Annotated in this window: 53 protein-coding genes (2 of these 53 only partly in view); 22 read left to right on the top strand and 31 right to left on the bottom strand. The window is 73.4% G+C overall.

What is annotated here, in order from left to right; genetic code table 11:
- The 6 genes from E8D37_RS14005 to E8D37_RS13980 all read left to right on the top strand — a co-directional run.
- Positions 1-1,103, top strand: partial view of a CpaF family protein gene (locus tag E8D37_RS14005; protein ID WP_240770432.1) — the 3' portion only. The gene continues 469 nt to the left of window position 1, outside the view; only the last 1,103 of its 1,572 coding nucleotides appear in the window; the start codon falls outside the window, past its left edge; the stop codon is at positions 1,101-1,103.
- 8 nt (positions 1,104-1,111) lie between these two features.
- Positions 1,112-2,092, top strand: a complete 981-nt coding sequence (locus tag E8D37_RS14000; protein ID WP_136570374.1) for a type II secretion system F family protein — start codon at positions 1,112-1,114, stop codon at positions 2,090-2,092.
- Between the two features lies 1 nt (position 2,093).
- Complete coding sequence (locus tag E8D37_RS13995; RefSeq protein WP_136570373.1) at positions 2,094-3,011, top strand: type II secretion system F family protein; 918 nt, start codon at positions 2,094-2,096, stop codon at positions 3,009-3,011.
- Positions 3,012-3,200: 189 nt separating this feature from the next.
- A complete protein-coding gene (locus E8D37_RS13990; protein WP_136570372.1) occupies positions 3,201-4,820 on the top strand; it encodes an ATP-binding protein in 1,620 nt (539 codons plus the stop codon).
- On the top strand, positions 4,817-5,494 hold the full coding sequence (locus E8D37_RS13985; protein ID WP_240770431.1) for a response regulator transcription factor: 678 nt from the start codon (positions 4,817-4,819) through the stop codon (positions 5,492-5,494). Before E8D37_RS13990 ends, E8D37_RS13985 begins: the two co-directional genes overlap by 4 nt.
- A gap of 203 nt (positions 5,495-5,697) precedes the next feature.
- On the top strand, positions 5,698-5,910 hold the full coding sequence (locus E8D37_RS13980; RefSeq protein ID WP_136570371.1) for a Flp family type IVb pilin: 213 nt from the start codon (positions 5,698-5,700) through the stop codon (positions 5,908-5,910).
- A 221-nt stretch (positions 5,911-6,131) separates the two neighbouring features.
- On the opposite strand, the gene E8D37_RS13975 is transcribed toward E8D37_RS13980, so the two are convergent.
- The 4 genes from E8D37_RS13975 to E8D37_RS20600 all read right to left on the bottom strand — a co-directional run bounded on the left by E8D37_RS13975 (position 6,132) and on the right by E8D37_RS20600 (position 10,741).
- The gene (locus tag E8D37_RS13975; protein ID WP_136570370.1) at positions 6,132-7,424 is read right to left on the bottom strand and encodes a hypothetical protein; all 1,293 of its coding nucleotides are present in this window, start codon (positions 7,422-7,424) and stop codon (positions 6,132-6,134) included.
- 91 nt (positions 7,425-7,515) lie between these two features.
- The gene (locus tag E8D37_RS13970; protein WP_240770430.1) at positions 7,516-8,538 is read right to left on the bottom strand and encodes an NlpC/P60 family protein; all 1,023 of its coding nucleotides are present in this window, start codon (positions 8,536-8,538) and stop codon (positions 7,516-7,518) included.
- Positions 8,539-8,867: 329 nt separating this feature from the next.
- A complete protein-coding gene (locus E8D37_RS13965) occupies positions 8,868-9,107 on the bottom strand; it encodes a hypothetical protein (protein ID WP_136570369.1) in 240 nt (79 codons plus the stop codon).
- A 107-nt stretch (positions 9,108-9,214) separates the two neighbouring features.
- Positions 9,215-10,741: an NYN domain-containing protein gene (locus E8D37_RS20600; RefSeq protein ID WP_276606496.1), complete on the bottom strand. Its 1,527-nt coding sequence runs from the start codon at positions 10,739-10,741 to the stop codon at positions 9,215-9,217.
- Positions 10,742-10,880: 139 nt separating this feature from the next.
- Here E8D37_RS20600 and E8D37_RS13950 point away from each other — a divergent pair, with 139 nt between their 5' ends.
- Positions 10,881-12,638, top strand: a complete 1,758-nt coding sequence (locus E8D37_RS13950) for a DEDD exonuclease domain-containing protein (RefSeq protein WP_136570367.1) — start codon at positions 10,881-10,883, stop codon at positions 12,636-12,638.
- Complete coding sequence (locus E8D37_RS13945; RefSeq protein ID WP_136570366.1) at positions 12,635-12,913, top strand: Lrp/AsnC ligand binding domain-containing protein; 279 nt, start codon at positions 12,635-12,637, stop codon at positions 12,911-12,913. Before E8D37_RS13950 ends, E8D37_RS13945 begins: the two co-directional genes overlap by 4 nt.
- 23 nt (positions 12,914-12,936) lie before the next feature.
- Here the strand turns inward: E8D37_RS13945 and trpD are convergent, their stop codons facing one another.
- Both trpD and E8D37_RS13935 read right to left on the bottom strand, forming a co-directional pair.
- On the bottom strand, positions 12,937-13,971 hold the full coding sequence (gene trpD / locus E8D37_RS13940; protein ID WP_136570365.1) for an anthranilate phosphoribosyltransferase: 1,035 nt from the start codon (positions 13,969-13,971) through the stop codon (positions 12,937-12,939).
- Between the two features lie 4 nt (positions 13,972-13,975).
- Positions 13,976-14,398: a response regulator transcription factor gene (locus tag E8D37_RS13935; protein ID WP_136570364.1), complete on the bottom strand. Its 423-nt coding sequence runs from the start codon at positions 14,396-14,398 to the stop codon at positions 13,976-13,978.
- A gap of 297 nt (positions 14,399-14,695) precedes the next feature.
- Between E8D37_RS13935 and E8D37_RS13930 the strand changes: the two genes are divergently transcribed.
- From E8D37_RS13930 to E8D37_RS13915, 4 genes are all read left to right on the top strand, one after another.
- Entirely contained in the window at positions 14,696-15,334 is a 639-nt protein-coding gene (locus E8D37_RS13930; protein ID WP_136570363.1) for a heme-copper oxidase subunit III, read from the top strand.
- A gap of 68 nt (positions 15,335-15,402) precedes the next feature.
- Complete coding sequence (locus tag E8D37_RS13925; protein WP_240770465.1) at positions 15,403-16,278, top strand: c-type cytochrome; 876 nt, start codon at positions 15,403-15,405, stop codon at positions 16,276-16,278.
- Positions 16,275-17,399 (top strand): Rieske 2Fe-2S domain-containing protein, encoded by a 1,125-nt coding sequence (locus tag E8D37_RS13920; RefSeq protein ID WP_240770428.1) that lies wholly within the window; start codon positions 16,275-16,277, stop codon positions 17,397-17,399. The genes E8D37_RS13925 and E8D37_RS13920 overlap by 4 nt, the downstream gene beginning before the upstream one ends.
- Positions 17,396-19,093 carry a ubiquinol-cytochrome c reductase cytochrome b subunit gene (locus tag E8D37_RS13915; protein ID WP_136570361.1) on the top strand — a complete coding sequence of 566 codons (1,698 nt, stop codon included), beginning with the start codon at positions 17,396-17,398 and terminating at the stop codon, positions 19,091-19,093. Before E8D37_RS13920 ends, E8D37_RS13915 begins: the two co-directional genes overlap by 4 nt.
- A 225-nt stretch (positions 19,094-19,318) precedes the next feature.
- On the opposite strand, the gene E8D37_RS13910 is transcribed toward E8D37_RS13915, so the two are convergent.
- The 4 genes from E8D37_RS13910 to coxB form a co-directional block, all read right to left on the bottom strand.
- Positions 19,319-20,572, bottom strand: coding sequence for an Ig-like domain-containing protein (locus tag E8D37_RS13910; protein WP_240770427.1), 1,254 nt, complete (start codon positions 20,570-20,572; stop codon positions 19,319-19,321).
- Between the two features lie 177 nt (positions 20,573-20,749).
- Positions 20,750-21,166: a cytochrome c oxidase subunit 4 gene (locus E8D37_RS13905; protein WP_136570360.1), complete on the bottom strand. Its 417-nt coding sequence runs from the start codon at positions 21,164-21,166 to the stop codon at positions 20,750-20,752.
- Positions 21,163-22,899, bottom strand: coding sequence for a cytochrome c oxidase subunit I (gene ctaD, locus E8D37_RS13900; RefSeq protein WP_136570359.1), 1,737 nt, complete (start codon positions 22,897-22,899; stop codon positions 21,163-21,165). Before ctaD ends, E8D37_RS13905 begins: the two co-directional genes overlap by 4 nt.
- Positions 22,896-23,681 (bottom strand): cytochrome c oxidase subunit II, encoded by a 786-nt coding sequence (gene coxB / locus E8D37_RS13895; protein ID WP_240770426.1) that lies wholly within the window; start codon positions 23,679-23,681, stop codon positions 22,896-22,898. Before coxB ends, ctaD begins: the two co-directional genes overlap by 4 nt.
- Positions 23,682-24,142: 461 nt before the next feature.
- Here coxB and E8D37_RS20595 point away from each other — a divergent pair, with 461 nt between their 5' ends.
- Together E8D37_RS20595 and E8D37_RS13885 are read left to right on the top strand one after the other, a co-directional pair.
- Positions 24,143-25,306 carry an aminotransferase class V-fold PLP-dependent enzyme gene (locus tag E8D37_RS20595; RefSeq protein ID WP_136570357.1) on the top strand — a complete coding sequence of 388 codons (1,164 nt, stop codon included), beginning with the start codon at positions 24,143-24,145 and terminating at the stop codon, positions 25,304-25,306.
- Complete coding sequence (locus tag E8D37_RS13885; RefSeq protein ID WP_136570356.1) at positions 25,303-25,551, top strand: sulfurtransferase TusA family protein; 249 nt, start codon at positions 25,303-25,305, stop codon at positions 25,549-25,551. Before E8D37_RS20595 ends, E8D37_RS13885 begins: the two co-directional genes overlap by 4 nt.
- Positions 25,552-25,585: 34 nt before the next feature.
- Here the strand turns inward: E8D37_RS13885 and E8D37_RS13880 are convergent, their stop codons facing one another.
- Positions 25,586-26,518, bottom strand: coding sequence for a carbohydrate kinase family protein (locus E8D37_RS13880; RefSeq protein WP_136570549.1), 933 nt, complete (start codon positions 26,516-26,518; stop codon positions 25,586-25,588).
- Positions 26,519-26,695: 177 nt separating this feature from the next.
- On the opposite strand from E8D37_RS13880, the gene E8D37_RS13875 reads away from it, so the two are divergent.
- On the top strand, positions 26,696-26,947 hold the full coding sequence (locus tag E8D37_RS13875; protein ID WP_240770424.1) for a hypothetical protein: 252 nt from the start codon (positions 26,696-26,698) through the stop codon (positions 26,945-26,947).
- A gap of 188 nt (positions 26,948-27,135) precedes the next feature.
- Here E8D37_RS13875 and erpA read toward each other — a convergent pair whose 3' ends face one another.
- Both erpA and E8D37_RS13865 read right to left on the bottom strand, forming a co-directional pair.
- Entirely contained in the window at positions 27,136-27,498 is a 363-nt protein-coding gene (gene erpA / locus E8D37_RS13870; protein WP_136570355.1) for an iron-sulfur cluster insertion protein ErpA, read from the bottom strand.
- Positions 27,499-27,670: 172 nt separating this feature from the next.
- Positions 27,671-28,753, bottom strand: coding sequence for a glycerate kinase (locus E8D37_RS13865; protein WP_136570354.1), 1,083 nt, complete (start codon positions 28,751-28,753; stop codon positions 27,671-27,673).
- A gap of 23 nt (positions 28,754-28,776) precedes the next feature.
- Between E8D37_RS13865 and E8D37_RS13860 the strand changes: the two genes are divergently transcribed.
- Positions 28,777-29,658, top strand: a complete 882-nt coding sequence (locus E8D37_RS13860; protein ID WP_240770423.1) for a GNAT family N-acetyltransferase — start codon at positions 28,777-28,779, stop codon at positions 29,656-29,658.
- A gap of 79 nt (positions 29,659-29,737) precedes the next feature.
- Positions 29,738-30,913: a quinolinate synthase NadA gene (nadA, locus tag E8D37_RS13855; RefSeq protein WP_136570353.1), complete on the top strand. Its 1,176-nt coding sequence runs from the start codon at positions 29,738-29,740 to the stop codon at positions 30,911-30,913.
- Between the two features lie 53 nt (positions 30,914-30,966).
- Here nadA and E8D37_RS13850 read toward each other — a convergent pair whose 3' ends face one another.
- The 10 genes from E8D37_RS13850 to E8D37_RS13810 all read right to left on the bottom strand — a co-directional run bounded on the left by E8D37_RS13850 (position 30,967) and on the right by E8D37_RS13810 (position 41,318).
- Complete coding sequence (locus tag E8D37_RS13850; RefSeq protein WP_136570352.1) at positions 30,967-32,211, bottom strand: GAF domain-containing sensor histidine kinase; 1,245 nt, start codon at positions 32,209-32,211, stop codon at positions 30,967-30,969.
- A gap of 263 nt (positions 32,212-32,474) precedes the next feature.
- Positions 32,475-34,412 (bottom strand): HlyD family efflux transporter periplasmic adaptor subunit, encoded by a 1,938-nt coding sequence (locus E8D37_RS13845; protein WP_168929757.1) that lies wholly within the window; start codon positions 34,410-34,412, stop codon positions 32,475-32,477.
- A complete protein-coding gene (locus E8D37_RS20590; protein ID WP_168929756.1) occupies positions 34,409-35,284 on the bottom strand; it encodes a DUF5666 domain-containing protein in 876 nt (291 codons plus the stop codon). The genes E8D37_RS13845 and E8D37_RS20590 overlap by 4 nt, the downstream gene beginning before the upstream one ends.
- 95 nt (positions 35,285-35,379) lie before the next feature.
- Positions 35,380-36,609: an ABC transporter permease gene (locus E8D37_RS13840; RefSeq protein ID WP_136570350.1), complete on the bottom strand. Its 1,230-nt coding sequence runs from the start codon at positions 36,607-36,609 to the stop codon at positions 35,380-35,382.
- Positions 36,606-37,325 (bottom strand): ABC transporter ATP-binding protein, encoded by a 720-nt coding sequence (locus E8D37_RS13835; protein WP_136570349.1) that lies wholly within the window; start codon positions 37,323-37,325, stop codon positions 36,606-36,608. The genes E8D37_RS13840 and E8D37_RS13835 overlap by 4 nt, the downstream gene beginning before the upstream one ends.
- Positions 37,322-38,437 (bottom strand): biotin/lipoyl-binding protein, encoded by a 1,116-nt coding sequence (locus tag E8D37_RS13830; RefSeq protein WP_136570348.1) that lies wholly within the window; start codon positions 38,435-38,437, stop codon positions 37,322-37,324. The genes E8D37_RS13835 and E8D37_RS13830 overlap by 4 nt, the downstream gene beginning before the upstream one ends.
- 269 nt (positions 38,438-38,706) lie before the next feature.
- Positions 38,707-39,285: a hypothetical protein gene (locus E8D37_RS13825; protein WP_136570347.1), complete on the bottom strand. Its 579-nt coding sequence runs from the start codon at positions 39,283-39,285 to the stop codon at positions 38,707-38,709.
- Between the two features lie 10 nt (positions 39,286-39,295).
- A complete protein-coding gene (htpX, locus tag E8D37_RS13820; protein WP_136570346.1) occupies positions 39,296-40,222 on the bottom strand; it encodes a zinc metalloprotease HtpX in 927 nt (308 codons plus the stop codon).
- 50 nt (positions 40,223-40,272) lie between these two features.
- Positions 40,273-40,551, bottom strand: a complete 279-nt coding sequence (locus E8D37_RS13815) for a hypothetical protein (protein ID WP_136570345.1) — start codon at positions 40,549-40,551, stop codon at positions 40,273-40,275.
- A complete protein-coding gene (locus E8D37_RS13810) occupies positions 40,548-41,318 on the bottom strand; it encodes a PspA/IM30 family protein (RefSeq protein WP_136570344.1) in 771 nt (256 codons plus the stop codon). The genes E8D37_RS13815 and E8D37_RS13810 overlap by 4 nt, the downstream gene beginning before the upstream one ends.
- A gap of 361 nt (positions 41,319-41,679) precedes the next feature.
- Between E8D37_RS13810 and E8D37_RS13805 the strand changes: the two genes are divergently transcribed.
- Positions 41,680-42,267 (top strand): DUF3043 domain-containing protein, encoded by a 588-nt coding sequence (locus tag E8D37_RS13805; protein WP_136570343.1) that lies wholly within the window; start codon positions 41,680-41,682, stop codon positions 42,265-42,267.
- Between the two features lie 72 nt (positions 42,268-42,339).
- Here E8D37_RS13805 and E8D37_RS13800 read toward each other — a convergent pair whose 3' ends face one another.
- Positions 42,340-43,350, bottom strand: a complete 1,011-nt coding sequence (locus E8D37_RS13800) for an aldo/keto reductase family protein (protein WP_136570342.1) — start codon at positions 43,348-43,350, stop codon at positions 42,340-42,342.
- Positions 43,351-43,420: 70 nt separating this feature from the next.
- On the opposite strand from E8D37_RS13800, the gene E8D37_RS13795 reads away from it, so the two are divergent.
- From E8D37_RS13795 to E8D37_RS20130, 3 genes are read left to right on the top strand one after another with little or no spacing between them, the layout of a single operon-like run.
- The gene (locus tag E8D37_RS13795; protein WP_136570341.1) at positions 43,421-43,987 is read left to right on the top strand and encodes a GNAT family N-acetyltransferase; all 567 of its coding nucleotides are present in this window, start codon (positions 43,421-43,423) and stop codon (positions 43,985-43,987) included.
- Positions 43,980-44,729, top strand: coding sequence for an AzlC family ABC transporter permease (locus E8D37_RS20135; protein WP_136570340.1), 750 nt, complete (start codon positions 43,980-43,982; stop codon positions 44,727-44,729). The genes E8D37_RS13795 and E8D37_RS20135 overlap by 8 nt, the downstream gene beginning before the upstream one ends.
- Positions 44,726-45,031 (top strand): AzlD domain-containing protein, encoded by a 306-nt coding sequence (locus E8D37_RS20130; protein WP_206055750.1) that lies wholly within the window; start codon positions 44,726-44,728, stop codon positions 45,029-45,031. Before E8D37_RS20135 ends, E8D37_RS20130 begins: the two co-directional genes overlap by 4 nt.
- Positions 45,032-45,343: 312 nt before the next feature.
- Here the strand turns inward: E8D37_RS20130 and dapB are convergent, their stop codons facing one another.
- On the bottom strand, positions 45,344-46,081 hold the full coding sequence (gene dapB / locus E8D37_RS13780) for a 4-hydroxy-tetrahydrodipicolinate reductase (RefSeq protein ID WP_240770463.1): 738 nt from the start codon (positions 46,079-46,081) through the stop codon (positions 45,344-45,346).
- A gap of 173 nt (positions 46,082-46,254) precedes the next feature.
- On the opposite strand from dapB, the gene E8D37_RS13775 reads away from it, so the two are divergent.
- The gene (locus E8D37_RS13775) at positions 46,255-46,770 is read left to right on the top strand and encodes a class I SAM-dependent methyltransferase (protein ID WP_136570337.1); all 516 of its coding nucleotides are present in this window, start codon (positions 46,255-46,257) and stop codon (positions 46,768-46,770) included.
- A gap of 82 nt (positions 46,771-46,852) precedes the next feature.
- On the opposite strand, the gene E8D37_RS20585 is transcribed toward E8D37_RS13775, so the two are convergent.
- The 6 genes from E8D37_RS20585 to ptsP form a co-directional block, all read right to left on the bottom strand.
- Entirely contained in the window at positions 46,853-50,821 is a 3,969-nt protein-coding gene (locus tag E8D37_RS20585) for a DUF11 domain-containing protein (RefSeq protein WP_136570336.1), read from the bottom strand.
- Between the two features lie 200 nt (positions 50,822-51,021).
- Positions 51,022-52,329, bottom strand: coding sequence for a pitrilysin family protein (locus E8D37_RS13765; RefSeq protein ID WP_240770422.1), 1,308 nt, complete (start codon positions 52,327-52,329; stop codon positions 51,022-51,024).
- A gap of 157 nt (positions 52,330-52,486) precedes the next feature.
- Positions 52,487-54,718: a polyribonucleotide nucleotidyltransferase gene (locus E8D37_RS13760; protein WP_206055749.1), complete on the bottom strand. Its 2,232-nt coding sequence runs from the start codon at positions 54,716-54,718 to the stop codon at positions 52,487-52,489.
- Positions 54,719-55,002: 284 nt separating this feature from the next.
- The gene (gene rpsO / locus E8D37_RS13755) at positions 55,003-55,278 is read right to left on the bottom strand and encodes a 30S ribosomal protein S15 (protein ID WP_136570335.1); all 276 of its coding nucleotides are present in this window, start codon (positions 55,276-55,278) and stop codon (positions 55,003-55,005) included.
- Positions 55,279-55,545: 267 nt separating this feature from the next.
- The gene (locus E8D37_RS13750) at positions 55,546-55,791 is read right to left on the bottom strand and encodes a DUF6458 family protein (RefSeq protein WP_136570334.1); all 246 of its coding nucleotides are present in this window, start codon (positions 55,789-55,791) and stop codon (positions 55,546-55,548) included.
- Between the two features lie 162 nt (positions 55,792-55,953).
- On the bottom strand, positions 55,954-57,086 hold the 3' portion of the coding sequence (ptsP, locus tag E8D37_RS13745; RefSeq protein ID WP_136570333.1) for a phosphoenolpyruvate--protein phosphotransferase. Its footprint extends 535 nt past the window's final position; 1,133 of the gene's 1,668 nt are visible here — the last part of the coding sequence; its start codon lies beyond the right edge, outside the window — the gene reads right to left on this strand; its stop codon occupies positions 55,954-55,956.

The following is a 57,086-nucleotide window of genomic DNA, read 5'->3' as shown; positions in this document are numbered from 1 at the left end:
GCCGCGTCACCCAGGAGATCACCGACGACATCCTCGGCCTGGGCCCCATCGAGCCGTTCCTGCGCGACCCCTCGGTCGCCGAGGTGATGGTCAACGGTGCCAGCGACATCTGGGTCGAGCGATCCGGCCGGCTGGAGCCGGTGCCGGCGCGGTTCGTCGACGAGGCCCACCTGCGTCGGGTCATCGACAAGATCGTCTCCCGTATCGGCCGCCGCGTGGACGAGGCCTCCCCCATGGTCGACGCGCGACTGCCCGACGGGAGCCGGGTCAACGCCGTCGTCCCGCCGCTCGCCGTGGACGGGTCGGCGCTCACGATCCGCAAGTTCTCCACCGACGCCCTGGAGGTGGCCGACCTGGTGGCCTCGGGCACGCTCTCGGCCGGTGCCGCGGACTTCCTGCGGGCCTGCGTGCGCGGCCGGCTCAACGTCATCGTCTCCGGCTCCACCGGCGCCGGGAAGACGACGACCCTCAACGTCCTCTCCTCCTTCATCCCCGACGACGAGCGGATCGTGACCATCGAGGACGCCGCCGAGCTCCAGCTCAAGCAGGCGCACGTCGTCCGGCTGGAGTCGCGGCCGGCCAACATCGAGGGCCGTGGCGAGGTGACCATCCGGGACCTGGTGCGCAACAGCCTGCGCATGCGCCCGGACCGGATCATCGTCGGCGAGGTCCGCGACGCCTCCGCCCTCGACATGCTGCAGGCGATGAACACCGGCCACGACGGCTCCATCTGCACGCTGCACTCGAACGGCCCGCGCGACACCCTCGCCCGGCTGGAGACGATGGTGCTGATGGCGGGCATGGACCTGCCGGTCCGCGCGATCCGGGAGCAGATGGCCTCGGCCGTGGACCTCGTCGTGCACCAGACCCGCTTCAAGGACGGGACGCGTCGCATCACCCACGTGACGGAGGTGGAGCGGATGGAGGGCGAGGTCGTCACCCTCCAGGACGTCTTCACCTGGGACTCCTCCGCCGGCTTCGACGCCGACGGACGCTCGCTCGGGTCGCTGCGGGCGACGGGGCTGCGCCCGAAGTTCCTCGACAAGCTCGCCGCCGCGAACGTGACGGTGGACCCGCTGACGTTCGTCCCTGGCCAGGGCTGAGGGCGGGCATGGACACCTTCCCGCCCCTGTGGCTGGCGCTGACGGGCGTCGGCGCGGTCGCCGCCGCGCTCGTCGCCCTGCTCGTGGCCCTGGTGCCCCGCCCGCGCGTGACGACCCCCGGGGACCGGGTCGAGGCCTACGTCCGGGCCGTCTCCTCGCCGGCGCAGCCAGGCCGCGAGGGCCCGGCGGTGCGCGAGCGCGCCACCGACGCGGCGGCCGACCTCCTGAGCCGGCAGCGGACCCTGGAGACCCGGATCGCCGCCCGGCTCGAGTCCGCCGGCAGCGGCCTGCGGCCCGCCGAGTGGCTGGTCGGGCACGTCGCGGTGGTGGTCGTGGCCGGCGCGGTCGGGCTCCTGCTGGGTGCGGGCGACGTCCTGGTGGTCGTGCTGGCCGTGGCCCTCGGCGCCGTCCTCCCCTGGCTCGTCCTGCGGGTGCGCGCCGCCCGGCGACGCTCCGCGTTCGGCGCCGCGCTCCCCGACACGCTCCAGATGCTGGCCGGGGCGATCGCCGCCGGCCAGTCGCTCAGCCAGGCCGTCGACACCGTCTCCCGCGAAGGTGTGGCCCCTGTCGCCGGCGAGTTCCGCCGCGCGCTGGTGGAGACCCGGCTCGGTGTCCCCCTCGAGGACGCCCTCGAGGGGGTCGCGCAGCGCTTCGGCAGCGAGGACCTCGCCTGGGTCGTGATGGCCGTGCGCATCCAGCGGCAGGTCGGCGGCAACCTGGCCGAGCTGCTGGAACGGGTGGCCGCGACCATGCGGGAGCGGGAGTACCTGCGCCGCCAGGTGCAGACCCTGGCCGCCGAGGGCAAGCTCTCCGCCCTCGTCCTGGCCGTCCTGCCGCCGCTCTTCGCGCTCTACCTGCTGGTGGCGCAGCGCGACTACGTGATGCCGCTGTTCACCGACCCGCGCGGGCTCATCCTGCTCGCCACCGGGGTCGGCCTGCTGGCCGTCGGCATCTTCTGGATGTCCCGCCTGGTGAAGGTGGAGGTCTGAGATGACGCTGGTGCTGGCCCTCCTCCTCGTGCTGCTCGCCCTCGGCCTGCTCGCGGTGGCCTCGCGCCCCGCGCCGGAGACCGGCGTCGGGCGCTCGCTGGCGGTCATCGAGGCGCTCTCGAGCGCGCCGGCCGAGCTGCGGGCCGAGCAGGACTCCGAGCGCAGCTTCGGCGAGCGCGTCGTCCGCCCGCTCCGGGCACGGTGGCTGCGCCTGGCCCGCCGCTTCACCGGCGCCGACACCGCCGAGCGGCTGCGCCACCGGCTCGACCTCGCCGGCAACCCGGCCGGGCACACGCCGGAGAAGATGGTCGGCGCCAAGCTGGCCCTGGCCGCGGCGGGTGCGGTGCTCGCCCCGCTGGCGGCCTGGGTCCTCGGGCTGGGTCCGACCGTCGTCCTGCTCGCCGTGCTCGCGGGGGCGGCCGTCGGCTTCCTCGCCCCCGACCTGTACCTCTACCAGCGCGGCTACGACCGCTCCGAGCGGCTGCGGCGCGACCTGCCGGACGCGCTCGACCTGCTCGCCATCTCGGTCGAGGCCGGTCTCGGCTTCGACGCGGCCCTCCAGCAGGTGGCCTCCCGGACCACCGGCCCCGTGGCCGAGGAGCTCTCGCGGCTGCTGCGGGAGATGCAGCTGGGCTCCTCGCGCTCGGAGGCCCTGCGGGCCCTCGCGGAGCGCACCGACGTCGTGGAGCTCCAGCAGTTCGTCGGCGCGATGGTGCAGGCGGACGGGTTCGGCATCCCCATCGCGCAGGTGCTGCGGGTGCAGATGGGCGAGATGCGGATCAAGCGCCGCCAGCGCGCCGAGGCCAAGGCCCAGCAGGTGCCGGTCAAGATCACGATCCCCCTCGTCCTGTGCATCCTGCCGGCGCTCTTCGTGGTGATCATGGGCCCTGCCGTGCTCTCGGTGCTCGACACGTTCTGACGGCCCTCCTCGGAAGCCGCCGCGGCCGGGCGGTCCGTGCCCCTCCCCACCGTGCGTTGCGGACCGGGTCGGACTGCTGCCTTCCCGGGGACAAGCCCGCCCGGACGGTGAGAGCATGCCAGGGTCGGTCGGACACCGACGGCCGTCCCCCACGGTCCCCCCACACCCCAGCCTGATCCGAGGCACCGCATGCTCCACCCCACCCACGGCACCGTCAGGTTCGACCTGGCCATCCGGGTGTTCGCCCTGCTCGCCATGGCGGGCCCCGTCCTCTGGACGCGCGAGGTCACGGCCGTCGTCGGCCTCGGCTGCATCGCGATGGTCTGGGGGACGTCGACGTTGGCGCTCACCCGGCCGGCGGCGGTGCCCGGCTGGTCCACCGCGCTGGAGGCGGCCATCGTCGGCGTGGTCGCCGGCCTCACCGTGCACGAGACCGAGGCGCTGCTGGCGGCGACCGCCCTCGCCCCGCTCCTCGCCGGCCTGCGTCGCGGACTGCCCTCGATGCTGCTGAGCGCGACGTCCGGCATCGTGGCGGTGACCCTCGCGGCGGCGGCGACCGCCCCGGTCTCCACCGACACGGTCGGCTCGATCTTCACCTGGACGGTCCTGGGGCTGGGCCTCGGCCTGGTGGCCACCTTCCTGCACGTCACGAACGCCCAGCCCGACGTCCTCGCCCCCTACCGGCACGCCAGCGCCCTCCTGCGCCAGCTCAACGACCTCACCGACGGGCTCTCCTCCGGGCTGGACCCGGCCAGCACCGGCGGCCACCTCCTCTCCACCGTCCGCGACGAGCTGCCCACCTCCGTCCTCGCCGTCTACCTGCCCAGCGGCCCCACGCTCCGGCCGCTGGTCACCAAGTCCTTCGACGACGACGCGCTGCTGGAGTGCAGCCTCGTCGCCGAGACCTGCCGGGCGAGCGGGGAGGTGGAGCGGGACGGCCACGCGTTCGCGGTGCCGCTGCACAGCGAGGACCGCCTGATCGCCGTCCTCGCGGGGACGTTCTCCGACCGCGTCCGGCTCGGCGACCCCGCCATCGAGCGTCGGCTGGTGGGGGTCGCGGACCTCGTGGCGGACATCGTCGTCACCCTCGAGGCGGCCCTGCTCTTCGACGCCTTCCGCGACGCCGCGACGGCCGACGAGCGCCGCCGGCTCTCCCGCGAGATGCACGACGGCGTGGCGCAGGACATCGCCTCCCTCGGCTACGTCGTCGACGCCCTCGCCCTCACGGCCATGACGCCGGCGCAGCGGGAGCAGTTCGCCCTGCTGCGCGAACGGGTGACGGCCGTCGTCACCGAGGTGCGCCGCTCCGTGCTCACCCTGCGCACCACGGTCGGCGCCGCGGAGAGCCTGGGCTCGGCGATCAGCGCCGTGGCCCGCAACATGAGCCAGGTCTCCGGCATCCCCATCGAGGTGACCCTCGACGAGCAGCCCCAGCGGCTGCGGCCCGAGGTCGAGGCCGAGCTCTTCCGCGTCACCCAGGAGGCGGTGAACAACGCCGTCAAGCACGCCCGGTGCAGCGTCATCCGGGTGACCTGCCACGTCGCACCGCCGCGGGCCACCATCACCGTCCGCGACGACGGCCGCGGCCTCGGCGACGCCCGCGCCGACTCCTACGGGCTGGCCATCATGCGCGAGCGCGCCAGCCTCGTCGGCGCCGACCTCGCCATCGACGAGCCGACCGAGGGCGGCACCACCGTCACCGTCACCCTCTGCGCCGAGGACGGCGGCCTGCGGGCCGGCGGCCTCACCGCCGGCGCCCACCCCGAGCCCCCGCACGCCCGAGACGACCAGAGAGAGGTGGCCTCGTGACCGACCACCCCCACGCCCCCGCCGACCCCCGGACCACCGTCATGGTGGTCGACGACCACGAGCTCATCCGCAACGGCCTCGCCGGGGTCTTCGACCTCCAGCCGGACATGCGGGTCGTCGCCCGCGCCGGTGGTGTGCGGGAGGCGCTCAGCCTCTACGCCGCGGCCCGTCCCCAGGTCGTCGTCACCGACCTCCAGCTCCAGGACGGGACCGGGCTCGACATCGTTCGCGCCGTGCGCAAGGAGTCGGACGCCGTGGGGCTGGTCGTGCTGACGATGCACTCCGGCGACGACCAGATCTTCGCGGCCATGGAGGCGGGCGCGTCCGGCTTCGTCGGCAAGGACGCCCCCAGCGACGAGGTGGTGAAGGCCGCCCGCACCGCGGCCGTCTCGCCCCGCTCCTTCAGCTGCTCGGGCCTCATGGGGGCGATGATGCGCCGCGGCACCTCCGAGACCAGCCGGCTCACCGACCGCGAGCAGGAGGTCCTCGTCCTGCTCGCCGACGGGCTGGGCGCCGGCCAGATCGGCGCCCGGCTCTACATGAGCGAGTCCACGGCCAAGAGCCACATCGCCCGGATCTACCAGAAGCTGGGCGCCCAGAACCGGGCCCAGGCCCTGGTCACGGCGATGCGGATGGGCCTCCTGTCGACGGTGGCACCGCCGCGGGGCTCCTGAGCCGGGGCCGGGGGCGCCCCGCCCCACCGGCCGTCGAAGGCGGGTAGTCCGAACGGACTACCCGCCTTCGTCTCTTCACCCGATCCGCGGGGGCACCGGCGAGGAGCAGAGTGGACCTCACGGACGGACCGGGCTCCCCGCGGTCCGACCGCCAGATCCTCGCAGCACCCTCCCCCTTCGAGCCGCCCCCAGGAGCCCCCGAGATGATCACCTACCTGTCCGCCCTGCTCAGCCTCTACCTGCCCGCCCGCGAGGACGACGAGCGCGGCGCCTCCGCCGTCGAGTACGGCCTGCTCATCGCCGGCATCGCCGCGATCATCGCGGTCGCCGTCTTCGCGCTCGGCCCGGTCGTCGCCAGCGCCTTCAGCGACACCTGCGAGTCGGTCAACAACGGGGTCGCCTGCCCCGCCGGCTGACCGGCTCCCCCGACACGCCGGCCTGCTCGCCCCGGACGACCCCCCGACCGCGGCGAGCGGGCCGGCGCCCGCACAACCCGCCGCCGCGCCCTGACTCGGCAGCGCCGCACGCCCCGGACGTTCTCGTCCGGGGCGTCGCTGCGTCCCGGGCCCCGGTCTCCGGTCTCCGGTCTCCGGTCTCCGGTCTCCGGTCTCCGGTCTCCGGGCCCATGGTCCAGGGTTCAGGACAGCGCGGCGACCCGCCGGACCTCCGCGCGGTAGGCGCGCACCAGGTCCGCCCGGCTCCAGCCGGCCTCCGCGCGCAGCACCCGCCCGAGCGCCTCACCGGCGCCGACCCGCTCGTAGACCCGGCGCAGCCCGTCCTGGCCCGCGCGCTCGGCCAGGACACGGCACACCGTCCACGCGGCCTCGTACGCGGCACCGAGGTCGGTCGCAGAGACGTCGAAGTCGGACGTCGCCGGGAGCCTCCTCGGCAGCCCCGCGTCGTCCACCTGGGCGACGAGCTCGGCGCTGGTCACGGTGAGCGGGAGCCGCACGTGCCGCAGGGCCACCTCGTCGGCGTAGCCCTCGACGAGCCAGAGCGGGGCGAGGCTGGAGGGGGCGTCGGTGAGGGCGTGGACGGCCTCGTGGGTGAGGACCACCTGCGCACCGGCCCTCCGCAGCTGGTCGAGCTGGTCGGGGTTGACCAGGACGTGCAGCGCGCCGCTCGCGGTGCGCCCGTCCACGGGGGCCGTCACGGCGGCCACGCCCGCGTAGGTGCCGACGGAGGCGCCCAGCGCTGCGTCGAGCCCCGCCTCGTCGGCGGGCACCTCGAGCACGAGGTCGACGGCCCGTGACCGCTCGCCCGGGGCCAGCGACACCAGGGCCTGCTCCCGGGCCGTCACGGCCAGGGCCGCCACGCGAGCCGGCGCCAGCGGGGCGTCGGCGGACGCGACGACGAGGGTGTGCGCGGATCGCCGGACGACGACCTGCCCGCCGAGCCACACCGGGACGCGGGTCCCGGTCGCACCCGTGTCGCTCGTGGCACCCGTGTCGCCTGCGTCGCCTGCGTCGTCCGCGCCCACGGCCGGGTCGACGACCGCCACCCGCTCCGCGCCGTCCTCGACGACGGTCCTCAGGCGGACCGAGACCTCGGCCCGCGCGGCCCGCGCGTCGACGTCGTCGAAGCGCCAGGTGAGCTCGGCCGCGGCCGTCCAGGTGCCGTCGGCGTCGGGCGCGGTGTCCTGCTCCAGGAACCGCCACGTGGCGGTGAGCCCGATCCTCGCCGACGCCGAGGCGGCCTGGGCCAACCGGCGCGCGGCGGTGTCGTCGTCGGCGGGCGCCAGCCCTCGGACGGCGGCAGCGTCACCGCGCGTCACCGCACGGGACAGGTCCGCCAGGGCCTGCGTGGCCAGCCCGGACGGCGCGCCCGAGACGGCACCGGTCGAGCCCGCGGCGGTCGGTCCGGTGAGCACCCGGGGTCCGTCGAGGCGCGTGGCCACGACGTAGCCGCCGACCGCGAGGGCCAGCGCCACCAGGACGACGAGCAGCCCCCTGCGTCGGGCGGACGAGGTCCGCTCAGGCCCGGGGACCGTCGGCGCGCTCAGGTGCTGCTCCGCGGCCGGGTCAGCCCGGGCGGACGGCCCCGACGTACGGCATCGAGTGCAGGGTCGTCACGCGCACCCCGGTGCTGGGGTTCGCGGCGTCGATGACCTGGCCGTTGCCGATGTAGATGCCGACGTGGCTGATGGGGCTGTAGTAGAAGACGAGGTCACCCGGCTGGAGGTCGCTCTCCGCGACGTGGGTGCCCTCGTTGTACTGGGCCGAGGAGGAGTGCGACAGCGAGACGCCGGCGGCGGCCCAGGCCATCATGGTGAGCCCCGAGCAGTCGAACGCGTCCGGGCCGGAGGCGCCGTAGACGTAGGCGTCGCCGAGCTGGGCGTAGGCGTAGGCGACGACCGCCGCGGCCGAGCCCGACACCTTGGCGGTCGTGGTGGTCGCGGTCGCCTCGGCGGTCGAGGTGGCGGCCGCCGCGGCGGCCTCCTGCTTGGCCTCGAGCTTCTCGCGCTGCGCGGCCTTGAGGCCGGAGAGCACCGACTGCGCCGCGGCGAGCTTGGTGTCGATCTCCTCCTTGTCGTCGGCCAGCGACGACTGGAGGGTGGCGAGCCGCTTCACCCGGCGCTCGGTGGCCTTCTCACGCAGGGTGAGGGCACGGGCCTGGGTGCTGTAGTCGGCGTAGAGCTGGTCGGTGACGTCGCTGTAGGAGTCCATCGTCGACACCTGGTCGAGGAAGTCACCGAGGCTCGCCGAGCTCACGACGGAGCTGACGGCGCTCATGTCCTGGCCCTCGTACTGACGCAGCATCGCGTCCTTCGCCTCCGACTTGGCGGCGTCGGTGAGCTCCGCCTGCGCCTTCTCGTCGGCCCGCAGCGACGCCAGCTGGCGCCGGATCTGCTTGACCTCGAGCCGGGCGGCGTTGAGCCGCTCGGAGGCCTGCTCGGCCTCGCGGTAGAGGGTGTCCACCCGCTCCTGCGCCTGCTTGATCGTGGTCGGGTCGGCCTGCGCCGGGCTCGTCACCCAGAACACGCCTCCCCCCACGAGGAGCGCGGAGACGGCTGCTGCGGCAAGACGCTGACGGCCGGTGTGCACGGGTGCGGGTTCTCCTCGGGTCGACTACGTGGCCGGGGCGCGCGGCCTGCGTCGCGGACGCTTGGTCCGCCACGGGCCCGACCGTCCACGTCGTCGTCGACGCGGGCCGATCCACTCCCCCGGCGAGCCCCACCTCGGCGGGGGACTCGCGGCCGCTCCCCCGTTCGGGTGGGCGCGGCACCTCCCCGAAAGTAGACGGAGGCACCGCCGGAGTCCAAAAGATCCACGCCAAATACCCCAGTCTTTACCTTGAGTGGGCGAGGTTCCGGCCGAGGACAGGTCGTCCGGACGGGCCGCGAGGGGCCTCGGACCGTCGCGGGACGGGGCCGTCAGGCCGACGCGGCGCCGTCGGCACCCGTGCCCGGGAGCTCCTCCTGCGCGGGCGGCACCACCGGGGTCACCAGCCGCAGCGGCGGGACCAGGCCGCCGGCGGCCAGCACGTCCAGCGCCGCGCGCTCCTCCTCGTCGAACGTCAGCTCCGGGGGCGGCCCCAGCAGCACCGTCACCACGCAGTCCCGGCAGGCCAGCCCCCGCACCACGCAGGTGTCGCAGTCGATCCTCGTCGTCATGGGCCACACCGTGGCACCGACCACCGACAGCGGCCCCCGGACCGGGCTGGACCGGGTCCTGGCCCGGGTCCTGTTCCGGGCCCTGAACGGGGTGAGGGACGCGTGCCTCAGCGCGTGAGCAGGCCGAGCAGCGCGGCGGTCGGGACGGGGCGCGCCCCCCGGGCCCGCACCCGGTCCCGGACCTCGCGGTCGTCGCTGACCACGAGCACGACCCGGCCGGACGGCTCCGCCGCGGCGAGGTCGACCAGCACGTCGTCCGCGATGACGCCGGGAGGGCTGAAGAGCACCCGCACCCCGCGCGGGACCGCCGCGGGCGGTCGCGTGTCGGCGTCGGCCGCGTCGAAGACGACGGTGGTCTCGGCCGACGTGCGGGCCACCAGCGGCGCCAGGTCGCGCAGGAGCCGGGCCCGCTGGGCCTCCAGCGTCGAGGAGGGCCAGGCGCTGCGGGTGACGTTGTAGCCGTCGACGAGGAGGCGGGCCCGCGGCGCGGACAGGTACTGCTCCAGCAGGGCGGGCGAGACGACCCCGGCACCGCCGCCGGGTGCACCCGCCGGCTCGGTGGTGGCCATGGCGTCCTCGGCGCGCCGGCCCGGGGTGCCGACCAGCGGCGGGAGGGCGAGCTCGCGGCGCAGCCCGGTGAGCGCGTCCATCACGGTGTCGAGCAGGAGCCGGGCCCGCTGGTCCTGCTCCGCGCGGGCCGCGCGCGAGGGAGCCGGCTCCTCGGCGACCGGCGTCCCCGGGGCGCCGACCGACGCGGGCGTGGAGGGCGTCGAGGGCGTGGAGGGCGACGCGGGCGTCGCGGTGCGGGACGTGCCGGTCCCGGTGCCCGCGGCCGCCAGCAGCGTCCGCAGCCGACCCACCTCGGCCTCGCTGGCCCGCAGCCGTGCGCGCACGTCCTCCGCAGTCTCGGCGGTCTCGGCGGTCTCGGCGGTCTCGGCAGTCTCCGTGGCCTCCGGGACCACCCCGGCCTCCCGCGGCTCCTCGGACGCCGGCGCCTGCGGGGCGGTGTCGCCGGCGCGCTCGCGGCGCAGCTCGGCGCGGGCCGCGCCCAGCCGGCGCCGCAGGTCGGCCACCTCGGCTCGCAGGGCGTCCGTGTCCGCGCGGGCCGAGGCGCGCACGCGCGCGAGCGCCTCGTCGGCCGCCTCCACCCGGGCACGCAGCCGCTCGATCTCCCCTGCCTCACGGTCGGCCTCCTCGGCGGCCAGCTCGCCCAGGGCGTCGCGCAGGCGGTGGTCCCACCCGTCCTCCCGCAGCAGCCAGGCGCGGGCGGCGGTCTCGGCCGGCGTGTGGGCAGGTGCCTGGTCGGGCGTCTGGTCGGGCGTCTGGTCGGCGAGCGGCGCGACGGCGAGCGCGACCCGGTGGGCCACGCGCAGCCTCAGGGCGTCGTCGGCCAGCGCGTCGAGCACGGCCGCGCCACCGAGCCGGGCCCGACGCTGCGGGGCGAACGTCGCGACGCGGCGCAGCGACGGGGGCAGCTGGGCGACGTCGGGCAGCACGGGGGCCACGAGGGCCACGAGGCGCGCGGCGACCGGCTCCGGCAGCGCAGAGACCTCCGGGCCGACCGGGCCGACGGGCTCGACGGGGCCGACCGACGCGCGCCCGTCCGGCTCCTCGCCCCCGTCCACCGGACCCACGCCCACCGGCCTCCTCCACGTCACCCACCGCGCCCACGGCCCGGTGCTCGGGCGACACCCGTCGCTCCCGCGTCCACCCTAGGGCCACCGGCGGCGCGCGTCCCGGCCGCTGTCGGTGGCGACGCCTAGCGTCGCTCCCATGCACCACCCCACCCCCGCCGGCGCCGCGGGCGGCACCCCCGCCCGGTGGGAGGAGCAGCGCTCCTTCGACCAGCTGGGCCGCCCCCTGCACGACCTCACGTTCTGCGTGGTGGACCTGGAGACGACGGGCGCCTCGGCCGCCCAGGGCTCGATGATCACCGAGATCGGGGCGGTGAAGGTCCGCGGCGGCGAGGTGCTCGGCGAGTTCCAGACCCTCGTGGACCCGGGCGGCGCGATCCCGCCCTTCATCACGGTCCTCACCGGTATCACCGACGCGATGGTCGTGGGCGCCCCCCGCATCGAGACCGTGCTGCCCGGCTTCCTGGAGTTCGCCCACGGCTGCGTCCTGGTCGCCCACAACGCACCCTTCGACGTCGGCTTCCTCCAGCACTTCGCCGCGCAGCAGCAGCGGCCGTGGCCCCGCTTCGAGGTCCTCGACACCGCCCGGCTCGCGCGACGCCTCGTCACCCGGGACGACGCGCCGAACTGCAAGCTCTCGTCCCTGGCCCGGCTCTTCTCCTCCAGCACCACCCCCAACCACCGCGCGCTCGACGACGCCCGCGCAACGGTGGACGTGCTGCACGGCCTGCTGGGCCGCCTCGGCTCGCTGGGGGTCCAGACCCTCGAGGAGCTCCAGACCTACACCTCGAAGGTGACGGCCGCGCAGCGCCGCAAGCGGCACCTCGCCGAACCACTGCCGGAGCGTCCGGGGGTCTACCTCTTCCGGGACTCCTCCGAGCGCGTGCTGTACGTGGGCACCTCGACGAACCTGCGCCGCCGCGTCCGCTCGTACTTCACCGCCAGCGAGACCCGCAGCCGGATGGGCGAGATGGTGCGGCTGGCCGAGCGGGTCGACGCCATCGTCTGCGCCACGCCGCTGGAGGCGCAGGTCCGCGAGCTGCGGCTCATCGGGGAGCACAAGCCCCGCTACAACCGCCGCTCCCGGCACCCCGAGCGCACCCACTTCGTCAAGCTCACCCGCGAGCCCTGGCCGCGCCTCAGCCTGGTCACGAAGGTCCTCGAGGACGACGCCGACTACCTGGGCCCCTTCGGCTCCAAGGCCGTGGCGGAGCAGTGCGTGACCGCGTTGCACGAGGCCTTCCCCGTGCGGCAGTGCAGCCAACGGCTCGGCCGGGAGCCCCGCGGCACCCCGTGCGCCCTGGCCGAGATGGGCCGGTGCCTCTCCCCCTGCGACGGTTCCGTGGACGCCCTCACCTACGGGGCCGTCGTGCGCACCCTCCGCGACGCGCTCACGACCCGCCCGGACGCGGTGGTGGACCTCTTCGTCCGGCGCATGGCCGACCTCGCCGAGCTCGAGCGCTTCGAGGACGCCGGGCGCCAGCGGGACCGGCTGGCCGGGTTCGTCCGGGCGGCGGCCCGGACCCAGCGGCTCTGCTCCCTCACCTCGTGCCCCGAGGTCGTCGCCGCCCGGCGCGAGGACGACGGGCGCTGGGCCGTGCACGTGGTGCGGCGCGGCCGTCTGGCCGCCGCCGGCGTCATCCCGGCCGGGGCGGACGCCCACGACTGGGTCGCCGGGCTCCGGGCGAGCGCGGAGACGCTGGACCCGGCGCTGGCCGACGCCCCCGGCCCGGTGCCGGCGGCCTACGCCGAGGAGACCGAGAAGGTCCTGCGCTGGCTGGAGCAGCCCGGCGTCCGCCTCGTCGACGTGGACGGCGAGTGGACCTGCCCCGTCGCGGGCGCCGGCCGTTCCCTCTCCCTGGTCAGCGTCGAGACGGTCGTAGGATCGGGCGCGTGATCACCGCCATCGTGTTCGTCAACGCCGACGTCGACCGCATCCCGGAGGTCGCCGAGCAGATCGCCGCCCTCGAGGGGGTCAGCGAGGTCTACTCGGTCACCGGCACCATCGACCTGGTGGCGCTCGTGCGGGTCCGCGAGGTCGAGCACGTCGCCTCCGTGGTGGCCGACCGCCTCAACAAGGTGCCCGGCGTCCTCTCGACCGAGACCCACATCGCGTTCCGCGCCTACTCGCGCCTCGACCTGGAGCAGACCTTCTCCGTCGGCCTCGACTGAGCCGCCCCTGCCCACACCCGGCGTCAGGCGGTCGCGGCCGCCCAGCGCTCGAGCGTGGAGGCCGCGGCCCCGGAGTCGATCGCCTCGGCGGCGCGCTCCATCCCCGCGGCCAGGGCCGCCAGAGGCTCGCCGCCCGGGTCGCCGTGCACGGCCAGCGCCGCGCCCGCGTTGAGCAGGACGGCGTCCCGCACCGGGCCCTTGTCCCCCGCGAGCACCGCACGGGCGACGTCGGCGTTGTAGGCCGGCTCGCCGCCGCGCAGGTCCTCGACCGTCGCCGCGGCCAGGCCCAGCGCCATCGGGTCGACCGTGAGGGTCTTCACGGCGCCGTCGTGCACGACCCACACCGACGTGGTGGTCGTGGTCGTGAGCTCGTCGAGCCCGTCGTCGCCGCGCACCACCCACGCGTCCACCCCGCGGGCGGCGTAGACCTCGGCCATCGCCGGGGCCAGGCGCGGGTCGGCGCAGCCGATCGCCTGGGCCGCCGGGCGGGTCGGGTTCGTGAGCGGCCCCAGCAGGTTGAAGGCGGTCCCGATCCCCAGCTCGCGCCGCGGGGCCGCCGCGTGCCGCATGGCCGGGTGGAAGGCCGCGGCGAAGCAGAAGGTGATCCCGACCTCCGAGGCGACCTCGGCCACGCGGTCGGCGGGCAGGTCGAGCCGGATGCCCAGGGCCTCCAGCACGTCGGCCGAGCCGGACTTCGAGGACGCCGAGCGGTTGCCGTGCTTGACCACGGTCGCGCCGGCCCCCGCCGCCACGATGGCGGACATGGTGGAGATGTTGACCGACATGGACCGGTCGCCGCCGGTGCCGACGATGTCCAGGAGCCGACCCGGCACGGAGATCGGGGTGGCGTGGTCGTACATCGCCTGGACGAGACCGGTCAGCTCGTCGGCCGTCTCGCCCTTGGCGCGCAGCGCGACGGCGAAGCCGGCCACCTGGGCGGGGGTGGCGTCACCGGAGAGGATCTCGCCCATCGCCCAGGCGGACTCGGCCGGCGCCAGGTCGCGACCGGCGACCAGGCCGCCGAGGACGTCGGGCCAGGTGGGAGTGGAGGCCGCCACGGCCTCAGGCCTGCGTGGCGGGGACGCGCGGCAGGAGCAGCGCGGTGGCCGCCTCCGCCAGCTGGACCGGGTCCAGCGGGTGCGGCACGGCCGCCTCCGCCCGCGACCAGGTGGCCAGCCACGCGTCCTGCGGCCGCCCGGTGAGGACCAGGATCGGCGGGCAGTCGCTCAGCTCGTCCTTCATCTGCTTGGCGATGCCCATGCCGCCGGCAGGGACCGCCTCCCCGTCCAGGATCGCCAGGGCGATGCCGCCCCGGTCGAGGTGCTGGACGACGACGGGCTCGGTGGCCACCTCGACGTACTGGACCTCGGGCAGGTCCGCGTGCGGGCGGCGGCCCAGGGCGAGGATGACCTGCTGGCGGGTGCTGACGTCGTCGCTGTAGACGAGCACCGTCAGCGGGGCGCGGGAGTCGGAAGCGTCGCTCACGGCGCCATCGTAGGCCCCGCGGGCGCCTCGCGGACCAGAGGCACGCCCCTCGACACGGACCCACCGCCGCTCCGCTCACGGGCACCGGGCAGCACGCACAGGGAACGCCCAGCCGCCGCAGGGCCGCCTCACGTCCTCGCGCAGCACCGTGGAGGAGACGCAGACCCGCCGGCGACCCCCTGGACCCCCGGAATCACCGGGACCCACGCGTCAGGAGAACCAGGCCGTCGAGTGTGAGACGCGCCGACTTGAGGGACCCGGTATGCCGAGCCCAGGGTCCTCGTTCATAATGCTCCCGTGGCGACTGCGGCTTCTCTCCCTGCATCCCGGCTTCACGGGCAGCACGACCGACCGAGCATGGTCAGCGTCGGGACGATCATCTGGCTCTCGAGCGAGCTGATGTTCTTCGCGGCCCTGTTCGCGGCGTACTTCACTATCCGGTCCGTCTCCCCGGAGCTCTGGGCCCAGAACACGGCGCACCTCGACGTGCCCTTCGCGCTGGCCAACACCACGATCCTGGTGCTGTCCTCCGTGACCTGCCAGCTCGGCGTGTTCGCCGCCGAGCGCGGCCAGGTCGGGCGCAAGGGCTCGATCCTCGCCATCGGCGGCTGGGGCCTGCGTGAGTGGTTCCTGCTCACCTACGTGATGGGCGCGATCTTCATCGGCGGCCAGGCCGTCGAGTACTCGAACCTGGTGCAGGAGGGCCTGACGATCCAGTCGTCGGCCTACGGCTCCATGTTCTACCTGACCACCGGCTTCCACGGCATGCACGTGACCGGCGGTCTCATCGCCTTCCTCCTGGTGCTGGGCCGCACCTACCTGGCCCGACGCTTCACCCACGAGCAGGCCGTCAGCGCCATCGTCGTGTCCTACTACTGGCACTTCGTCGACGTCGTCTGGATCGGCCTGTTCGCCACGATCTACATCCTGCAGTGAACGCCTGAGCACCACCTGGGCTTAGTCTGATACATCCCCTTTGATCGAGGACCTCCACTGTGCGTTTCCTGAACCGCTCCGCCGGACGACTGTCCCGCCACCGCCGTGGCCGTCTCGCGGGCGCCGTCGTCCTGCTCCTGGGCCTGGTGGCCGCGGGCTCGCTCTACTCGCTGCTCGCGACCGGGGCCACGTCCTCGGCCGCCGCGACGAAGGCCGCGACCACTGACACCCAGGTCGAGGAGGGGCGCCAGCTCTTCCTGGTCAGCTGCTCCAGCTGCCACGGCTCCAACGGCCAGGGCATCACCACCACGGACGGCAACGAGTACGGCCCGACCCTGGTCGGCGTCGGCTCCGCCGCCGTCGACTTCCAGGTCGGCACCGGCCGCATGCCGATGGCGCAGCCCGGCCAGCAGGCCGAGGCCAAGGAGACCGCCTTCACGCAGGACGAGATCGACGCGCTCGCCGCGTACGTCGCCTCCCTCGGCCCCGGCCCCTCGACGCCGGACGAGAGCGACTACTCGATCGACGACCTCACCGACGAGGAGCAGGAGGCCGCCATCGTCCGCGGTGGCCAGATCTTCCTCACCAACTGCACCGCCTGCCACAACTTCGAGGGCTCCGGCGGCGCCATGCCCCGCGGCGGCCACGCCCCCCAGATCCGGGGCGTCGAGGCCAAGTACATCTACGAGGCCCTCCTCACCGGCCCGCAGCAGATGCCGAGCTTCAGCGACGGCAACCTGACGCCGGAGGAGAAGCGCGACGTGATCGCGTACCTCGGCTCGCTCGACGACGCCACCGGCTACGGCGGCTTCGGTCTCGGCGGCTTCGGCCCCGTGGCCGAGGGCCTGTTCGCCTGGGTCGTCGGCATCGGTTCCATGGTGGGCTTCGCGGTCTGGATCGCCGCCCACACCACGCGCTCGAAGAGGAAGAAGGCCACGGCGTGAGCGACCTGACCTCCCCCGACCCGCACGACGGGCACCCCGACACCCCGGCCTCGGTCGAGCCGGTGACGGACCCCGGCCTGCCGGAGCACACCTGGCGTCCCACGGACGTAGATGAGAAGGCCGAGAAGCGCGCGGAGCGCCAGATCGTCGGCATGTTCATGCTGTCGATCGTCTGCGTCATCGCCTTCATCGCCGTCTACGTGACCGCGAACGTCGGCGACGACTGGACGACGATCCTCGGCCTCGGCGCCTCGAACGTCGGCCTCGGCGTCTTCCTGGGCCTGGCCCTGCTGCTCATCGGCGCCGGCATCATCCAGTGGGCCCGCAAGCTCATGAGCGACCACGAGATGGTCGAGATGCGCCACGCGATCGCCTCGCCGGAGGAGGACCGGGCAGCGACCCTCGCCGCCCTCCAGGCCGGCCTCGAGGACTCCGGCATCGGCCGCCGTCCGCTGGTCCGCAACTCACTCTTCGCGGCCGTGGGCGTCGTCGCCCTCTCCCCCATCCTCATGCTCCGCGACCTGGGTGAGACCAACGCCCAGGTGACGGCCAACGCCGACTACCCCGGCGCCGGCCTGGAGCACACCGTGTGGGAGAAGAACATGCGCGTCGTCCGCGACGCCGTGGGCACCCCCGTCAAGGCTTCCGACCTCCAGATCGGCGACCTCGTCAACGCCCAGCCCGAGGCGATCTTCCCGACCAAGGAGAACGGCTACGAGGATCTGGAGGGCGCCGCCCTCCAGATCGCGAAGTCGAAGGCCGCGATCGTGGTCGTCCGGATGGAGCCCGAGGACATCATCCCGGGCGAGGGCCGCGACAACTGGTCCGTCGACGGCATCGTCGCGTACTCGAAGATCTGCACCCACGTGGGTTGCCCGATCAGCCTGTACGAGCGCACCACGCACCACCTGCTGTGCCCTTGCCACCAGTCGACGTTCGACCTGGCCGACTCCGGCCGCGTCGTCTTCGGCCCCGCTGGCCGGCACCTTCCCCAGCTCCCGCTGGACGTGGACGACGAGGGCTACCTCATCGCCCGCAGCGACTTCACCGAGCCGGTGGGTCCCAGCTACTGGGAGCGCGACTCCAAGGACATCGGCGACCAGGGAGAGGCTGACGTATGAGCATCGACACCAGCAAGGTCGCGACGACCACGAGTGGCACGGCTGCCGTGAGCGGCCAGCCCACCAAGGTCGGCGCGGTCGCCCTCTGGGCGGACGAGCGCCTCGGCCTCGGCACCGCCATGAAGAAGAACCTGCGCAAGGTCTTCCCGGACCACTGGTCCTTCATGCTCGGCGAGGTCGCTCTCTGGAGCTTCGTCGTCCTGCTGCTCACGGGCGTCTTCCTCACGCTGTGGTACCACCCGAGCATGTCCGAGGTGACCTACGAGGGCTCCTACGCGCAGCTGCGCGGCGTCTCCATGTCGGACGCGATGGCCTCGACGCTGGACATCAGCTTCGACGTCCGCGGCGGCCTCCTCATGCGCCAGATGCACCACTGGGCCGCGATGCTCTTCATCGCCGCGATGATGGTGCACCTGCTCCGCGTGTACTTCACCGGCGCCTACCGCAAGCCGCGTGAGATCAACTGGGTCATCGGCTCCCTGCTGCTGCTCCTGGGCACGCTCGAGGGCTTCACCGGCTACTCCCTGCCGGACGACCTGCTCTCGGGCACCGGCATCCGCGCCGCGGACGGCTTCATGAAGTCGATCCCCGTGGTCGGCACCTACATCTCGTTCTTCCTCTTCGGTGGCGAGTTCCCGGGCGAGTCGATCATCCCCCGCCTGTACATGATCCACATCCTGCTCATCCCGGGCATCCTGCTCGCCCTGATCGCGGCGCACATGCTCCTCCTGGTGGCGCACAAGCACACCCAGTGGCCTGGCCCCGGCCGGACCGAGCAGAACGTCGTGGGCTACCCGCTCCTGCCCGTCTACATGGCCAAGGCCGGCGGCTTCTTCTTCATCGTCTTCGGCGTGACCGCCCTCATGGGTGGCCTGCTGTCGATCAACCCGGTGTGGAAGTTCGGCCCGTACGACCCGACCAAGGTCACCGCCGGCTCGCAGCCCGACTGGTACATGGGCTGGCCCGACGGCGCGCTGCGCATCATGCCGGGCATCGAGTCGCACATCGGCAGCTTCACGATCGCCTGGAACATCTTCCTGCCGATCATCGTGATGCCGGGCGTCATGTTCACGATCCTGCTGCTCCTGCCCTTCCTGGAGAGCTGGATCACCGGTGACAAGCGCGAGCACCACCTGCTCGAGCGCCCGCGCAACGCCCCGACCCGCACGGCGCTCATGGTCTCGCTGATGACCTACTACGCCCTCATGTGGATCGCGGGCGGCAACGACCTCATCGCCATCCACTTCGACATGAGCATCAACCAGATCACCTACATCCTGCGGGTGCTGGTGTTCGTCGGCCCGGCCATCGCCTTCTACGTCACGCGCCGCTGGTGCATCTCGCTCCAGCGCCACGACAACGAGGTGCTGCTCCACGGCCGCGAGACCGGCGTGCTCATGCGCTCGGTCGAGGGTGGCTACAGCGAGAAGCACGAGGCCGTCTCCCCGGAGCGCGCCTACACCCTCACCGCGCGCCCGCGCGACGAGGTGTGGACGATCGCCGGCCACAAGGACGAGAACGGCGTGCAGCTGCCCACGGGCCGCTTCGCCGGCCTGCGCGAGCGTCTCTCCCGCCTGTGGTTCGCGGACAACGTCCAGAAGCCCTCGCAGGAGGAGTACGACGAGGCGGCGGCCCACCTGGCCCACGCCGACCACGAGGAGCACGCCGAGATCGGCTCGTCCTCCGAGCACTGAGCTCTCCAGCACCACCCTGCACCACCGCAGAAGCCCCGCCTGGTCCTCGGACCGGGCGGGGCTTCTCCGTGTCCCCAGGTGCCCCCAGGTGCCCCCTGGTGCGCAGGGATCGACGGCGGGCGCCGCGGATCGCAGACGAAGAAAGGGCCGCAGGACGCCTCGCGTCCTGCGGCCCCTCCCCCACCGTCGGGCTCTGCCCCGACGTCGATCCAAGCCAGGCCGTGGTCAGGCCAGCGCGGAGCCCTTCGCGTACTGCTGGTAGGACTCGTTCCAGTCGCCCCAGCCGTTCGTGAGCGTCATGTCGTCGCCGTTGGTGTTCGTGGTGACGACGACGTCACCGCGGCGCGAGCGCTCGTAGAGCCAGTGGGCGTTCTCCGTGCTCATGCCGGTGCAGCCGTGGGAGACGTTGGAGTGCCCCTGGTCGGCGACCGACCACGGTGCCGCGTGGATGAACTCACCGGAGAACGTGAGCCGCATGGCCCACTTCACTCCGGCGATGTTGTAGGCGTCGGCGCCGGAGATGCCGACGGTCTCGGAGTTCATCCGCTTGCTGGCGTACTTCTCGATGATGATCTTGATGCCGTTACGCGTCTCGTAGCCGGGCTTGCCGGTGGTGATCGGGATCTTCTTCACCATGTCGCCGTCGATGTAGACCTTCATCTCGTCGGTCTTGGCGTTGACCCGGTAGATGTGGGCGGCGCCCACCTCGAAGTTCACCGTGCGGCTCAGCTGGCCGTAGATCCCGTTGCCCGCGTCCACGCCGTTGATGTCGATGTCGACCGTGACCTTGCTGCCGGCCTTCCAGTAGCTCTTGGGCCGGTAGTGGACCTCGTGCGCGCTGATCCAGTGCCAGGTGCCCTCCTGGGCGGGCTGGGCCGTCACGCTCATCTGCTTCTCGATGGCCTTGCGGTTGGTGACGGCCACGTCGAAGGTGACGATCACCGGCATCCCGATGCCGACCGTCTCGCCCTCCAGGGGCGCAACCGAGGGGTAGGTCTGCTGGTCCAGCGTGAGGTCCATCGTCCGGAAGACGACCTTCTTCGTGGCCCGGCTTCCCGCGTCGTCCACGTATACGGCGGTGACCTGGTAGGTGGTCCCCGGCTCGAGCCGGTCGTCCGCCTTCCAGGAGTAGCCGTTGTCGGCGAGGGTGCCGGGGACGGCGTCCCCGCCCTTGGCCTTCACGGTCACCTTGGTGAGCGTGGCGTTCTGGACGGTCACGGTGACGAGGCGGGAGACCGGGACGTCCTCCTCGCCGCCGCCCACGTTCACGGTGATGCTCGCCGCGGCGGCCGCGTCGGACGCCGACGAGCTCGCGCCGTCCGACGAGCCGGCCGCGCTGTCCGAGGCGGTGTCGGCACCGCTGGTCGAGCCGCTGTCGTCGGTGTTGCAAGCGGTCAGCACGACGGCGCTGGTGGCCAACGAGCCGAGCAGCAGGCCTCGACGGGGCAGGGACGAGGAGCGGAGCGGACGGTCGGACACGGGACTCCCGGGACAAGTCGTGGACAGTACCCACCCAGACTACGCGGCCGACCTGTGAACTCCGATCCGGCGCTGCCTCCGCCGACGGGGGGCACGAACGCCACGAGCCCCGACCGTCGGACGGTCGGGGCTCGTGGTTCCGCTAGCCGTGGCGAGCGGGACGTGCTCAGGTGGTGCTCAGTGGGCGTACTCGCCCCGGTAGTACTCGAACACCAGGCCGCAGAGCGACAGGATGCCGGGCACGGCCGCGATCACGACGAGCCACCAGGCCGACATGGCGACCGCGAAGGCGATCGTGGCCATGCACAGCGCGCACCAGAAGGGCCACCAGGAGAAGGGCGGGAAGAAGCCCAGCTCGCCGGCGCCGTCGGCGATCTCGCCGTCCTGCCGGTCCTCCGGGCGCTCGCCACCGCGCTTGGCGATGACACCCAGGTAGAGGCTGATGAGGGCCGTGAGCAGCGCCGTCATGAGCAGCGCCACGGTGCCGGTCCAGTCGCCGCCGGTGGCGCCGGCGGAGGTGATCAGCCAGTAGGCCGGCGTCACCAGCACGAAGAAGATCGTGCAGATGGCGAAGATCCAGGTCTCTGCCTTCATCGGGCGCCCCCCTCGTCGTCGTTCAGCATCTCGGCGCGACCCTCGACGTCAGGCGAGTCGGTGCGGGACCCGGCCATCGAGGGGTTGTGCTCGAACTCCAGCGCGGCGATCTCCGGGTGGTGGAGGTCGAAGGCCGGCGACTCCGAGCGGATGCGCGGGAGCTGGTGGAAGTTGTGGCGCGGCGGCGGGGAGGAGGTGGCCCACTCCAGCGACCGGCCCCAGCCCCACGGGTCGTCCACGTTGACCAGCGGCGCGTTGCGGCTGACCCACACGTTGTAGAAGAACGGCAGCATCGAGAGCGAGAGCAGGAACGCACCCACCGTCGAGACCTGGTTCAGCGTGGTGAAGCCGTCCGAGGGCAGGTAGTCGGCGTAGCGACGGGGCATGCCCTCGACACCGAGCCAGTGCTGCACCAGGAAGGTGGTGTGGAAGCCGATGAGCAGCAGCCAGAAGTGCAGCTTGCCCAGACGCTCGTCGAGCATCCGACCGGTGAGCTTGGGCCACCAGAAGTAGAAGCCGGCGAACATCGCGAAGACCACGGTGCCGAAGATGACGTAGTGGAAGTGCGCGACCACGAAGTAGGAGTCCGACACGTGGAAGTCCAGCGGCGGGCTGGCCAGGATGACGCCCGTCAGACCACCGAAGAGGAAGGTCGTGAGGAAGCCGACGGTCCACAGCATCGGGGTGTCGAAGCTGATGGAGCCGCCCCACATCGTGAAGATCCAGTTGAAGTACTTCACGCCGGTCGGGACCGCGATGAGGAACGTCATGCCGGAGAAGAAGGCCACGTCCACGGCGCCGGTGACGAACATGTGGTGCGCCCACACGGCCACCGACAGGATCGCGATGCCCAGCGTCGCGCCGACCAGGCCGACGTAGCCGAAGACCGGCTTGCGGCTGAAGACCGGCAGGATCTCCGTGACGATGCCGAAGAACGGCAGCGCGATGATGTACACCTCTGGGTGCCCGAAGAACCAGAAGAGGTGCTGCCAGAGGATCGGGCCGCCGTGCGAGGTGTCGTACACGTGCGCACCGACCAGTCGGTCGGCGGCCAGCATCAGCATCGCGCCGGTGAGGACCTGGAACGCGATGAGCGCCAGGAGGCTGGTGACCAGCGTGTTCCACACGAAGATCGGCATCCGGAACATGGTCATGCCGGGGGCACGCATGCAGACGATCGTCGTGATGAAGTTGACCGAGCTCAGGATCGTGCCCAGACCGGAGAGGTACAGGCCGAGGATCCACAGGTCGCCGCCCACGCCCGGGGAGCGCACGGCGTCCGAGAGCGGGGTGTAGGCGAACCAGCCGAAGTCGGCGGCGCCGGTCGGCGTGAGGAAGCCCGAGGCGGCGATGGTGCCGCCGAAGAGGTAGAGCCAGTAGCTCAGCGCGTTGAGTCGCGGGAACGCGACGTCGGGGGCGCCGATCTGCAGCGGCATGATGAAGTTCGCGAAGCCGAAGAACAGCGGGGTCGCGAACATCAGCAGCATGATCGTGCCGTGCATCGTGAAGAGCTGGTTGTACAGCTCGTCGTTCACGATCTGCTGGCCCGGGTAGGCCAGCTCAGCACGGATGAGCAGCGCCATGACGCCGCCGATCAGGAACCAGACGAACGCCGTGACCATGTACATCTTGCCGATCAGCTTGTGATCGGTGGTGGTCAGGATCGTCGCGAGCTTCTCGCCCAGGGGGCGGCGGCCGGTCGACAGGCCGACGGGTGCAGCGGTGGCGGTCATGCGCCGTCCTCCTCGGAGTCGGTCTCCAGGCCGGCCTCGGTGTAGGCGTCCTGGCCACCGATGAGCGGCTTGTCAGCGGTCTGGCCGGCGTCCTCGAGCGCCTTCACCTGCTTGGCGTACTCCTCGGGGGAGACGACCTTGACGGTGAAGAGCATGCGCGAGTGGTAGACGCCGCACAGCTCGTAGCACTTGCCGGCGTAGGTGCCCTCCTTGGTCAAGGTGACCTGGAAGGTGTTCACGCGGCCCGGGATGACGTCCATCTTGATGAGGAAGCCGGGGACGCCGAAGTCGTGGATGACGTCGGGCGAGTGCAGGTTGAACCGCACGGTCTCGCCGACGGGCAGGTACAGGACGGGGATCTCCGACGGCGTGCCCGCGGTGTACGCGTACTCGTCGTAGGGGTAGACGTCGTCCGTCTTGTCGTCGTCGGCCGACGTGTCCTCGTCACCGATGCCGTAGTTGAACGTCCAGGACCACTGCTGGCCGGTGACCTCGATGGTCACGTCCGGCGTGGCGGAGGTGTCGAGGACGACCTCCTGGGCGCGCACGGTGTGGGCGAACAGCACGACGACCATGATCACCGGGACGATCGTGTAGAAGATCTCCAGCGGCAGGTTGTAGCGCGTCTGCACGGGGATCTCGTCGTCGCTGCGACGGCGGAAGACGATCGAGGCGTAGGCGATGAGGCCCCACACGATCGCGCCGGTCACCAGGGCGGCGATCCACGCGCCCTGCCACAGGTGCAGGGTCGAGACGCCCTGCTCCGTGATGGGGTCGGGCATCGCAAGGCGCTCCCACTCGCCCGCGGTCTCGGTCGAGCATCCGGACAGGGACACGAGGGCGAGCCCCGTTCCTGCCAGAGCGATCGCCCGGAGCCCGCGCCGGCGACCCGGAGCCCTCTTCGGGAGCTGCAGACTCAACGCTGGAGCCTTCCTCTCAAACGAACAGAAGTACGCCGCAGGGTACCGTGCGCCTGGCTGCGACACCGGCACCGGGTTCCCTTCGAGCGAGTCCCGGGCGCCGCTGGCACCCAGGTCACCCACAGGAACCGCCCGGGGCTGCACACAGTGTCCCCTTCGACGGCTCTCACCGCCACCTCGGGGTCCTCTCAGCGCGACGTCCGGTGCACGGGAGGCGACGGGCGGACGCGGGGCCGCCCCCGGTCCGTCAGGACCGGCCCGACCGATTCCGGACCGCCCCCGCCCGCGGCCCGCCCCGGACCCGGGCTCCTAGGCTTGCGGACGTGAGCACGCACACGGCCGGCGACCGGTCCGCACCACCCACGCTGCTGGACGCGGCGGCCGGGCGTCCCCTGCACCCGGCGGCCCGCGAGGTGCTCGACGCGGCGCTCGCGCGCGGGTGGGCGGACCCGAGGGCGCTGCACGGCCCTGGTCGGGACGCCCGGCTGCTCCTGGACAACGCCCGCGAGGTCGTCGCCGAGTGCCTGGGTGTGCGCCGGGACGAGGTGTGGTTCGTGCCGCCGGCCGACGCCGTCGTCCGCGGCTTCCTGGGTCTGGCCGAGGCGCGCGCGGCCCGGGGCGCCCGCGACCTGGTCGTGGCGCCCGTCGAGCACGCGCAGGTGCGGCACGCGGCCGCGTGGTGGACCGCCCGCCGCGGCGGGGACGTGCGCGAGGCTCCGGTCGACCGCGACGGCCGCGTCGACCCGGCGGCGCTGGCCGCGCTGGCGGCCGCGCCCGAGGTGGCGGCGGCCGCCCTCCAGCTGGCCAACCACGAGATCGCGACGACCCAGCCGGTCGCCGACGTGCACCTGCCCGAGGGCGTCGACCTGTTCGTGGACGCCTCGGCCAGCCTGGGGCTGCTCGACCTGCCGTCCGGGCCCGGCTGGTCGGCGGCCGCCGGGTGCGCGAAGTCCTGGGGCGGGCCCGCCTGGGTCGGGCTGATGCTGGTGCGCCACGGTGCCCGGTGGTCGAACCCGCTCCCGGGCGAGCCCGGACCGGCCGACGCCGGTGGTGGGCTCCCGGACGTGGCGGGCGCCCTCGCCGCCGCCGCCGCCCTGCGGGCCACCCTGGCCGAGCGGGACGCCGTGGACGAGCGCCGCCGGCGGCTGGTCGACCGGCTCCGCACGACGGCCGCCGCCCTCCCCGACGTGGACCTGGTGGGCGACCCGGTCGACCGGCTCCCCCACCTGCTCACGTTCTCGTGCCTCTACCTGCCCGGGGACGCGCTCGTGCGCGAGCTGGACCGCGAGGGGTTCGCCGTGGCCAGCGGGTCCGCCTGCACGGCGTCCACGCTCGAGCCGAGCCACGTCCTCGCCGCGGTCGGGGCGCTCACCCACGGCAACGTCCGGGTCTCCCTGGCCCCCGACGTCACCGAGGACGAGGTGGAGCGGTTCTGCGGCGTGCTCCCCCGGGTCGTCGACCGGCTGCGGGCGGAGGTGGGCCTGTGACGGGACCAGACGGCCAGCCCGCGCTCGAGCTGGACTGCCGGGGGCTCCCCTGTCCCCGGCCGGTCATCGAGCTGGGACGGCACCTGGGCGAGGTGGCGGTCGGCGAGGTGCTCGCCGTCGTCGCCGAGGACCCGGCGGCCCGGGCCGACGTCCCCGCCTGGGCGCGGATGCGCGGCCAGGAGTACCTGGGCGAGGACGCCGCCCCCGACGGGGTCGCCCGCTACCAGGTGCGGCGGCTCGCCTGAGGCATGCGAGCCGGGGCGGGCGTCAGGACGGACGTCAGGGCAGGTGCGGAGCGACCTCGGCGGCCGCGTCCGCGCCGTAGGAGAGCTCGACGCGACCCAGGAAGGCGGCCGCGGTGAAGGAGTACTCCTGCGTGCCGATGGTCTCGACGACGTAGGCGGCGAGGACGCAGCCGACCTGCGCGGCCCGCTCCAGGCCGAGGCCCCACGAGGTCGCGGCGAGGAAGCCGGCGCGGAAGGCGTCGCCCACGCCGGTCGGCTCGACCGGGCTGACCTCGGCGGCCGCGGCGACCACCACGTCGTCCTGACCCGTGCGGCGGATGCGCACGCCCTGCGCCCCGAGCGTGGTGACCTGCACCCCGACGCGGGCGAGGACCTCGTCGGGCTCCCAGCCGGTCTTCTGGCAGATCATGTGCGACTCGTACTCGTTCGAGAACAGCAGCGCCGCCCCGTCCACGAGGTCGCGGATGAGGGCGCCGTCGCCGAACGCGAGCTGCTGGCTGGGGTCGGCGATGAACGCGAGGCCGCGCTGGCGGCACTCCTCGGTGTGCCGGCGCATGCCCTCGGGGTCGTCGGCGCCGACGAGGACGTAGGACGGCGTGCCGAGCCGGTCGACGATCGGGCCGAGCTCGATGTTGCGGGCCTCGCTCATCGCACCGGTGTAGAAGGACGCGATCTGGGCGCCGGTCGGGTCGGTGGTGCAGACGAACCGCGCGGTGTGCTGGGAGTCCGAGATGTGCACGGCGGAGCAGTCCACGCCGTGCCGCTCCAGCCAGGAGCGGTAGTCGGCGAAGTCCTCGCCGGCGGCCCCGACGAGCACGCCCGTGACGCCGAGCCGACCCAGGCCGAAGCACATGTTGGCCGCCACGCCACCGCGCCGGATCTCCAGGTCGTCGACCAGGAACGACAGCGAGATCTTGTCCAGCTGCTCGACCACGAGGGAGTCGGCGAACCTGCCCGAGAAGCCCATCAGGTGGTCGGTGGCGATCGAACCCGCCACGAGGAGGGGACCGCCAGGGGCGGTCGGCGCGGACGAGGGGCCGTCGGGGGTGCCCGCGAGGGGGCCGTTGGTCGTGTCTGACACGTCCGTGAACACTACCCGGCGGTACGTCTCCCGGTACTGTCCGGTAGCCCCTACCGTCGGTCCATGAGCACCTCCACCGATGCCGAGCAGGGCCGCTCGACCCTCGCTGACCTGGGCACTCTCGCCTCCATGACCGCCGATGCGCGCGCGGCCTCCGACCGGCTGCACCTCGACTCGGTGCTCGAGGCGGTCCGCCGCCCCGCGCCGTCCCTGCGCTACGACGCCTACCCGCGCGAGGTGGGCAAGGCCGGCGAGATCCACGTGGACGTCGCCGCCCAGCGCATCGCGAACGCGCTCAGCCTGCACCTGGACTGATCCCGCGGGCCCGCCGGCGCCTCACCGCGCACGGGCCACGCGCACGGGCCACGCGCACGGGCCACGCGCACGGGCCACGCGCACGGGCCACCGCGCACGGGCCACCGCGCACGGGCCCGGGAACGACACGACCCCCGCCCCTCCCGAGGGAGGAACGGGGGTCGTGCTGCGTGCGGTGTGCGCGCGACTCAGTGGAAGGAGTCGCCGCAGGCGCAGGAGCCGGTCGCGTTCGGGTTGTCGATCGTGAAGCCCTGCTTCTCGATCGTGTCCACGAAGTCGATCATGGCGCCGTTGAGGTACGGCACGCTCATGCGGTCGACCACGACGTTGACGCCGTCGAAGTCGGTCACGGTGTCGCCGTCGAGCGTGCGCTCGTCGAAGAAGAGCTGGTAGCGCAGGCCCGAGCAGCCACCGGGCTGCACGGAGATGCGCAGCGCGAGGTCGTCGCGGCCCTCCTGCTCGAGAAGGCTCTTCACCTTCGTGGCCGCCACGGAGGACAGGTTGATGCTGTCGCTGCGGCGCTCCTCGGTGATCTCCACCTGCTCGGTCATGTGGCGTCTCCCCATCAGAAGTTCGGCTGTCGGTCGTGCAACGGGCACAAGTCTAGGTCACGCCCGCGTATTCCCCACGGGGTCGCGCAGGTCCGCCCTGCGCGGGTCCGGGCCGGCCCGAGGAGGGCCAGGTGGCTGCGGCCGATCGAGCCGGTGCCCAGCGGTGGCCGGGTCACGACCAGGAGCGCGCGACCCGCTCGGCGAGGTCGGAAAGCGCCCCGGCCGGGTCGGCGAAGGAGCGCTCCTCCCCCACCACGTCGACCATCGCGTAGGCGGCCTCCACGCCGAGGGCGCGCATCTCACGCGCGCCCACGTCGACGCGGCCGGCGAGCGCCACGCAGGGGCGGAGCGCTGCCGCCGCCACCTCCGCGACGCCGGCGGGCACCTTGCCGGCCCGGCTGGAGAAGTCGAAGGCGCCCTCCCCGGTGAGCACGAGGTCGGCCTCGGCCGCGCGCGCGGCCAGCCCCACGGCGTCCGCCACGAGCGCGATGCCGGGCTCGCGGCGCGCACCGAGGGCGAGGAGCGCGAACCCGAGCCCACCCGCGGCCCCGGCACCCTTCTCCAGCGCGGTGCGACGGTCGGTGGCCACCGCGAGCTGCTCCAGCAGCGCGTCGAGCACCGGGAGCCGCTCCTCGGCCACGCCCTTCTGCGGGCCGAACGTCTTGGTGGCGCCGAACAGGCCGGTCAGCGTGGCGTCCACGTCGCTCGCCGCCACGAGCTCGACGCCCGCGAGCAGCGCCCGGGGCGCCGTGAGGTCGACCCGGGTGACGTCCACGAGCGGGAGGGGGCCGGAGTCCAGCCGGGCGTCAGCCTCCGCGCCGAGCGCGGCCAGCAGCCCCGCCCCGCCGTCGTTGGTGCCGCTGCCGCCCAGGCCGACGACGACCCGCCGGGCGCCGGCCTCGACCGCGGCACGGACGAGGTGCCCGACCCCGATGGTCGTCGCCACCTCGACCCCCTGCTTCTCGGTGAGGTGCAGCCCGCACGCCTGCGCGCTCTCCACGTAGGCGGTGCCCTCGACGATCAGCACGGTCGCCGGCGTCGGGGCACCGTGGGGGCCCGGCACGGTCTCCACCAGGAGCTCCCCGCCCAGCGCCGCGTGCAGGACGTCGACGAAGCCGGGCCCGCCGTCGGAGAGTGGTGCGAGGTCCAGGACGTCGTCCGGGCTGCGTCGGCGCCAGCCACTCGCGATCGCCTCGGCCGCCTCCACGGCGGTGAGGGTGCCGGCGAACTTGTCCGGGGCCACGAGGACGCGCATGCCGCCCACCCTAGGGTGGCGCCGTGGCCCCTCCCCCTCGCCTCCGCCCGATGCGGGCCGAGGACGTCGACGAGTGCGAGCGGCTCTGTGCCGACGCGTTCCTCGCCGCCGACCTCGCCGGCACCCCGCGGGGCGCGCCCGAGCCTGCCCGGCGCTCCCCCGAGCGGTCGGCCCGGTGGGTCGCCCGGACGGCGGCGTTCCTGGCCACCGATCCCGCCGGGTGCGTCGTGGCCGAGGACGACGACGGCCTCGTCGGGTTCGCCACGTCCGTGGTGCGGGGCCGCCTGTGGCTGCTGGCCACCTTCGCCGTGCGGCCCGACCGTCAGGGCGGGGGCGTGGGGGCGCGCCTCCTGGCAGCGGCGGAGCGGGCGGGGCGCGCGGCCGGCTGCGACCGGGCGATGCTGTCGGCCAGCGACGACCCCCGGGCGCTGCGGCGGTACTGGGCCGCCGGCTTCGCGCTCCACGGCCAGCGCCTCCTCGTCGGCGAGGTGGACCGGGCAGCCCTGCCCGCAACGTCCGGCCTGCGCGACGGGACCCCGGCCGACCGGGAGCTGTGCGACGTCCTGGCGACCCAGCGCCGGGGCGCGGGCCACGGCCCGGACCACGACGCGCTGGCCGCCCAGGGCGACCTGGTGGTCGACGTCCGCGGTGAGGGGTTCGCCTACGCCACGCCGTCGGGCCCCGCGCTGGTCGCCTCCCGGGACGAGGCCACCGCGCGCCGGCTGCTGTGGGAGTGCCTGGCGCGGACCGACGGCGAGGCCGAGGTCGGCCACGTCACCGGGGCCAACCCCTGGGCCGTCGACGTCGCCCTCACGGCCCGGCTGAGCCTGCGGCACGAGGGCTGGCTCGGGGTGCGCGGCCTGGACGCCCCGCGGCTGTACCTGCACCACGGGGCGCTGCTGTAGCCGCCCTCCCGGCGCCGCACGCGGACCGGACCCTGGTCCTGGCCGCCCGGGGGTGACGGCTCCCGCCTACGATCAGGGCATGACGACCGTGGACCTGCCGCTGCTCCCGCTGGGTCGGGGCACCGACCCGAACACCGAGCGCGGCGTGGAGTGCCCGGGTGACCTGCCGCCCGCCTCCGACCCGACGCTGGTGGAGCGCGCCCGCGCCGCCAAGGAGAAGCTGGGCGACCGGGTGTTCGTGCTCGGCCACCACTACCAGCGCGACGAGGTCATCCAGTTCGCCGACGTCACCGGCGACTCCTTCAAGCTGGCCCGCGACGCCGCGGCCCGCCCGGACGCGGAGTTCATCGTCTTCTGCGGCGTGCACTTCATGGCCGAGTCCGCCGACATCCTCACCACCGACGCCCAGCAGGTCGTCCTGCCCGACCTCGCGGCCGGCTGCTCCATGGCCGACATGGCCGCGCTCACCCAGGTCGAGGCGGCCTGGGACGCGCTGGCCGCCGCGGGCGTCGCCGACCGGGTCGTCCCGGTGACGTACATGAACTCCACCGCCGACATCAAGGCCTTCTGCGGCCGGAACGGCGGCGTCGTCTGCACGTCCTCCAACGCCGAGACCGCCCTGCGCTGGGCGTTCGACCAGCACGAGGACGCCAAGATCCTGTTCCTGCCCGACCAGCACCTCGGCCGCAACACCGCGGTGCTCCAGCTCGGCTTCTCGCTCGACGAGTGCGTGGTGTGGAACCCGCACCGCCCGAACGGCGGGCTCACCGCCGAGCAGATCGACGGCGCGCGGATGATCCTGTGGCAGGGCCACTGCTCCGTCCACGGCCGCTTCTCCGAGGACGTCGTGGACGCGCTGCGCGCCCAGGACCCCGACCTCACCGTCATCGTCCACCCCGAGTGCAAGCACGAGGTCGTGACCCGGGCGGACATGGTGGGCTCCACCGAGTTCATCATCAAGGCGATCGAGGCCGCCGAGCCCGGCACCCACTGGGCGATCGGCACCGAGCTCAACCTCGTCAAGCGGCTCGCGGACTCCCGGCCCGACCTGAACATCAGCTTCCTGGACCGCAACGTCTGCTACTGCTCGACGATGAACCGGATCGACCTGCCGCACCTGGTCCGCTCGCTGGAGTCGCTCGCCGAGGGCGTCGTGGTCAACCGGATCGAGGTCGACCCGACCACCCAGGCCGAGGCGAAGGTCGCGCTGGACCGGATGCTGGCGCTGCCGGGCACGGGGGCCGTCCGGGGCTGAGCCCGTCCTGGCCGGGCTCCCGGCCGGTCCGGTCTGCCCGGCCGGTGGGGAGGTCAGCGGGGCAGCTCGACCCACACCGTCGTGCCGCCGCCCGGGGTGCCGGTGATCCCGATCGCCCCGCGGTGCGCCTCGACGATGCGGTGCACGGTGGCCAGCCCGATCCCGGTGCCGGCGATCTCCTCGTGCGCCCGCGCGAGCGGCTCGAAGACCCGCGCGCGGTCCTGCTCGGGGATGCCCAGGCCGTGGTCGACGACCTCGAGCCGGACGGTGCGCTCCCCCGTCTCGGCGTGCACCTCGATCCGGGCGGGCTGCCCGGGCGCGGTGAACTTCGCGGAGTTGGCCAGCAGGTTCTGGAGCACCGCGCGCAGCTGCGACCGGTCGCCGTGCACCGTGGGCAGCGGGCCGACCTCCACCCGGGCGCCGTGCAGCGCGGTCGCCAGGTCCGTCCGGACCTCGGCCACGACCGCGCCCAGGTCCACCGGTCCGCGCCGCAGGTCACCGCCGAGGCGGGCGTAGGACAGCAGGTCGTCGATGAGGACGCGCATGCGTCCCGCACCGCTCGCGGCCCGACGCAGGATGAAGGACAGCTCGCCCGAGACCTGGGGGTCGACCCGCGGGTCCTCGGTGAGCCCCTCGTCCAGCAGGTCCAGCGACATGGAGATGGCGCTCAGCGGGTTGCGCAGGTCGTGGGCGACCTGGCCGGCGAAGGCGGTGAGCTGGGCGTTCGAGCGCTCAAGCTCGGCGTGCGCCTGCTCCAGCGCCAGCACCGAGCGCTCCAGGTCACGGGAGCGCAGCTCCAGCTCGAGGACGTCGACCACCCGGGCGGCCAGCTCGCGGAGCGCGGCCTCCTGCTCGTCGTCCAGGCTGCGGGGGACGGTGTCGAAGACGCAGAGCGTCCCGATCGTGACGCCCGAGGGCGTGCGCAGGTGGTGGGTGGCGTAGAAGCGGACGTCGCCGAGCTCGCCGGTCACGAACGGGTTGGTGGCGAACCGCGGGTCGAGGGAGGCGTCGCTGACGATCACCGGCTCGGGCTCGTGCAGCACCCCGGCGCACATCGAGTCCGAACGGGTGCAGATCGCCGCCTCGAACCCGGTCACGGCGATCTGGTGCTGCTCGGTGTCGGTGATGAGGTTGATCGTGGCCAGCGGCACACGGGCGACCTGGGCCGCGATCCCCACCAGGGCCAGCAGGTCGGCCCGGGGCGGCTCGAGCAGCACGTGGTACCGCTCGACGGCCTCCAGCCTGGCCGCGTCCACGTCCTGGGAGCCCGGCGCGGCGGTGTGGGCGGTGGTGGTCACGGTGCCTCCGGTCGGGAGCAGGCGCCCGCGTGGACGGCCCCGGGGCGGTGGGCCCTCGGGGAGACGCGCGGATCGGGGTGTCGGGGAGCGGCCGGCGCACGTGCGCGCACACAACCCCGTCCACAGTAGAGCGTGCTCGGGTCGAGCGGTCGCGGATACGAGCCAGATCACGCGGTGGTCAGGACCGCCAGGTCCTCAGGACGCCGCGGGGGCGGGCCCGACCGGACCCGCCCCCACGGTGTGGTGCTCGTCTGCCGACCGGCTCAGGACGGCGGGCCGCCGCCCATCATGCCGCCGGACGGCATCCCGCCGCCGCTGCCACCGGGGAAGCTGCCTGAGCCGAAGTCCGAGGTGGAGGAGTCGTCGCTCTCGTCGGAGTCCGGCAGCGCCTCGTCCAGGTCGGCCAGGACGACCGTGTCGCCGGCGTCGACACCGTCGGTGATCTCGACCGCGGTCGAGCCGACGACACCGGTGGTGACCTTCGTCGTCGTGGCGTCGCCGTCGGAGTCGATGACGGTGACGGAGCCCTGGTCGACCGCCGACGCGGGGACCGTGACGACGTCCTCGGCCGTGGCCACCGTGACCTCGGCAGTGGCCGCCAGGTCGGTGGCCAGGCCCGTGTTCTTCTTGGTCAACGTGAGCGTGACCGGGTAGGTGCCGTCGGAGTCCGGGTCGCTGCTGACCTGGGTGACGGTCGCCTTCCACTTCTTCGTGGAGCCCACCGGCGTGACGACGGCGCTCTGGCCGACCGACAGCTCCTCGATCTCGTCCGTGTCGGCGTCCACCGTCAGGGTCGTCGTCTTCGCCGCGACCACGGTGAGCACCGTCGTCCCGGAGGTCACCGAGTCGCCCTTCGAGGCGTCGACGGCCACGACGGTGCCGGAGAACGGTGCCGTGATCGTGGCCTGCTGGAGGGCCGAGAGGGCGTCGATGAGGTCCACCTTCGCCGAGGCGATGCTCGCGGCGTCGTTGGCCAGCGTGGAGGCCGACGCCGTCGTCGAGGACGACGAGGTGCTGCTGCTCGAGGAGTCGGTGCTGGTCGAGCCGCTGGTGTCGGTGGAGCCGCTCATCCCGGTGGAGCCGCTCATGTCCGTCGAGCCGCTGGTGTCCGAGCCGCTCATGTCCGAGCCCGACATGTCGGAGCCGCTCATGTCCGAGCCGCTCATGTCCGAGCCCGAGGTCCCCGTCGAGCCGCCCATGTCGGTCCCGGACGTGCCACCGGACCCGCTGGAGCCCGAGGACCCGCTGGACCCCGAGGAGCTGGACGAGTCGTCGTCGGCGGAGTCGATCGCGTCGGTGGCGTCGTCGACGTTCGCGATGGCCTCGGTCAGCGTGTCCGACAGCGTGGTGAGCGCGTCGGACAGCGTCTCCTGGGCGTCGGCGACGGCCTGCTGGGCGTCGGCGACCGTCTGGAGGGCCGTGCTGCACGCCGCGGTGGAGTCGGTCGAGCTGCCCGAGGAGCCGCTGTCGGTCCCGCTGTCGGTCCCGCTCGAGGAGCCGGAGATCGCGTCGGCGCAGACGTCCTGCTGGTCGGCGAGCGCCTGCGTGGCCGTGGCCATCGCGCTCGCCTCGTCCGTCGCGGCCTGGGTGACCGCGTCCTGCTGGTCCTCGAGGTCCGACAGCGCCTGGTCGAGCTCGTCGCGCAGGCTGTCGAGGTCGTCGTCGGTGGTGACGGACGCCATCAGCTGGATGCTGTCGTCACCGGTCGTCGTCCGAGCCGCCGACGCGCTGGCCGAGGTGCTGCCCGAGGAGCTGCCCGAGGAGCTGGTCGAGCTCGACGACGTGCTGGTCACCGACTCGCTCACGGTCGAGCTCTGCGAGGACTTGTCGGAGGCGAGCTGCGCCCGGGCCTGCGCCAGGGCAGCCCGCGCCGTCTGGACCGCGTTGCGCAGCGTCTTGGTGTCGAGCGTCGCCACGACCTCGCCGGCCTCGACGGTGTCGCCCACCTTGACGCTCAGCCTCGAGATGGTGCCGGAGGTCGAGAAGCTCAGGTCGGAGCGACCGGCCGGCTCCAGCGTGCCGCTCAGCTCGAGCGTCTCCTTGACCGAGCCGGTGGTCGCCGTGGCGGTCCGGTAGTGGCCCGTGGTGTCGCTGTCGTCCCCGTAGGCGGCCCACGCCCCGCCGCCGGCGACGACGACGAGCGCCAGGCCGGCGACGGCCGCGCGGCTCAGCCGCGGGAGGTGGATGCTGGGGCGCCTCACGACGAGGCCCCGCTGCCGGGCATCCCGCCCCGCCCGCCGAAGCCGGTGGAGCAGTTGCCGTCGGAGTCCGGGTCGCTGATGGCCACCGAGGAGGCGGTGACGGCGCCGGTGTCGTCGCTGTCGCCCTGGGCGGAGACGCACAGGCCGGTCTTGAGGGCGGAGGACGTGGCGTCCTGCTCCGTGGTGTAGGTGGTGTCGGAGTCGACGCTCACCGTCACGGTGCTGGTGCTGCCGTCCATGGAGGTCACCTCGACGGTGAAGCCGGAGCTGCTCACCGCGGTCACCGTGCCCGAGGTGCCGCCGCCGAAGCCGCCGGCGCCCATGCTGGCCATGTCGGAGGGCATGTCGCTGGCGTCACCGGACGGCATGCTGCCCATGTCCGAGGGCATGTCGCTGGCGTCGCCCGACGGCATCCCGCCCCCGCCGCCGCCCATGCCGGTCGAGCAGGTGCCGTCGTCGTCCGCCGCCGTGACGGACACCGTGGACGCGGTGACCGAGTCCGACGAGCTGTCGTCGTCGCTGGTCACGCTGACGCAGGAGCCCTTGGTGACGTCCGAGAGCGAGCCGTCGACCTCCTGGGTGAACGTCGTCGACCCGGTCCAGCTCACGGCCACCTGGCCGTCGGTGTCGTTCTGCACCTGCATGGTCTTGCCGGAGATGGCGGCGATGACGCCGCTGGTGCCCGGGGTGCCGCCGCCCATCGCGCCGCCGCTGGGCGCCGCGCTGGACGCGCTCGACGAGGAGCTGTCCGAGCTGCTCGAGGAGTCGTCGGAGCCGCAGGCGACCAGGCCCAGCCCGAGGAGGGTCGCGCAGGCGAGCGCGGCGACCCCGCGGGTGGCGGTGGCGCGGGTGCGGAGGGGGGTGCGAGACATGGTGTCCTCTCGGTGGTGCCGACGGGCCGACCGGGTGGCCGGCTCAGTGCTGGTGCTGGGAGTGCTGCTGGTGCTGGTGCGCCGCTCGTCCACGGTCACTCGCTGCGCAGGGCGTCGATGGGCGTGAGGCGCGCCGCCCGGCTGGCCGGGTAGACGCCGAACCCGACGCCCAGGGCGAGCGAGACGCCGAGCGCGCCCGCGGTGGCCAGGAAGGAGAGCGTCACGGGCTGGTCGATGATCAGCGGGAGGATCCACGACCCGATGACGCCGATGCCGATGCCGATGAGTCCGCCGGCGAGCCCGAGGATCGAGGCCTCGGCGAGGAACTGCTGGCCGATCACCCGCGGGGTGGCGCCCAGCGCCTTGCGGAGGCCGATCTCGCGGATGCGCTCGGTGACCGAGACCAGCATGATGTTCATGACGCCGATGCCGCCGACGAGCAGCGAGATGGCCGCGACGCCGGTGAGCAGCACGCTGAGCGTCTCGTTGGTGCTGCTCGCGGTGTCGACCAGGCTGTCCTGGGTGGCGATGGAGAAGTCGGCGTCGTCGCCGCTGGCGATGTCGTGCCGGGTCAGCAGGAGCGTGTCGATCTCCTGGTAGGCCGCGCTGAGGACGTCGGCGTCCGCGCACTCGACGTAGATGGTCGAGACCGCCGACGACGTGGAGCCGGTCAGGGCCGCCTCCGTGCTGAGCGGCATCACCGCCATGTCGTCCTCGCTCGTGCCCGAGGACGACGAGCCGGAGCTGTCCAGGACGCCGATGACGGTGAGCGTGGTGCCGTTGATCGTCACGGTCTGGCCGACCGGGCTCTGACCGCTGAACAGCTCGCTGGCCGTGTCGGAGCCCAGGACGACGACCTTGCTGCCGTTCTCGGCCTCGGAGTCCGTGAACCACCGGCCCGAGGCCAGGGTCCGGGTGCGGACGTCGAGCCACGAGGTGGTCGTGCCCATCACCGTGGTCGTCCAGTTGGTGTCACCGGCGACGACGGAGAGGCTGGTCGAGGTCACGGGGGCGACCGAGACGGCGTCGGGGACGACGTCGGAGTCGGCGATCGCGTTCGCGTCGGCCAGCGTCAGCGTGGTCGCCGAGCCGAAGCCGCCGCGGGTGCCCGAGTCGTCCGTGCTGCTGCCCGGGGAGACGATGAGCAGGTTCGAGCCCAGCGAGTTGATCTCGTCCTGGACCTCCTGCCTCGCGCCCTGGCCGAAGCCGACGGTGAGGATCACCGAGGCGATGCCGATGACGATGCCGAGCATGGTGAGGATCGAGCGCATGCGGTGGGCGTGGACGGCCTCGAACGCCGTCCGGAGGGTCTCGCGCCAGTTCACGCGGACACCCCCCGCACCACCGGGGTGTCGGTGACGATGAGGCCGTCGCGGATCACCAGGTTGCGCTGGGCGCGGGCGGCGACCTCGTCCTCGTGGGTGATGAGGACGATGGTGCGGCCGGCGCCGTGCAGGTCGTCGAGGAGCCCGAGGACGTCGTCGGTCGAGCGCGAGTCGAGGTTTCCGGTCGGCTCGTCGGCGAGGATCATGGCCGGCTCGGTCACCAGGGCACGGGCCACGGCCACCCGCTGCTGCTGACCACCGGAGAGCTCGCCGGGCTTGTTCTCCACGCGCTCGCCCAGACCCACCTTGGTGAGGGCGGCGATCGCGCGCTCCTTGCGCTCGGCCTTCGGCACGCCGGCGTAGACCAGCGGGAGCTCGACGTTGCGCCAGGCCGACTGCGCGGCGAGGAGGTGGAACTGCTGGAAGACGAAGCCGATGCGCTTGTTGCGGACCTCGGCCAGCTGCGTCTCGGTCATCGACGCCACGTCCTCGCCCGCGAGGACGTAGCTGCCCTCGGTGGGGTTGTCGAGGCAGCCGAGGATGTTCATCAGGGTCGACTTGCCGGAGCCCGAGGGGCCGATCACGGCGACGTACTCGCCCTCGGCGACGCTCGTGTCGACGCCGCGGAGGGCCTCGAAGGTGATGCTGCCGGAGGTGTAGGTCTTCCGGATGCCCTCGAGCTCGATGATCGGCTTGGCGGTGCGGACCTCGGTCATCCCTGGCTCCCGCCCGGGAAGCCGCCGCTCATGTCGGGCATGGAGCCGTCGGTCGGCATGCCGCCCTGCTTGCCGCTGGTGTCGCCGCTCGCGGTACGGGCGCTGAAGCCGCTGACCACGACCTCGTCACCCTCGGACAGGCCCTTGGTGATCTCGGTGGTGCTGCCGTAGGTCTCGCCGACGGTCACCGTCTGCTGCTGCTCCTTGCCGTCGACGAGGAGCGTGACGTAGGTGTTGCCGTCGTCGTCGGTGGAGAGGGCGGAGGTGTCGACGGTCAGGACGTCGGTGCGCTGGGAGACCGTGATCTCCATGGTGGCGGAGGTGCCCGCGTAGACGTCCTGCTGCTTGCCGGTGACGGTGACGACGACCGGGAAGACCGCCGCACCCGAGTCGTCGGTCTCCGCGACGAGGCCGATCGAGGAGACGGTGCCGTAGATGGTGTCGTCGACCCCGGAGACCGTGATCTCGGCCTGCAGGCCCTTCTTCACCGAGTCGGCGTCGGAGGCCGAGACCGTGCCGGAGACCTTGAAGAGGCCGGTGGAGACGATGTCGATCGTGCCCGAGCTGGAGTCGCTGGTGGTCGACGTGGTCGTGCCGGACGTGGTGCCGGTGCCGGAGGAGGACGAGTCGCCGACCGTGTCGCCCTTGGCGATGCCGACGGTGGTGACGGTGCCGGCGATCTCGGCCTTGAGCACGGAGTCCTTCACCGAGGTGCGCGCGTCGGCGACGGAGGCCTTCGCGGTGACGATGGAGGCCCGGTCGGAGGCGAGCTGGACGGACGAGGCACCGTCGTCGGTGTCGTCGGAGAGCTGGGTCCGCGCGGCGGTGAGCTCGGCCTTGGCGGCCTTGAGGGCCGCGACGAGGGACTCGTCGTCCACGACGGCGAGGGTGTCGCCCTTCTTCACCTTGTCACCGGCCTTGACGGTCACCTTGGTGACGGTCCCGGAGACCTCGAAGGACTCGCTGCGGCTGTGCAGGGCCTCGACGGTGCCGTCGGAGCTGACGGTCTCGGTGATGGTCTGGGACGACACCGTGGCGGTGCTGGTGGTGGAGGCCGTGTCGTCGCCGCGGGTCATCAGCCAGTAGCCGATGCCTCCTGCTGCGACGAGCACGATCACCACTGCGACGGCGACCAGGGTTCGGGGCCGCCGGGGCAGGCGTGGACGCAAGATCTTCCCTCTCGACTTCTGCTCACCCCGGGGGGTGGGATGACGTCGAGAAGGTTGACGTCACGGACTGTGCCGTCAGTGGCGGCTTCCTGTGGCAGACCTATGGCATCCCACGCGTGTCGGTGAGCCGCCTCTCAGGTTCCTCACCGGCGCGTCAGGTGGGCCCGGCGGCCCGGGACGGGTGCTCAGAGCCCCCAGAGCCCTCAGAGCCCTCAGAGCCCGGGGGCACCCCAGACCGCGAGCCAGCGCTGGGGGTCCTTCTCCACGGGCAGGTCCTGCGCCAGCAGGTCACGGGCCCGGATCTCCAGCAGGGTGTCGCGCTGCCGACCGCCTCCGGGCTTCGGGGCGAACGGGTAGAAGGTGCCCTGCTTGTAGAGGTAGACGAGACCGAAGCCGCGACCGCCCGCGTCGCGGAACGGCAGGAGCGAGCACAGGAGGCCGGGGCCGAAGCCGTGCACCTCCAGGGTGGTGTTCACCGCGTGCAGGTCGGTGACGAGGCCGGTCAGGTCCTCCGGGTCGTCCTCGACGACGAGCCAGGTGAAGCCGAACTCGTCGGTGGTGGTGCGGACGTCGGGGGCGTCGGCGTCGGCCCGGAGCAGCTCGACCACCTCCTGCTCGACCTGGGCGAACGCCCCTCCCCCGGCGGCGCGGTAGCAGACCGCGCCGGTGCCCGTGGGGGTCAGGCCGGCCTCGGCCGCCAGGGTGATCGCGGACGACGGGATGCCGAACAGCGCGTCGAGGTTGGCCTGCTTCGGCTTGGTGCGCCCGAGGAGGGCGTCGAGGAATCCCACGGCCCGGGCCTCAGACGGTCGGACGGCCGAGCTCGGCCTCGATCCGGGCCAGCTGCTCGAGGCGCTGCTCGAGGCTGGGGTGGGTGGAGGTGAGCGTCCGCAGGGAGACGCCCCGCACCGCCGGGGCGATGAAGAACGCGTTCATCTTCTCGCTGGCCCGCAGGTCCCGCTCCGGCACGGCGTTCATCTCGCCCGTGATCTTCTGCAGCGCCGAGGCGAGCGCCGCGGGCTTCATCGTGAGGTAGGCGCCCGAGCGGTCGGCGGAGAGCTCGCGGTAGCGGGAGAGCAGCTTGAGCAGCAGGAAGCTCACCGCGTAGGTGACGAGGCTGACGACGAGCATGAGCAGCCAGACGGGCAGGCCGTTGTTGTTGTCGCGGCGGTTGCCGCCGAAGATCGCCCCGTACTGGGCACCCTGGGTGACCATCGAGGCCACGATGCCGGCGGAGCTGGCCACCGTCATCACCAGGACGTCGCGGTGCGCCACGTGCGAGAGCTCGTGCGCGAGGACGCCCTCCAGCTCCTCGGCGGTCAGCGTGCGCAGGATGCCGGTGGTGACCACCACGACGGCGCGGTCGGGCGAGCGACCGGTGGCGAAGGCGTTCGGCACGTGGGTGTCGGCGATGCCCACGCGCGGCTTGGGCATGTCCGCCATCGCGCAGAGCCGGTCGATCATCCCGTGCAGCTCGGGCGCCTGCTGGGGGCTCACCTCGCGGGCGCGCATCGCCCGCATCGCGACGGTGTCGCTGCTCCACCACTGGTAGACGGCGATGCCGATGCCGATGAGGCCGACGACCACCGCGAACCCGTACCCGCCGGCGCTGCCGGCGATCGCCATGAGGATCGCGAGGAACCCCACGAAGAGCGCGCCGAGGAGGAACATGACGGTCGTCATCCGGACGGTGAGCCCGGAGTCGCCGACGAAGCGGGTGCGTGCCATGGGTCCATCCTCCCCGACGGGGCAAGGTCGCCGCGGAGCGGGCGGCCTGCTCAGCCGGGGATGAGCCCGTCCTCGGCCAGCATCCCGGCGACCTCCGCGAGGGTCGCGTCCGCCGGCGGCAGGATGAGGTCGGAGGTGTCGAGGGACTCGAGGTCGTGGGCCTCGCCCTGCGCCCGCACCGCCGCGAGCAGGGCGGCGAGGGCCGGCGCGAACGCCGCCTCGTCCCCGGCCTCGACGGCCTTCTCCACCGCGGCGTCCAGCTCGTTCAGGGCGTCCAGGGTCGACTCGGCGACGTCGAACTGCCCCTCGCCGAGGATCCGGACGATCACGCCTGGTCCTTCGTCTGCTCGGCCTGGGTCTCCGACAGGATCGCCCCGCCCGGCTCCAGCGCCTCCGGGGCGGCGCCGCCCTTGAGCGCGGCCAGCTCGGCCTCCACGTCCGCCTGGCTCGAGAGCGCGGCGAGCTCGCGGGCGATGTCGTCGCCGGCGTTGATCGAGCTGGCGTCGTCCAGGGCCCCGGAGGCGATGAGCTCGTCGATGGCGCCCGCGCGGGCCTGCATCTGCGCGGTCTTGTCCTCGGCCCGCTGGATGGCCAGGCCGACGTCGCCCATCTCCTCGCCGATGCCGGACATGGCCTCGTTGATCCGGGTCTGGGCCTCGGCCGCGGTGTAGGTGGCCTTGATCGTCTCCTTGCGGGTGCGGAAGGACTCGACCTTCGCCTGGAGCCGCTGCTGGGCCAGGGTGAGCTTCTCCTCCTCGCCCTGGAGCTGCGCGTGCTGGGCCTCGAGGTCCGCGATCTGCTGGGCCAGCGCCGACTTCCGCGTGAGCGCCTCGCGGGCCAGGTCCTCCCGGTTGACGGAGATCGCCTTCTGCGCCTGTTCGGTCAGCTTCGTCGCCTGCTGCTGGAGCTGGTTGAGCTGGAGCTCGACCCGCTTGCGGCTGGTGGCCACGTCCGCGACGCCGCGCCGCACCTTGCTCAGCAGCTCGAGCTGCCGCTGGTAGGAGTAGTCGAGCGTCTCCCGCGGGTCCTCGGCGCGGTCGAGGGCCTTGTTGGCCTTCGACCGGAAGATCAGGGTCATGCGCTTCCACACACTCATCGCGATGGGTGCCTCTCGTGCTCGGCCTGCGGCTGCGCCGGCGGCGGGGCCGGCTGGTCGGCGCCGTCGCTGACGTCGGTGGACGTCGGCGGCGGCGTGGCCCCACCCTACGGCTCGACGGCAAGGACGGCGAGGAGCCCGCCGTCCCTCGTGAGCAGCGGTCACCCGGCCCGCCCGGCGCAGGACGGGTACGCCAGGGGAAGCCCGCCAGGACCCCACCGGCACCGTGCGCGCGGCCCGCGCGACGACCGGCCCTGCCCGCGCGCGGGACCGCGCCCGTACCCTGGTGCCCCGGGCACCGGGGGACTCCCCCTCGTGAGCACGCCCGCGCACGCGCACGCGAGAAGAGAGAGAGCCCGCGTTGTTCCGCCGCAAGAGCGAGACCGAGACCCCCGAGACCCCCGTGGTCGAGCCCAAGGAGGGTGGCAAGGGTCGCCCGACCCCCACCCGCAAGGAGGCCGAGGCCGCGGCCCGCGCCCGGGCCACCGGTGCCGTCGCCCCCGGCGACAAGAAGGCGCAGCGCGCCGCCCGCGCCGACCAGCAGTCCCGAATGCGCGAGGCGATGCGCACCGGCGACGAGCGCTACCTGCCGCTGCGCGACAAGGGCCCGGAGCGGCGGTTCGTCCGCGACTTCGTGGACGCCCGGTTCTCGGTCGTCGAGATCATGCTGCCGCTGCTGCTGGTCTCGATCCTGCTCACCTACTCCGGCGTCGAGACGCTGATGCTGCTCGGCAACGCCATCGTGATGGCGATGCTGCTGCTCGCGATCCTCGACCTCACCTGGATGCGGTTCCGCCTGCACAAGCAGCTCAACGCGCGGTTCCCCGGCTCGTCCGCCATCAAGGGCTCGACCTGGTACGCGATCACCCGCGCCGTCCAGGTCCGCTTCCTGCGCCTGCCCAAGCCGCAGGTGAAGATGGGCGCGACGCTGCCCGAGCACTACCGCTGACCCGACGCGGCACCGCCGCCGGCCACGGCCCCGGGTCCGCCCGGGGCCGTGCCGGTGCCTCCCCCCTCGGGCTCAGCCCAGCAGGTCCGCCCGCTTCGGGGACGTCGTGAGCGCCGGGTCGCGCACGACCACCGGCTCCAGCGCCTCGTCGATGGCCGCCATGAGGTCGGACTCCAGCCGGACGCCCGCTGCCTTGACGTTGTCGGTGACCTGGTCGGGGCGGCTCGCGCCGATGATCGCGGCCGAGACGGCGTGGTTCTGGAGCACCCAGGCCAGCGCCAGCTGCCCCATCGTCAGCCCCGCCTGGTCGGCGAGCGGGCGCAGGAGCTGCACCCGGGTGAGCACGTCGTCGTCGAGCCAGCGGGCCACCATGTCCGCGCCGCCCTTGGCGTCCGTGGCCCGCGAACCCGCCGGCCAGGCCTCGCCGGGCCGGTACTTGCCCGTGAGCACGCCCTGGGCGAGCGGTGACCAGACGATCTGGCCCAGGCCCTCGTCCAGGCTCGCGGGCACGACCTCGGACTCGATGACCCGCCACAGCATCGAGTACTGCGGCTGGTTGGACACGAGCGGCACGTGCAGCTCCCGCGCCAGCGCGGCACCGGCGCGGATCTGCTCCGCCGTCCACTCCGAGACGCCGATGTAGAGCGCCTTGCCGGCCCGCACGGCGTCGGCGAAGGCCAGCATCGTCTCCTCCAGCGGCGTCTCGTCGTCGTAGCGGTGCGCCTGGTAGAGGTCGACGTAGTCGGTGCCCAGCCGGCGCAGCGACGCGTCGAGCGACTCCCTGATGTGCTTGCGCGAGAGCCCCGAGTCGTTGTGCTTCATCTCGTTCGTCGGCCAGTAGACCTTGGTGAAGATCTCCAGCCCCTCCCGCCGCTCGCCCTTGAGCGCCCGGCCGAGCACGCTCTCGGCCGCGGTGTTGGCGTAGGTGTCGGCGGTGTCGAAGGTGGTGATGCCCTCGTCGAGCGCGCGCCGCACGCAGGCGGTGGCGGCGTCCTCCTCGACCTGCGAGCCGTGGGTGAGCCAGTTGCCGTACGCGATGGCCGAGATCTTCAGGCCACTCGCACCGAGGTTGCGGATCTCCATGGCCGCGACGCTACCCGGCACCACGACCCGAGCGGGTGGCCGCGGTCACGCGGCTGGCAGGATGCCGCGCATGGCCTCCTCCCCCACCGCCGACGTCTCGGTCCGCCTGGCCTGGGCGGACGACGCCGCCGCCCTGGCCCGTCTGCAGCTGCGCGCGTGGGCCGAGCGGTTCGCCGGCGTCCTGCCGCCGGAGGCGGTGCCGTCGGGCCCGGAGGCGGAGGACGCCGCGGCCGCCGCGTGGGCCGAGACGCTGGCCCGCCCGCGCGACGCCCGGCACCGCACGCTCGTGGCGCTGGAGCGCCACCGCCCCGTGGGTCTGGTGGTCACCGCCCCGGCGAGCGACCCCGACTGCGACCCCGGGAGGGACGGCGAGGTCGTCGAGCTCGTGGTCGCGGCGGCGGAGCGCCGCCGCGGGCACGGCTCGCGCCTGCTCCAGGCGGCGGTCGACACCCTGCGCGCGGACCGGTTCGGCCGGGCGGTGCAGTGGGTGGACGCCGGCGACGACGCCCTGCGCGGGTTCCTCGTCCCCACCGGCTGGGGGCCCGACGGCGCCCACCGCGAGCTCGACCCGGTCGGCGGCGGGGTGGCCCTCAAGCAGGTGCGGCTGCACACGTCGCTGGCCGACCCCGGTGACTGAGACCCGCAGCGCGCGCCGGGCAGTGGTGCGCGACGGGCTGGCCGTCGGCGTCGCGACCGGCGCGTACGGCGTCTCCTTCGGGGCCGTCGCGGTCACCAGCGGCCTGAGCGTGGCCCAGACCTGCACCCTCTCCCTGGCGATGTTCACCGGGGCCTCGCAGTTCGCCCTCGTCGGGGTGCTGGGGGCGGGCGGCGGGGCCGGGGCCGCCGCGGCCACCGCCCTGCTGCTCGGCACGCGCAACACGCTCTACGGGCTGCGCCTGGCGCCGCTGCTGGGCTGGCGCGGCCTGCGCCGGGTCGCCGGGGCGCACCTCGTCATCGACGAGTCCACGGCGATGGCCACGGCCCCGTCCTCCCGCGGCCACGAGCGGCTCGCCTTCCTCGTGACCGGCCTGTCGGTGTTCGTCCTGTGGAACCTGTTCACGCTGGTGGGGGCCGTCGCCGGCACCGCGCTGGCCGGCTCGCCGTGGTCGGACCCGCGCACCCTCGGGCTGGACGCCGCGGTGGGCGCCGCGTTCCTGGGCCTGCTGTGGCCCCGGCTGACCACCACGACCACCCGCCTCGTCGCCCTGGGCGCGGCCGCCGTCGCCCTCGGGCTCGTGCCCGTCACGCTGGCGGGCGTGCCCGTCCTGGCGGCCGGTGGGGTGGCACTGCTGGTCGGGTTCCTGCGTCCCGCGCCGGACGCCCCCGCCGGCGCCCCCGCCGGCGCCGAAGCCGGGACCCACCCGGGAGCGGGGTCGTGACCGCCGCCTGGCTGGCGGTGCTGGCCGGCTCGCTCGGCTGCTGGCTGCTCAAGGTGGCCGGCGTCTCGGTGCCTCCCCGCGTCCTGGCCAACCCACGGGTGGCCGCCGTGGCCGCGCTGCTCCCCGTGGCCCTGCTGGCCGCGCTGGTGGCGGTGCAGAGCGTGGGCGACGGCCCCCGCCTGGTCCTGGACGCCCGGCTGGCCGGCCTGGGGGTGGCCGCGCTCCTGCTGCTCGTGCGCGCGCCGTTCCTCGTCGTCGTGGCGGGCGCCGCGCTCGCCGCGGCGGTGCTGCGCCTGCTCTGAGCGCTGGGCCCCGGACCTCCCGGGGGGGGCTCAGGGTGCACGAGGTCGGCCGGCGTCACGGGGGTGGGACGCAGGCCGACCTCGTCCGCCGGCCGGGGACGAGTCGGCCGGCAGCTGGGCGGCGGTCCTCCGCGCTGGTGCGCGGTGGACCGCCGGCAGGTCCGTCCCCCCGGGGCACCCGAGACGGCTCCGGGGGGTCGTGGGAAACGATGTCAGCGGGTCGGGCCCGCCGGGAAGATCACGACTGGCGCAGGTTCTCGCATCGCACAAAGATGCAGACTCCTGCGGTCCGGGCCGTGCGCCGGGGAGGGCTCAGTCGAGGTCGAGCACGTGCTCCAGGCCCACGGTGAGCCCGGGACGCCCCGGCACGGCACGGACGCCCGCGAGGACGCCCGGCACGAACGAGGACCGGTCGAAGGAGTCGTGGCGCAGGGTGAGCGTCTCCCCCTCGGCCCCGAGGACGACCTCCTGGTGGGCCACCATCCCGCGGATGCGCAGGCCGTGGACGCGGATCCCGTCGACGTCCGCGCCCCGGGCCCCGGGGAGCGAGGAGGTGGTGGCGTCGGGGATCGGCGGGCAACCGGCCTCCCGGCGGGCCGCCGCCACGAGCTCCGCGGTGCGGCGGGCGGTGCCGGACGGCGCGTCGGCCTTCCCCGGGTGGTGCAGCTCGACGATCTCCACCGACTCGTAGAACCGGGCGGCCTGCGCGGCGAACCGCATCATCAGGACGGCGCCGACCGAGAAGTTGGGGGCCAGCAGGACCCCCACGCCCGGGGCGTCGGCGAGCCAGCCCTCGAGGGTGGCGAGCCGGTCGGCGTCGAACCCGGTGGTGCCGACCACGGCGTGCAGGCCGTGGGAGACGCAGAACTCGAGGTTGGCCATCACCGCGTCGGGCGTCGTGACGTCCACCACCACCTCCGCGCCGGCGTCGACGACCGTGCTCAGCGGGTCGGAGGAGCCGACCTCCGCGACCAGGTCCACGTCGTCCCCGGCCCGCAGCGCCGCGCAGATCGCGGAACCCAGCCGTCCCCGCGCTCCCAGGACGGCCACACGCGGGCGAGCGCTCCCCTCGTCGGGGGCCGCCGGGGTGCTCTGGGAGGTCTCGCTCGCGCTCACTCCGGAAGCCTTGCACACCGTCCGGTCGGCCACCGACCGACGGCCCGGACACGAGACCGCCCCACCTGGCGCGCTGTCGTGCGGCGTCTTCTGGCAATCTTGGTCCCATGGTGCTGCAGACGATCCCTGCCCGGATCCGCTGGTCGGTGGACCTGATGGACGTCCAGCCGGACGACCACGTGCTCGAGATCGGCTGTGGACCGGGCTACGGCGCGGAGCTGATCTGCTCCCGCCTCGAGACCGGCAAGCTCTTCGCGATCGACCGGTCGGAGTCCGGCGTGGACCGGACGAAGCGACGCTGCGCCCGATTCCTCGACACCGGTCGCCTCACCGTGCGCCAGATCGACCTGGCCACGCTGCGGGTGCCCGTCAAGCGCCTCACCAAGGTCTACGCCTTCAACGTCAACCTCTTCTGGGTGCGCGACTGCGCCGACGAGGTCGCGCTGCTGCACGAGCGGCTCCTGCCCGGCGGCAGCATCTACGTCTACTACGAGGCGACGCGCCCCGAGCAGGTCCCCGAGCTGGTCGAGAAGACCACCGCCGCCCTGGCGGCCGCCGGCTTCCGCACCCAGGTCGTGCAGCGCAAGGTCCCGGCCTGCGTCGGGGTCATCGGCCGCCGCTGAGCCGCGCCCCCACACCGACCCGCGCCCCGACCCGTACCCCGACCGGAGCGGCGGCCCGGGTCGACCCGGGCCGCCGTGCCCGTCAGTCGGACTCGCCGTCCGTCGGGGCCCCGGCGGCCTGCTCGCGACGCTCGCGGGCGTCGAGGTAGCGCCTGCGCAGGCGGCGGTAGGTGAACCAGGCCAGGAGGAGCACCAGCAGCAGGACCAGCAGGCAGATCCACCAGTGGTGGCACTCGTGGTGGTGGCCGCTGCGGTGCTCGAGGTCCGCCTCGAGGTCGTCGTCCGGCGCCAGCGGGCCGGCCACCTGGTCGGTCGCCTCCGCGCCCGCCCCGACGATCACGGTGACGGCGTCGCCGGCGATCGTGCGGGTGACGACGCTGCTCGCCGTCCGCGTCACCAGGTCGGTGAGCGTCACGGTGCGCGTGCGGGTCACCGTCGCCCCCGGCACCGTCACCGTCTGACCGGCCTCCGGGGTCACCGTCACGGTGACGTGCTCGGTCGCCGTGCGGGTGGTGGTGCGGGTGGCCGTCGCCGTCGCGGTGGCCGTGCGGGTCGCCGTCCGGGTCGCGGTGGCGGTCGCGGTGGCCGTTGCGGTCGCGGTCGCGGTCTCGGTGGCCGTCGCGGTCGCGGTCGCCGTCGCCGTCGCGGTCGCCGTCGCCGTCTCGGTGGCCGTCGCGGTCGCCGTCGCCGTCTCGGTCGCCGTCGCCGTCGCGGTCTCCGTCGCCGTCTCGGTGGCCGTCGCGGTCGCCGTCGCCGTCGCGGTCTCCGTCGCCGTCGCGGTCTCGGTCGCCGTCGCGGTCTCCGTCGCCGTCTCCGTCGCGGTGACCGTCACCGTCGGCGTCACGACCGCGGGGGCCACCCAGGTCGTCGTCGCCGTGGCCGAGTCGTTGCTCGCGTCGGGGTCCTGGGAGTCGCTGGCCAGCACGACCGCGACGTTGTCGTACGTGCCGGGCACGTAGCCGCGGACCGACAGCGTGGCCGTCGCCGTCGCCCCGGCCTCCAGGTGGGGAAGGCTCCACTCGCCGGTGGCGTCGTCGAAGCTGCCGGTGTCGACCACGCCGCCCGTGACGACGAGCCCGGGCCCGGTGCGCTCCCCCACGACCACGTCGTGGGCGTCCGAGGGGCCGTCGTTGGTCAGCACCAGGGTGAGCTCGGCCGTGGTCCCGGTCTCCTGGTCCGCGCTCGGGCCGGTCTGGTCGAGCCCGAGGTCGGCGACCTGGCTCACTGCGATCGTGGCGTCCACGGTGTCGTTGCCGGGCGTCGCGTCCGAGTCGGTGGCCACCCGGGCACCGACGTCCAGCGAGGCCGCGTCGAACCAGGCGGGCACGGAGGTGTCCAGGACGACGGTCCAGGTCGCGCCGGCGGCCAGCACCGCCCGCTGGCACACGACGGTGCCGCCGGAGGTGGCGATGCCCCCGCTGTCGGTGCCGGTGAAGGAGCAGGTGCCGCCGTCGGGGTCCGTGACGGTGGGCACGGCGTGGTTCGCGGCGACGGGGAGGCGCAGCACGACGTCCTCGGCGCGCGTGGCGCCGACGTTCTCGACCGTCGTGGTGATCCCCAGCGCGCGCCCGGCGACGGCGTCAGCCGCCCCGCCCGGGCCCGTGAGGTCCTGCGAGACCGCCAGGTCGCTGTCCAGGACGATGTCGAAGGCGACGGTGTCGGAGTTGTTCGAGCCGTCCGGGTCGGGCGTGGACGCGACCGCGGTCGTGCCGGCGGTGAAGCTGCCGACGTCGGCCCCCGCCGCGAGGTCGGCGGTGCCGGCGATGACGACGTCACCGCCCGCGGGCAGCAGCGGGATCGTGCACGCGGTCGCCGAGCAGTACGGGCTCGCGGGCCGGACGATGGTGATCCCGGCCGGGACGACGGTGTTGAAGGAGACGTTCCGCGCGGCCGACGGTCCGTCGTTGGTGACGGTGAGCGTGTAGGGGACGCTGTCGCCCGGACGTCCTGTCGTGGCCGCGATGTCGAGGGTGACGTGCACGTCGGCGGACGTCGCGCCCGCCGTGCTCACCGAGGCGGTGTTGTCGGAGGGATCGGCGTCGGAGGTGGACGAGGTGACCGCCACCGAGGCGTCGACGGCACCGGTGCCGGCGGAGTCGAGGGTGTGGACGATCGTCACCACCACGGAGGCGCCGGCACCGAGGTCGCCGAGCGCGCACTCGACCGTGTCGTTGCCGACCTGGTGGGTGCACGTGCCGCCGGGGACGGAGGCCGAGACGAACGTGGAGCCCGTGGGCACCGCCCCGGTGAGCACCACGGACCGCGCGGTCGACGGCCCCGTGTTCGTCACGGTCGCGGTGTAGGTGACGTCGTCACCCGCCACCGCCGGGTCGGGGCTCGCCACCAGCGAGACCGTCAGGTCCGCCGACGTGGTCACGACCGAGGTGTGGCTCGCCACGTTGTCGCTGGTGTCGGTCTCGTGGACGTCGCTGGTCACCGAGGCCGAGAAGCCCAACGAGGTGCCCGCCGACGCGGTCGGCGCGATGTCACCGGTCAGGGTGACCGTCCGCGTGACGCCCGCGGCCACCGTCGGCCAGGTGCAGGTCACCGAGGTCGGGGTGCCGGGCGTGACGACGCAGGAACCACCACCGGTCGCGGACGCGGCCACACCCGTGAGGGAGCCGGGCACCGTCAGCGACGCCGTGACGTTCGTGGCGTCGCTCGGGCCGTCGTTGCCCACGTCGAGCAGCCAGGTGCTCGTCGTCCCGGCCACCGCGGCGCCGCTCCGGCTCAGGGCCGCCGTGAGGTCCGCGGAGGGGGCCACCACGACGGAGGCCTCCCCGCTCGTCGAGGTGAGCGTCCCGGCGGCCAGGTCGTCGTAGAAGGTGACGTCCGTGTCGTCCACGACGGTCGTCCCCGCGGCCGCCGCCGCGACGACGGCCTGGTAGGTGACCACGCGGGAGGCCCCGGGGGCCAGCTCCCCGCCGACGGTCGCGTTCGCCCCCGTGCCGAGCCGGACGCGGACCGTCCGCGACCCGGAGAGGTACTCCCCCGCGTCGTCGCCCGAGGCGTCCGAGATCGTCGTCGTGCCCGAGCTCGTGGTGACCCGCAGCGAGCCGGGAACGAAGGTGAGGCCGGTCGGCAGCGGGTTGGCCAGGAGCACGGCGTCGGCGGGGTTGCCGCCGTCGTTGGTCGTGGTGATGCGGTAGGTGACGGTGTCCCCGACGTTGGCGGTGCCGTCGCCGGCGGGCGTCGTGGCGGTCATCGTGGTGTCGAGGCACGCCGCGGTGCCGAAGGAGATCGCGTCGAGGAAGTTGCCGACGCTGATGTTGCCGCCGGCCGCACTGATCGAGACGAACGAGAACCGGGTCGTGGTCTGCCCCGCCGGGACGGTGTAGACGCCGCTGTGCTCGTTCCAGGCGACCGGGTCGCTGAACTGGGCCTGCTGGACGCCGGCCCCCGGGGCACCGATCTGCACCGCCATCGTGTCCGTGCCCAGGCGCCCGGAGTGGAGCAGCTGCCAGCGCAGCGTCTGCCCCGGTGTGGTGGCGACGTCCTGGTAGAGCGAGGAGACCATGTTGGCGTTGAGCTCGGCCCACTGCTTGCCCTGCGCGGCGTGGTAGCCCTCGTGGCCGTCGTTCCAGATCTCGATGGCGTGGTCGGAAGCGGTGGTGCTCCACCCCGGCACGTTGCTCTGGTCGGTGATGACGAGCCCGCCGGCGCTGAGCACGGGCTTCTCGAAGTCGCCGTTGGTGAGGCTGACGGTGCCGGGGCACGAGGTCGCCGCGGCCGGGGCGACCTCGACCGGGGACGGGTCGGGGAGGCCGGCGCGGGTGACCGCCGCCAGCGAGCCGCCGAGCACGGCGACGGCGAGCGAGACGGCGAGGACGGAGCCGACGGCCCGGCGGGCGCCGCGGGCCAGGGGGGGCTCCCCCGACGAGGCCCGGCGGGCTCGGCGGGCTCGGCGGGGTCCGCGCAGGAGGGCCGAGGGGGCGGGCGCGGGCAGGAGGCGGGCGCGCCGGAGCGCCCGGTGTCGGGCCGGTTCCGGCGCGTGCTCCGGGGCGTGCTCGGGGTGCTGCTCGGGTCCTGCGGGCGTCCCTGCCTGCGTCATGTGCCCTCCTGGCGGTCTCCGCCCGGATCGGCGGTGCGCACAGGGGACTGAGAGGACGACGGTCCTCAAAGTTGTAAACGTTTGTGAAGACGCCGTTCCCGCAGGTCAGGAGCTCGACGAGGAGGCGGTACCCCACGGGGCACCCGACCCTGGCCACACCCCCGGAACCCCCGGGGGCATCACCGGACCAGACCGGCGCCTCAGGCCCGGCCGGGGCCGACGACGGCCAGGATCTCCTCGCCGCGGAGCACCTCGGCGGCGACCCGCGCGACGTCGTGGACGTCCACCGACTCGATCCGCGACAGCACCTCCTCGACCGGGAGGTAGCGCTCGTGGACGAGCTCGGCCTTGCCCAGGCGCGACATGCGGGAGCCGGAGTCCTCGAGGCCGAGCACCAGCCCGCCGCGGAGCTGCCCGCGCCCCCGACGCAGCTCCTCCTCCGTGAGCCCGCCCTCGGCGACCTTCACCAGCTCGGCCCGGACCACGTCCAGGGCACCGTCCAGCCGCTCCGGCAGGCAGCCCAGCCCGACCCCGACGAGACCGCTGTCCGCGTGGTGGCTGGAGAAGGAGTAGACCGAGTACGCCAGGCCCCGGCGCTCGCGCACCTCCTGGAACAGGCGGCTCGAGGTGCCGCCGCCCAGTGCCGTGGTGAGCGCCCCGAGCGCGAAGCGGTCGGGGTGGTCGCGGCGCAGCCCCTCCATCCCCAGGACGAGGTTGACCTGCTCGAACGGACGCTCCACGTGGGCTCGCCCCGCGTGGACGGGGACGCGTGCCCCCGTGGCCAGCCGGCTGACCGGCTCCTCGACCGCGCCGCCGGGCCCGTAGCCCTCGAACGCCGCCGCCACGAGCTCCACCACCGCGTCGTGGTCCACGTTCCCCGCGACCGCCACCACCGTGGTCGCCGGGCGGTAGTGCGTGCGGTAGAAACGCTCGACCTGGTCGCGGGTCAGGGCCTCGATCGACTCCACCGTCCCGGCGATGCCGCGACCGAGCGGCGTGCGCGCGCCCCACGCCAGCTCGGCGAACAGGTCGTGCACCACGTCGTCCGGGTCGTCGTCGTGCATGGCGATCTCGTCGAGGATGACGTCACGCTCCGCGTCGACGTCGGCGGGCTCGAGCAGCGAGGCGGTGAGCATGTCGCCGAGCACGTCCACGGCGAGCGGCAGGTCGACGTCCAGGACCCGCGCGTGGAAGCAGGTCATCTCCTTGGCCGTGAAGGCGTTGAACTCGCCGCCGACCTCGTCGAGGGCCACCGAGATGTCCAGGGCGCTGCGCCGGGCGGTCCCCTTGAAGAGCAGGTGCTCGAGGAAGTGGCTGCACCCGTGCAGCACGTCGTCCTCGTCGGCGGAGCCGACGTTCACCCACACCCCGATGCTGGCGGAACGGACGCCGGCCATCTGCTCGGTCACCACCCGCAGCCCGTCGGGCAGGACGGTGCGGCGCACGAGACCGGTCAGGCCCTCGGTCGGGCCGGTCGGGTCGGTGGCGGGGCGGGTCGTGCTGGTCACTCGGCGCTCTCCTCGAGGGACGTGGGCGGGAAGACGGGATCGGGGCGGGGCCCCACGGGGCCCCGGGAAACGCCACCGCGCCCCACCCGGGTCGGGCAGGGCGCGGCGAGCGGTGGAGGCGGGAGGCGTGCGGCCCCGCGGGGCCGCACGCGTCACGTCACTCGGACTCGGAGGTCTCCTCCTCGGCCGCGGCCTCCTCGACCACGGGGACGAGGGAGAGCTTGCCGCGGTCGTCGATCTCGGCGATCTGCACCTGGATCTTCTGGCCCACGGAGACGACGTCCTCGACGGCGTCCACGCGCTTGCCACCGGCCAGGCCACGCAGCTTGGAGATGTGCAGCAGGCCGTCCTTGCCCGGCATCAGCGAGACGAAGGCACCGAAGTTGGTCGTCTTGACGACCGTGCCCAGGTACTTCTCGCCGATCTCCGGCATGGTCGGGTTGGCGATCGCGTTGACGGCGGCGCGGGCGGCCTCGGCGGCCTCGCCGTTCGTCGCACCGATGTAGACCGTGCCGTCGTCCTCGATGGACAGCGTGGCGCCCGTGTCGTCCTGGATCTGGTTGATCACCTTGCCCTTCGGGCCGATGACCTCGCCGATCTTGTCGACCGGGACCTTGACCGTGATGATGCGCGGCGCGTGCACCGACATCTCCTCGGGCACCGTGATGGCCTCGGCCATCACGTCCAGGATCGCCAGGCGGGCGTCCTTGGCCTGGGTCAGCGCGGCGGCGAGGACCTCGGCCGGGATGCCGTCCAGCTTGGTGTCGAGCTGGAGGGCGGTGACGAACTCGGAGGTACCGGCGACCTTGAAGTCCATGTCGCCGAACGCGTCCTCGGCACCGAGGATGTCGGTGAGGGCCACGTACTGGGTCTGGCCGTCGACCTCACCGGAGATGAGGCCCATGGCGATGCCCGCGACGGGCGCGCGCAGCGGCACGCCGGCCTGGAGCAGGGACATGGTCGAGGCGCAGACCGAGCCCATCGAGGTGGAGCCGTTGGAGCCCATGGCCTCGGAGACCTGGCGGATGGCGTAGGGGAACTCCTCCTTGGTGGGGAGGACGGGCATGAGCGCCCGGCCCGCGAGGGCGCCGTGGCCGATCTCGCGACGCTTCGGGGAGCCGACGCGCCCGGTCTCGCCGGTGGAGTACGGCGGGAAGTTGTAGTTGTGCAGGTAGCGGCGCTCGGTCTCCGGGGAGAGCGTGTCGAGCTTCTGCACCATGGTCAGCATGTTGAGGGTGGTGACGCCCAGGATCTGGGTCTCGCCACGCTCGAACAGGGCGGAGCCGTGCACGCGCGGGATCACGCCGACCTCGGCGTGCAGCGGACGGATGTCGGCGAGGCCGCGGCCGTCGATGCGGACCTTGTCGCGCAGGACGCGCTGGCGGACGAGCTCCTTGTTGAGGGAGCGGAACGCGGCGCCCAGCTCCTTCTCGCGGCCCTCGAACTGAGCACCGAGGGTGTCGAGCACCTCGGCCTTGATCTCGTCGAGCTTCTCCTCGCGCTCCTGCTTCGGCCCGATGGTGAGGGCGGCAGCGGTCTTCTCGGAGACGGCGGCGGCGACGGCGGCGTAGACGTCCTCGGAGTAGTCGAGGAACACCGGGAAGTCGGCGACGGGCTTCGCGGCCTGCTTGGCGAGCTCCATCTGGGCCTCGCACAGCTGCTTGATGAAGACCTTGGCGGCGTCCATGCCGCCCGCGACGATCTCCTCGGTCGGCGCCTGGACGCCGCCCTTGACGAGGTCCCACGTCTGCTCGGTGGACTCGGCCTCGACCATCATGATCGCGACGTCGCCGGTCTCGGTGACGCGGCCGGCGATGACCATGTCGAAGACGGCGTTCTCGAGCTGGCTGTGGGTCGGGAAGCCCACCCACTGGCCGTCGATGAGGGCCACGCGCACGCCGCCGACCGGGCCGGAGAACGGCAGGCCGGAGAGCTGGGTGGACATCGACGCCGCGTTGATGGCGAGGACGTCGTACGGGGTGTCGGGCTCGAGGGCCATCACCGTGATGACGACCTGGACCTCGTTGCGCAGACCCTTCTTGAAGGTCGGGCGCAGCGGGCGGTCGATCAGGCGGCAGGTGAGGATGGCGTCCTCGGACGGACGGCCCTCGCGACGGAAGAACGAGCCGGGGATGCGACCCGCGGCGTACATCCGCTCCTCGACGTCGATCGTGAGGGGGAAGAAGTCGAAGTGGTCCTTCGGCTGCTTGGAGGCGGTGGTCGCCGAGAGCAGCATCGTCTCGTCGTCGAGGTAGGCCGTGACGGAGCCGGCGGCCTGACGGGCCAGCAGGCCGGTCTCGAACTTGACGGTGCGGGTGCCGAACGAGCCGTTGTCGATGACGGTCTCGACGGCGGAGATCACGGGCTCAGCCGTGGTGGACTCGGTCAAGAGTGGTCCTTGTCGGTGTTGCGGAGCGATCCGCGGCGTCCCGCTCGGGCCGGTCTTCGATCGAGGCCCGCAGTCGGCGCGGGCTGAGGCTCGCGCGGCTCTGAGGGCCACTACCGAGGACCGGGCACAGGCGTGCGGGTCGCTCCTGGATGAAGTGGTGCGTGGTTCAGTCGTGCGCGGCACGGAGGCCGGCACGGGGCCAGCCTAGTGCCAGCACCCACGAAAAGTGACGAGGCGGCCACCCGGAGGTCCCGGGTGACCGCCCTCCCGTCACGACGGGTGCGTCATCGGCGCAGGCCGAGCCGCTCGATGATCGAGCGGTAGCGCGAGATGTCGGTCTTGTTCAGGTAGTTGAGCAGACGACGGCGCTGACCCACGAGGAGCAGCAGGCCACGACGGCTGTGGTGGTCGTGCTTGTGCTGCTTGAGGTGCTCGGTGAGGTGGGCGATGCGGTGCGTGAGCAGCGCGATCTGGACCTCGGGGGAGCCGGTGTCGCCCTCGGTGGTGGCGTACTCGGCGATGATCTTCTTCTTGGTCTCAGCATCGGTACCGACCGACATGCGAGTCTCCTTCCGCCCTGGGGGCGATCGTTGCGCGGCGCGCCGGGGCCTGTTCACCCGGGCACTACTGGTCCGCGGCCGTTAGACGGCAACCGGAAGAGACTATCCCGGCGTCGGGCTGGCCCGAAATCGAGCGGGAACGGCAGGGCAGGTGAAAAGAGTGGAGGGCCACCGGGGGTGTCCCCGGCGGCCCTCTGACGTGCCCGCGGCGCGTGCGGCACGCTCCGCTGCTGCGTGCGTGGCCCGCCCAGCGCGCGCGACGAGCGGTCAGGCGTGGTTGCTCGTGCGGCGCTCGGTGGTGGTCTGGCTGCCGTCGGAGTGCGTGGTGGTGGTGCTCGAGGTGACCCCGCGGCTGCGGTTGAGCGTCACGGCCGTGAGGACGACGACGCCGAGCCCGACCACGAAGAGGATCCAGCCGATCATGGTGGTGTCGACGCCGTTGATGGTGTCCTGGACGGCCAGCGCGAGGATGAGGCCGACCGCGACGAGGAAAGCTCCGAGTCCGTAACCCATGGTGTGTGTCCTTTTCTCCAGGCTCGGGCGCGACTCTCGCGCCCCGGGCGGCATCCCCATGCCTGCCTGGAGGGACGTTTCCCCGCACCACCGAGGACCCACCCACCCCTTCGGGTAGGCCGGCCTCTCAGCCCCGTCCGACCTGGGCGTTCCCGCAGGAGGTCAGGCCAGGACGATGCGGCGGACCGCGTCGCGGGCCTCGCCCGGGTCGGTCGCGGCCAGGGCGGCCTCGGCCGCCTCCTCGCACTGCGCGCGCGTCACGTGCCCGATCTGGGCCCCGACGGGCTTCACGGCCGCGGCGGCCATCGACAGGGACGTGACACCCATGCCCACCAGCGCGCAGGCCAGCAGCGGGTCGGCCGCGGCCTCGCCGCAGACGCCGACGGGCTTGCCCGCCTCGGCGCCGGCGTGCGCCGTGATCGCGATCAGCTGGAGCACCGCGGGCTGCCACGGGTCGGTGAGGTGCGCGAGGTCGGTCGCCATCCGGTCGGCCGCCATCGCGTACTGCGTGAGGTCGTTGGTGCCGATGGAGAGGAAGTCGACGACCTCCAGCATCCGGTGCGCCAGGAGGGCCGCGGAGGGGACCTCGACCATGACGCCGGCCTTGAGGCCCCGCTCGCGCACGCGCTCGGCGAAGCCGGCCGCCTCGGCGACGGTCGCGACCATGGGCGCCATCACCCAGGTCTCCACGCCCGTCTCCTCGGCGGCCCGGGCGATGCCGTCGAGCTGACGCTCGAGCAGGCCCGGGTTGTCGAAGGCGAGGCGGAGACCGCGGACGCCGAGGGCGGGGTTCTCCTCGCCCTCGTGGGTCGCGAACGCGATCGGCTTGTCGGAGCCGGCGTCGAGGGTGCGGACGACCACGTGCCCACGGCCCGCGAAGGGACGCAGCACGTCGGCGTAGATCTGGGCCTGCTCCTCCACCGAGGGCTCCTCGGTGCGGTTGAGGAAGCTGAGCTCGGTGCGGAACAGCCCCACGCCCTGCACGGGCGCCTCGGCCGAGCGGGCCGAGGACTCGCCGTCGGCGACGTTCGCGAGGAGCTTGACCGGCTCGCCGTCGGCGGTGTGGCCCGGCCCGGTCCAGCTCTCGACCTCGGCACGGACGGCCTTGTCGTCCGCGACCCGCTTGGCGGCGTGGTCGGCGTCCGGCTCCACCTCGACGACGCCGGAGGCCCCGTCGACGAGCACGCGGACGCCCGCGGCCAGGTCCTGCGCACCCTGGGCACCCACGATGCACGGCAGCCCCAGCTGGCGGGCGATGATCGCGGTGTGGCTGGTCGGGCCGCCCTTCTCGGTCA

This window comes from Nocardioides sp. GY 10127 (assembly GCF_004919085.1).
GTDB lineage: Bacteria > Actinomycetota > Actinomycetes > Propionibacteriales > Nocardioidaceae > Nocardioides.
The sequence above is the reverse complement of the archived record's forward strand: the minus strand, read 5'-3'. Positions and strand labels throughout refer to the sequence as shown.

Excerpts from the sequence above, each read along its gene's own strand:
- E8D37_RS13965 (WP_136570369.1), bottom strand. The coding sequence starts at position 9,107 with ATGACGACGAGGATCGACTGCGACACCTGCGTGGTGCGGGGGCTGGCC.
- E8D37_RS13800 (WP_136570342.1), bottom strand. The coding sequence starts at position 43,350 with ATGGAGATCCGCAACCTCGGTGCGAGTGGCCTGAAGATCTCGGCCATC.
- E8D37_RS13865 (WP_136570354.1), bottom strand. The coding sequence starts at position 28,753 with ATGCGCGTCCTCGTGGCCCCGGACAAGTTCGCCGGCACCCTCACCGCC.
- E8D37_RS13835 (WP_136570349.1), bottom strand. The coding sequence starts at position 37,325 with ATGACCGAGGTCCGCACCGCCAAGCCGATCATCGAGCTCGAGGGCATC.
- rpsO (WP_136570335.1), bottom strand. The coding sequence starts at position 55,278 with ATGTCGGTCGGTACCGATGCTGAGACCAAGAAGAAGATCATCGCCGAG.
- htpX (WP_136570346.1), bottom strand. The coding sequence starts at position 40,222 with ATGGCACGCACCCGCTTCGTCGGCGACTCCGGGCTCACCGTCCGGATG.
- E8D37_RS13990 (WP_136570372.1), top strand. The coding sequence starts at position 3,201 with ATGCTCCACCCCACCCACGGCACCGTCAGGTTCGACCTGGCCATCCGG.
- E8D37_RS13875 (WP_240770424.1), top strand. The coding sequence starts at position 26,696 with ATGAGCACCTCCACCGATGCCGAGCAGGGCCGCTCGACCCTCGCTGAC.
- E8D37_RS20590 (WP_168929756.1), bottom strand. The coding sequence starts at position 35,284 with ATGTCTCGCACCCCCCTCCGCACCCGCGCCACCGCCACCCGCGGGGTC.
- E8D37_RS13775 (WP_136570337.1), top strand. The coding sequence starts at position 46,255 with ATGGTGCTGCAGACGATCCCTGCCCGGATCCGCTGGTCGGTGGACCTG.
- E8D37_RS20585 (WP_136570336.1), bottom strand. The coding sequence starts at position 50,821 with ATGACGCAGGCAGGGACGCCCGCAGGACCCGAGCAGCACCCCGAGCAC.
- E8D37_RS13750 (WP_136570334.1), bottom strand. The coding sequence starts at position 55,791 with ATGGGTTACGGACTCGGAGCTTTCCTCGTCGCGGTCGGCCTCATCCTC.
- E8D37_RS13810 (WP_136570344.1), bottom strand. The coding sequence starts at position 41,318 with ATGAGTGTGTGGAAGCGCATGACCCTGATCTTCCGGTCGAAGGCCAAC.
- E8D37_RS13880 (WP_136570549.1), bottom strand. The coding sequence starts at position 26,518 with ATGGGCTTCTCGGGCAGGTTCGCCGACTCCCTCGTGGTCGAGCAGCTG.
- ctaD (WP_136570359.1), bottom strand. The coding sequence starts at position 22,899 with ATGACCGCCACCGCTGCACCCGTCGGCCTGTCGACCGGCCGCCGCCCC.
- E8D37_RS14000 (WP_136570374.1), top strand. The coding sequence starts at position 1,112 with ATGGACACCTTCCCGCCCCTGTGGCTGGCGCTGACGGGCGTCGGCGCG.
- nadA (WP_136570353.1), top strand. The coding sequence starts at position 29,738 with ATGACGACCGTGGACCTGCCGCTGCTCCCGCTGGGTCGGGGCACCGAC.
- E8D37_RS13950 (WP_136570367.1), top strand. The coding sequence starts at position 10,881 with ATGCACCACCCCACCCCCGCCGGCGCCGCGGGCGGCACCCCCGCCCGG.
- E8D37_RS13995 (WP_136570373.1), top strand. The coding sequence starts at position 2,094 with ATGACGCTGGTGCTGGCCCTCCTCCTCGTGCTGCTCGCCCTCGGCCTG.
- coxB (WP_240770426.1), bottom strand. The coding sequence starts at position 23,681 with ATGCCCGACCCCATCACGGAGCAGGGCGTCTCGACCCTGCACCTGTGG.
- erpA (WP_136570355.1), bottom strand. The coding sequence starts at position 27,498 with ATGACCGAGCAGGTGGAGATCACCGAGGAGCGCCGCAGCGACAGCATC.
- E8D37_RS13915 (WP_136570361.1), top strand. The coding sequence starts at position 17,396 with ATGAGCATCGACACCAGCAAGGTCGCGACGACCACGAGTGGCACGGCT.
- E8D37_RS13980 (WP_136570371.1), top strand. The coding sequence starts at position 5,698 with ATGATCACCTACCTGTCCGCCCTGCTCAGCCTCTACCTGCCCGCCCGC.
- E8D37_RS13795 (WP_136570341.1), top strand. The coding sequence starts at position 43,421 with ATGGCCTCCTCCCCCACCGCCGACGTCTCGGTCCGCCTGGCCTGGGCG.
- E8D37_RS13905 (WP_136570360.1), bottom strand. The coding sequence starts at position 21,166 with ATGAAGGCAGAGACCTGGATCTTCGCCATCTGCACGATCTTCTTCGTG.